Below are 57,671 nucleotides of genomic sequence, written 5' to 3' on the forward strand. Positions count from 1 at the left end.
CGCGATCTTCAAGCGCTTTACCTTCCACGACTTCAACGCCGCCTTCGGCTTCATGACGCGCGTGGCGATCCAGGCCGACAAGGCCGACCACCATCCCGAGTGGTTCAATGTCTACAACCGCGTCGACATCACGCTGTCCACCCACGATGCCAACGGCCTCACGCAGCGCGACATCGACCTGGCCCACTTTATCGAGCGCGCCGCGGCGGCGCTGGTGGTGCCCGGCTAAGACCTGGCGCGGCAGCAGATAATCCGGGCGGATGTAGGCAAACCGAAAGGAAGCCGCGGCCCGCGCCTAGTACAATCTGCGGCAGGCCCGCACCTGCGTGTGCTGCATGGGCCCTCCTCCAGCCATGCCCAACCTCCTGCCCGAGCCGCCATGCGTATCCTGCTGATCGAGGACGACCGCCAGATTGCCAGCGGCGTCGAAGCCGGCCTGTCCCGCGCCGGCCACCAGGTACGCGTCGTCCACGACGGCGTCTATGCCACCGAACACCTGCTGCGCGAGCAGCACGACCTGGTCATCCTCGACCTGGGCCTGCCCGGGATCGACGGCATGACCCTGCTGGCGCGCTACCGCGCCCGCAACCGCACCACCCCGGTGATCATCCTGACCGCGCGCGACGAGCTGGAAGACAAGCTCTCGGGCCTGAACGCCGGCGCCGACGACTACCTGATCAAACCCTTCGCCCTGCCCGAGCTGGAGGCGCGCGTGCGCGTGCTGCTGCGCCGCAGCCAGCACGGCGAGGCCGCGCCCGAGCGCGACGTGCGCCTGGGGCGCCTGCGCCTGTCCGGCAACGACCGCCGCATGTTTATCGACGCGCGGCCGCTGGACCTGTCGCCGCGCGAGTTCGCGGTGCTCGAGCTGCTGCTGCAGCGCCAGGGCCGCGTGGTCAGCAAGGCGCAGCTGCAGGACCACCTGGCCACCTTCGCCCACCCCGCCGGCGAAGGCGGCGATACCGTGGGCGACACCGCGATCGAGGTCTACGTGCACCGCGTGCGCAAGAAGCTCGAGGATTGCGATGTCGAGATCGTGACCGTGCGTGGCTTCGGCTACCTGCTGCAGATCCGCGCCGGTCAATGAAAGCGTTCCTGCCGCTTGCGCCGCCGGGCGCACGGTCCTGATCCCAGGCCCTGTTTCTGCCCCCGCTGGCAATGTGGCCCCGCTCCCGCACCTCCTCCCGAGTTTCCTGGCGCACCGCCTCGCGCATCGCAACGCGGAACGTGCCTCCCGCTTCCGCCGCGGCTGACACCGCCGGCGCCGCGGCCGCATCGACGCGCCAGGCCACTCGCCCCGGCTCCAACATCAGCCTGCGCGTACACCTGCTGCGCGCGCTGGCGACGCCGCTGTTCGCGCTGGTGCTGACCAGCGGCTCGCTGTCCTACTGGCTGGCGGCGCACTACACCACGCAGGTGTTCGACCGCGCGCTGTACGGCGTGGCCAACAACATTGCCCAGCAGATCCGCATCGCCGGCCCGCGGCTGGAGCAGGACATCCCGATGATCGCGCAGACGCTGGTCGAGGCCGAGGGCACCGACCGCATCTACTGGCGCATCCACGGGCCCGATGGCCTGATCGGCGGCATGGACACGTGGCTGGGCTACGGCACCGGCCAGACCACGCTGCACGATGCCCGGCTGTTCTATGCCTGGTTCAGCGGGCGCCAGGTGCGCGCGGTGCGGCTGCCGGTGATGCTGCCCAGCGCCGCGGTGGACGAGCTCGGCACCAGCGAGGCCGGCAAGCCCGCGCGCGGGCCCATCGTGGTCGAGGTGGCCGAGCTGCTGGACCGGCGCGAGACCGCGGCCAACGAGATCCTGCTGTCGGTATCGGTGCCGCTGATCCTGCTGCTGCTGGTCGGCAGCCTGATCCTGTCGCACGTGCTCAAGGAAGAGCTGGTGCCGCTGCAAATCCTGGCCGACAAGCTCAACCGGCAGACCGCGCGCTCGCTGGCGGCACTGGACGAGACCCAGGTGCCGGCCGAGGTGGCGCCGCTGATCCGCGGCCTGAACGCGCTGCTGGCGCGGCTGCGCGACGCTCTCGATGCGCAGCGCAAGTTCATCGCCGATGCCGCGCACCAGCTGCGCACGCCGCTGACGGCGGTCAAGCTGCATGCCGACCGCGCCATGGAAGCCGATTCGCCGGAGGTCGCCCGGCATGCCCTGCGCGAAGTCCAGACCGCCGCCGACCGTGCCGTGCGGCTGTCGAACCAGCTGCTGTCGCTGGCGCGCGCAGAGCCCGGGCTGTCGCTGGAGCGGCTGGGTCCGGTGGAGCACTTCGATTTGGCCGAGCTGGCCTTCGAGATCGGCGCCGAATGGGTGCCGCAGGCACTCGCGCGCCGCATCGACCTGGGTTTCGAGATATTGCCCGGGCCTACCTTTACCGGCAGCACGCCCGCGGTCGTGCGCGGCAACCGCCTGCTGATGCGCGAGGCGCTGTCCAACCTGATCGACAATGCGGTGAAGTACGTGCCGGCCGGCGGCCGCATCACGGTGCGCGCCGGCGGCGAGGCCATGGGTCACCGCGGCATGGCGGTGGTGATGATCGAGGACAACGGTCCCGGCATCCCGCCGCAGCGGCGCGAAGAGGTGTTCAAGCGCTTCTTCCGCGGCGACCGCGCGGCCCAGAGCGGCGGTGCCGGCCTGGGGCTGGCCATCGTGCACGAGATCGTGACCCTGCACCAGGGCACCATCCATATCGAGGACGTGCCGCAGCAGCGGGCCAGTTCCCAAGGCGCGGAAGGCACGCCGGAGCGCCGGCCAACCATGCGCTTCGTGATCCGGATCCCGTGCGAGCCGGCCGGGTCGGCCGCCTGAGCCGCCTTCGGCCTTACTTCTTCTTTTTCTTGTCCTTCGGCGCCAGCATGGTGCCGCGGCATTGCGGGCTGCCACAGCGGCACTCGAATTCCTTCTTCAGCTTGGCCGTATAGCGCGCCTCGATCACCAGACCGTAGTCATAGAACAGCTCTTCGCCCTGGGCAATATCGCGCAGCGCGTGGATAAAGACGCGGCCCTTCTTCTCGCGCGCCTCGCAGTTGGGCTCGCAGGCGTGGTTGATCCAGCGCGCGCGGTTGCCGCCGAACTTGGCGTCGATGACGCTGCCGTCGTCCAGGCTGAAGTAGAAGGTGTGGTTGGGATCGCTGGGATCGTGCGGGTGGCGCTCGAGCGCCTTCTTCCACGAGATGTGCTCGCCCTTGTACTCGATCACGCGCTCGCCTTCGGCAATGGGGGCGATGGCGTAGACGCCCTTGCCGTGCACGCCGGACTGGCGCACCTCGATCCGGTCGCTTGCTGTCTTCTTGCCCGCTGCCTTGTGCTTTGCCTTGTCCGCCATTTGCCTTTCCGTGCGTGTCGCTTGCCTGTGCCGGCCGTTCCGGCGCGATCGGCATGATACCGGCGTGGCTGCGGCACGTATACGTAACCATGGGTAACCATGGGTTAACCGATCGCACAAGCGCCCTGGCGGGTATACGACCCGGTTACGCAAACCTCCCTATGTGGATAACCCCGCCTCCTTCTGTGGAAAAGCACGCGGATTCGATGTGGGCTGCCTGGGGCTCGCATGGGGATGCCGCGGGCATAAGTCGGAGGCGTTTACCGCAAGCCCTCCTGCGGAAGGCTGACTCATCCACTGCGACCAACACTGGATACGACCACTTCTCGTTTACGTAAACCGTTGACGGCAAAGACGTTTACGTGGTTTTCCACAGGCGGGGGCGCTGTTTACCTACTACCACTATTTGTATACATGAAAGAAAGATGTAAACCGAAAGGCAGGCCAGGCACAGCGGCAAAAATCCCGGCGTATACCGGTGCCCCGGGAACGTTGCGTATACGCTCGGTTGGACTGCCCAGGTCCGGGCATGCACGAGCCGAATACCCTGTCCCTCGAACGCAACCCTGCGCCTGTCCGGCATGCAACATAGTGCAGTTGACCTGTGGGGCTCCTGAGCGCGAGCAGGGCGCGTTTACGTGCGGGAGGCTTCCCTTGCCCTCTGTCGCGATCGCCAAAGGCCTGTAAACGCCTCTAAAGCGCTTCGTGGCCTTGTCCCGACCCCCAGGGGCTGCTCTGACGTGGCGGCATCGCTGCATGCCCGTGCAGCCCCATGTGGCTGTCTCTGCGCTCGATGCCAGGCGCTTGCGCCACAACGGCAGTGTTCGGAACCTGCCGCGCCGCCGCGTCGATTTGCCGCCAGCCACGGCCTGATGCGGCCTCGCGCAACACTGCGGGTAACAATCTGTTCCCGGTGCGCCTTGTCCGACACGGTATCATGTGGCCCGCGGCGTCTTTGCCGGAGCGGCGCCAGCCTGGCTGCCGCCGACCGGGACGCCTGTGTTTTATCAACTCGATACGGAGTGAAGCATGACGAAAACCGAACTGATCGACGCTATCGCAGCCGGTGTGGACGGTCTCACCAAGGCCAAGGCAGAACAGGCACTGAACGTGACCCTGTCGGCCATCATGGACGCCGTGGCCAAGGGCGATACGCTGAGCCTCATCGGCTTTGGCACGTTCAGCAAGGGCGAGCGTGGCGAGCGCATGGCGCGCAACCCGCGTACCGGCGAAGAAATCAAGGTGGAAGCCGCCAAGACCGTGAAGTTCAAGGCTGGCCAGAAGTTCAAGGACGCTGTCAACCAGTAAGCCTGACGGGCTGCACTGCACGGCCCGTATTTGTTTGACCCCGCCATGCCGCCGCCGGCCGCAAGGTTCGACCAGGGCGCAGGTGAGCGCCAGGCGGGGGACGTTATCCACAGCAGGGATCGACGTTTTCTGCAGTATCCGCCGCATCGCTGAAGCCATGCCGAAGCGGTTGCGCGCCAGGTCTTCCAACAGGCGTCCAGCCTAGGCCGATGCAAGGCCGGACGGGGCGCCGAGCCATGTGGGGCTTCCATGTTCGCCCGTCCATTGCGCCGTCCATTGCGCCGCAGATCTCCACAGCGTTATGCACAGCGCTTTCCACAGCGGCTTCCACAGGTTTCTCCACAGGCAATTTGCGCCGCCGCGGCGCTGGCGCTGCTGAGCGCCTGCACCACCGTCAGCGAACCCGCGCGTCCGCAGGCACGCCCGCTGCCCGACAACGAGCGGCCGGTCACCACGCCCGGCGCCACCCCGCGTGAGCGCATCGTCGAGATCGCCACGCAGGAATGGGCACGCTGGGGCGGGCAGGTGGTGCGCCTCGGCCGCGACGACAGCGCCTGCGTCACCTACAGCCCGGTGCCGGCGCCCGACCTGCCCCCGGCCCTGCCCGAACCGCCGGAGATGCAACCCGACGACCCGGCCAATACCGGAGCGCCCGCCAGCGGCACCAGCGCCGACACCGACAACAACAGCGTCAAGTGGCCGCGCGCCGATTGCATGACCTTTCCGGACGGCACCGGCATGGAGGCCACGCCGGTGGGCTGCACGCTCGCCCGGCGCTACTGGGGCATCGTCGGCGAGACCCCTACTTGCCAGCAGGTCACGCAAGGCGCGTGGGCGTGGTCGGCGGTGTTTATCTCCTGGGTCTTGCGCAAGGCCGGGCTGGATGCGCAGCAGTTCCTGACCGGCCAGTCACATTCGATGTATGTGGTCGATGCGCGCGACGGCATCCTTGCCCATCCCGCCTTCCGCATCGAACCCGTTCCGGCCATGCCCCGCCCGGGCGACATCGTCTGTTCCGGACGCGGACGCGACCGCTACCTCGAGGATGTGGCCGAGATCGGCTTCGGCACCACGCCGATGCATTGCGACATCGTGGTGGCCGTCGATCCGGCGGCGCGGGTGGTGCGTGCCATCGGCGGCAATGTCCAGCAATCGGTATCGATGGAGGAAATCGAACTGGGCGATTCGGGGCAGATCGATGGCGTGACCAATTCGCATATGCCCTGGGTGCTGGTGATGCGGAACAACCTGCAATAGCCCGTGCATTTATTAGCGTGACTAATCGCTTGATGGTAGAAATCTACCTGGTGATTATTCGTGCGAATGATCCTGGTGCCACTCGAACAGCTCGAGCTGGGACTGATCCCGGTGGCTGGTAGCCACCCCCACCCCCAGCAACCGCACCGGCAGCCCGCGCCGGGCGTGGCCCTCTGCCAGCAGGCGCGCATAGACAGCACGGTCGGGCGCCTGGCCGCGGCATTCCACCGTGGTCTGGCGGAAGTCCGAAAAGCGCAGCTTGACCGTCAGCTTGTCGATGGTGCCGTGCGCCTGCGCGCGGGCAATGCGCGCCTCGAGCATGGCGATCAGCGGCTCCAGTTCGGCCAGGCATGCCTGCAGGTCGGGCAGGTCGTCGGCGTAGGTCTCTTCCACGCTGATCGACTTGCGCTCGCGCTCGGGCGTCACCTCGCGCTCGTCCACGCCGCGGCACAGCTTATAGAGGCGCGCCCCGAACGCGCCGAACTCGCGGTGCAGCCGGTCCGGCGACCACGGCCGCAGGTCGCCGCAGGTCTGTGCGCCCAGCCGCAGCAGCTTGGCCGCGGTGACCTTGCCGACCCCGTGGATGCGATCGACCGGCAGCGCGGCGACGAAGGCATCGACCGCCGCCGGGCGGACCACGAACAGCCCGTCGGGCTTGTTCCAGTCGCTGGCGATCTTGGCGACGAACTTGCTCGGCCCCACCCCGGCGGAAACGGTCACGCCGACCTGGTCGCGCACGCGCTGGCGGATTTCTTCGGCAATGCGGGTGGCGCTGCCGGCGTGCTGCGTGCAGAGGCTGACGTCGAGGTAGGCCTCGTCCAGCGACAGCGGTTCGACCAGCTCGGTGTATTCCCGGTAGATCGCAAAGATCTGGCGCGACACCTCGCGATACTTGTCCATGGCCGGGCGCAGGATCAGCAGCTCCGGGCAGCGCTTGACCGCCTGCGCCGACGCCATGGCCGAGCGCACGCCGAACGCGCGCGCTTCGTAGTTGCAGGTGGCGATCACCCCGCGCCGGTCGGGCGAGCCGCCCACCGCCATCGGCCGGCCGCGCAGCGACGGGTCGTCGCGCATCTCGACCGAGGCGTAGAAGCAATCGCAGTCGCAATGGATGATCTTGCGCTGGAGCGGGGGCGTGGCATCAGGCGGCGCTAACATTGCCGGGCACCAAATTTATCTACGTGAAGAATGAATGATTTGTTGATTTAGATCGATTCATTAGTCCTCTGGATGGAATTCGCCTTTTGCCCCTTCTGTCGGCTGTTCATCCACAACCCTTCCGCCGCGTACAGCGCCAGCGAAATCCAGATCAGCGCATAGCCGGCCTGCTTCTGCACGGGGAATGGTTCATGCCACAGCCACACGCCCAGCAGCAGTTGCAGCGTCGGCCCCGTGTATTGCAGCAACCCCAGCAGCGACAGCGGGATGCGCCGCGCGCCGGCGGCGAAGAACAGCAGCGGCACCGCCGTTACCGGCCCGGCCATCAGCAGCAGCAGTTGCGTACCTGGCGCTGCGTGGGTGAAGCCATCCTGCCCCGTGGTGAACAGGTAGGCCAGCATCGCCGCGGCAAACGGAAACAGCAGCAGCGTCTCCAGCGACAGCCCTTCGAGCGCGCCCAGCGCCCCCGTCTTGCGCAACAGCCCATAGCCGCCGAAGCTGGCCGCCAGCCCCAGTGCAATCCAGGGCAACTGGCCAGCGGCTACCGTCAGCCACGCCACCCCGGCTGCGGCCACCGCGATCGACAGCCATTGCACCGGGCGCAGCCGCTCGTGCAAGAACACGACGCCCAGCAGCACGCTGAACAGCGGATTGATGAAATAGCCCAGGCTGGCATCGACCACGCGGTTGGCCGACACCGCCCAGATATAGAGGAACCAGTTGGCGCACAACAGCGCTGCGCTGGCGGCGAACGACAGCAGCAGGCGCCGGTCCTTCAGCTGACCAAGCCAGGCCCACTGGCGCCGCCAGGCCAGGATCAGCCCCAGGAAGGCCAGCGACCACACCATCCGGTGCAGCAGGATCTCCGTCGGCGCAATGCCGGGCAGCGACTTGATATAGAGCGGGAGCAGCCCCCAGATGGCATAAGCCAGGAGCGCGTAAAGGATGCCGATTTGCATAGGGAATTCCGGTCGATGCCGGCGATTCTACCGGCGCCGGGGAAAGCTCGCCGGGCAATAAAAAACCCCATGCCCGCAGACAGGCATGGGGTTTGTGCCCGGCACCGGCCGGAACGTGCTTAGAGCTTGCGCGCGAAGCTGAACTGCGAGAACGCCTGCTCGGCCACGTTGAACCAGGCGGCCTCGTTGTTGCGGAACACGCGCCAGTCGTCGTAGATCTTCTTGAACGACGGGTTCTTGGCGGTCTCGTCGGCGTAGGCTTCCTGGGTCGCCTTGAAGCAGGCTTCCATGATTTCCTTGGAGAACGGGCGCAGCTTGACGCCGTTCTCCAGCAGGCGGGCCAGCGCCTGCGGGTTGACCGTGTCGTACTTGGCCATCATGGTGGTGTGGGCCTCGATGGTCGCCGTTTCCAGTGCGCGCTTGTACAACGCGGGCAGCTTCTCGAACTCGCTGGCCGAGGCGTAGAACGACAGCTGCGCGCTGCCTTCCCACCAGCCCGGGTAGTAGTAGTAGGGCGCCACCTTGTAGAAGCCCAGCTTCTCGTCATCGTACGGGCCCACCCACTCGGCCGCGTCGATGGTGCCCTTTTCCAGCGCCGGGTAGATGTCGCCGCCGGCGATTTGCTGCGGCACCACGCCCAGGCGCGACAGCACCACGCCGGCGAAACCGGCGATGCGGTACTTCAGGCCCTGCAGGTCGGCCACGGTCTTGATTTCCTTGCGGAACCAGCCGCCCATCTGCGCGTTGGTGTTGCCGCCCAGGAAGTTGACGACGTTGTATTCCTTGAAGAACTCGCGCATCAGCTTCATGCCGTTGCCCTGCAGCATCCAGGCGTTCTGCTGGCGCGCGGTCAGGCCGAACGGCACGGTGGTGTCGAAGCACAGCGTCGGGTTCTTGCCGAAGTAGTAGTAGCCGGCGGTGTGGCCGATCTGCACGGTGTTGTTCTGCACCGAGTCCAGCACCTGCAGGCCCGGCACGATCTCGCCTGCCGCGAAGACCTTGATGTTGAACTTGCCGTCGGTCAGTTCCTTCACGCGCGCCGACAGCAGCTCGGCGGCGCCGTAAATGGTGTCGAGCGACTTGGGAAAGCTCGAGGCCAGGCGCCATTCCACAGCCGGGTTGCTGCCGACCACGGCCGGTGCTGCCGGACCGCTGGCGGCGGCCGGCGCCGCTTTCTCTTCACCCTTGCCGCACGCGGCCAGTGCCCCGGTGGCGGCAACGGCCGACGCTTTCAACAGAAAGGAACGACGTTCCATCTCTACTTCTCCTCTTATAGATTTTGGTTCGGATGCTAGCGCGCGGCTCGCTTGAAGCCTGGCGCCGGACCGTGACGCACATGCCGCCGGCGATCGTGTCGATAGGCGGCCTGCGCACGCTGTGCCTGTTGCGAACGGGCACGGCGGCGTGCCCTGCATGGCCGGGACTTGCGTCGCACGGCGAGGGCTGTCTTACCCGAAAGACAAGCCAGCCGATTATAGCGGTGGCCCTTTCGGCACGGAGCATCGCGCCAATGCGGGTTTTCGCTAGTCGATTGCGACAATGCGCGTGTGATTTTCGCATTGTGGGACGAGCAACACTGCGATGGATTTTGTAACCCGGCTTGCGGTCAAATGGACCGACTGATAAAAAACAGTCCCCGCCATTGGCGGGTTCCTGTTCGCTCCGGCCGAGGGATTGGCCCGCTGGCATCGTTGTTTGTTGTCCGTCTTGCCGTTCGTCTTGCTGCCCGTCTTGCTACCCGTCTTGCCGTCCCCTTCCCGCCGGCATACCGCCGTCCTGCCCTGCCCGAGCGCTGCCGCCGGGCCGCGCGGCTGGCCCGTGCGCCGCTTCGGCTTTGCCGTGCTGGCCGCCTGGGGGCTGGCGGCATGCGCGCAGGCGGGCGGGCCGCTGGCGGTGGCCGCAAGCGATGGCACGCAGCCGCCGCGCATTGCGCCGCGTCCGGCGGTGCCGCCGCTGGTGCTGGCCGCGAATACGACGGCAGTTCCCGGGCAGTCGACCGTCCAGCCTGGCGCTGCGGCCCCTGCGGGCCAGGACGACCCGCTGGCGGCGCTGATTGCCGGCCATGGGACCCCGCCGGCAGCCAGCGTGCCCGATCCCGGTTTCGTGGGCCCGCCCGAGCCGCCCGAGCCGCCCGCGCCCCCGCAACCGCCGCTGGTGCTGTTCCCGCCCCGGCTGGGCGAATTCCAGCCCGATCCGCCGGCACAGCTGGCAGAAGCCAGGACGGATGCACCGGCGGACGCACCCGGGGACGCCGCGGCCGTCAACACGGCCCAGGCACCTTCCGAAGCCCCGCCTGTGCTGCGTTCGCAACTTCCCGCCGACGATCCCGCGGGCGACTCGGTGTGGCGCCTGGGCTACAGCGGCCGCGCTGCGGTCGAAGACCGCCCCGCCACCATGCGGGCCTGCCCGGGCGGCGCGCTGTCGACCGGCATCGGCAGCGGACTGGCCTGCCGCAGCGCCGGCGAAGTGAAGATCCGCGAGTCGGTACTCGACCTCGATGGCGGTGCGCAGGTAATGCTGATCGCCCAGGCGCGCGGCACCGACGCCACCACTGTCAACGGCCGCCCTGCCGCGATCGATCCCTACGCCCTGGTGCCGCAGTTCTATACGGCCGTCAGCGGTCTGGCGGTGCTGGACGGCGCCACCATGTGGGCCGGCCGGCGCGACAACGCGCCGTTCCTGATGTCGTCCGGGCTATTGCCGCCCAATTCCACGGCGATGCGCTTCGGCGTCGACAATGCCAAGGTGATCGGCGACATCGGGCTGAGCTACCAGTACACCGCGCGCGCCGACCAGAACGGGCAGAACCTGCCGAGCTACCACTCGCTGCGCACCGCGCCGATCCCGACCAACGACAAGGGCTCGGTGCAACTGGGCTTCACTCGTGTCGAAGCCCAGCCGATGGTGGATGACACCGGCGGCGCATGGTGGGCGTCGGCGCTGCACGAGCAGAAAGGCGTGCTGTACGGGACCAATCGCCTGGGCATGCAGTTCGGCTCGGGCTCGCGCAATGCCATGACCGGCTATACCGGCATGGGGCCGTCGCTGTCGCGCATGCGCGTGGCGGAATCGATCGAATGGAGGGGCCGCTCGGGGCTGGGCGGCGCGGTGGAGCAGAGCCTGCAGTTCGATCGTTCGCCGGTCGGCACGCTGCAGTGGACCACCACGCGCGTACGGCCTACCTATGTGGCGAGCGACCAGTTCCGCCTGAACTTCGAGGTATCGCACGACCAGATTTCGTCGGGCTTCGGCGTCGGCGGCCAGCGCACCGCCCTGACGGTGGCGCCCACGCTGACGCTGGGCAAGTCGGCCGGCAACGCCAACCTGCGCGCGTTCTATACCTACAGCCGCGCCAGCGACGTGGACGGCATCGGCTATACCGCGCCGGCCGACGCGTGGGCGTCGCAGGCCAGCGGCTCGATCTTCGGCTTGCAGCTCAATCGGCGCTGGTAGCGCCAGTCTGCCAGCTGCGCCGAGTGGAGGCGGCGGTCGCTGCGCTGTCGGCAGCCGCCGGCTTGCGGCACAGCCAGTGGAACACCAGCGTCGCCGCCAGGCCGCCGCCGAGCTGCGCCAGCACGAAGCCCGGCACATCGACCGGCCGGATCCCGGTGAAGGTATTGGTCAGCGCGCAGGCAATGGTCAGCGCCGGATTGGCAAACGATGTCGACGACGTGAACCAGTAGCCCGCCGTGATATAGCCCCCCACCACGAACGGCACCAGCTGCGGCCGGCTGCGCAGCGTGCCGATGCCCACGCCGACCAGCCCGAAGGTTGCCACGCATTCGCTCCACCACATCGATGCACCGGTACGCGCCTGGCCCGACCACGCCAGCGCCGGCTCGCCGAACATCGCATGCGCGGCCAGCACGCCGCACACGCCGCCCGCCAGCTGCACCGCCACGTAGCGCAGCGCATCGCGCGGCGACAGCGTGCCCTGCACCAGCGCGGACAGGCTCACCACCGGGTTGAAGTGCCCGCCGGACACCGGCCCCAGCGAGACCAGCAGCGCCACCAGCCCGGCGCCGGTCGCCAGCGAATTGGCCAGCAGCGCCAGCGCGGTATCGCCGGCGGCAAGGCGCTCGGCGCGGATGCCCGAGCCGACCACGATCGCCACCAGCAGCGCCGTGCCCAGTCCTTCGGCCACCAGGCGGCGGGCGCGCGTACTCATCGCTGCGCTCCGATACCGGCGCGGTGGCCGGCGGGCAAGCGCAAGGTAGCGCCAACGGGGGCGAGACCGGTGGGGAAAGTTTGCAGCGGCAAGATCGACAACGTCGCCTGAGACGACGCCTCATACGGTGGCATTCAGCGGGAGAGGTCCGCGCGAAACTGGAGCGCGATGCCCGGCGCGGACGCGACAGTGTTCCGCCGGCGCCCCGGAGCGTCAATGCGCGGCCGCTCTGTTGTGTGCTGACGCCGGGTATCGAATCGACACCGCGGGGTGGCTCTCGTCGCCGCAGGCTCTTGCCAAAGCTGTCCGGCTCATGCGGCGACTCGACAGCGCCCGACCTGAGTTCGCGTCAGCGCAACAGGAACGCGATATCGTCCACGCCGATCTGCGACACCGGGATGCCCTTGCGGCGCTGGAACAGGATGTGCTGCTGCACGCGGCTGCGCTGCCCGGCGAAGACCGCCGGGTCGATCGGCGTCCCGAGGCGCATGTAGTGCTGCACCAGCAGCTTGTAGGCGCGATGGCGCACCTGCATGGCCTCGGCGCTGGCACGCAGCCGCCGGATCTCGGCCGGACTGCGGTCCACCGCCTGGTGCAGTTCGTCGACGGTGCGGGCGTGGAGCTCGCGATAGACATCGCGTTCCGCCTCGGCGTGGTGCAGCGCATCGCGCAGCTCGCGGATCTTGCGCTGCAGCTTCAGCGCCTGCGTCACCGCCTGCTGTACCTTGCCTGCCGCGCCGAGCGCTTGGCTCGCCGCCGTCATGGTGCTCTTCCACAGGCCGAGCTCGCCGGCCGACCCGATCAACGTATTCATCTGACCCCCCGGTAGAAAGGACTTCCTGGGCCGGGTACCGCATTGTTCTGCTGCCGAGTGCGGTTTTGCCGGCGCGCGACGCCCTGCCGGGTGAGAAGTGGGATGGCAGGGCGTCAGGCAATCCTAGAGATACCTATAACGGGTGCCAAGTAGAAGATATTTACTTCTGGGTTGGGTGTTGCGTGGCAGACAAGGACATTGGCCATGTTGCTTGTGGGCCGGCGAATGATCGACGCGGTGTCCCAAGGCAAAAAGCCCGGCTGTCGCAGGTTCCGGATCATCGGGAATCCCACGAGGCTGTGGGCGCGCAGCAGACTCCCGAACCGCTTCGATAGGCGCCGCTGGTCCATCGGAACGATCACCTCAAAGGCGTCGTCCTTGCGGATCCATTCGGATGGCGGATTTTGCCGATGCTTGATCTTGAGCTTGAAAGAGGTGCGGTTGTAGACGTTGTTTCCGATGTACTTTTCGTTGGTCAGAATCTGGTGGATGGAGCCACGGGTCCATGGCCGGTCGACATCGTTGCGGATACCTTCCCGATTGAGCCCGAGGCGATGACCCGCTCGGGCATTCCGCCTTCGAGGAACAGGGAGTAGATGCGATGCACGACGGCAACTTCCTCAGGCGGAACGGGGATCAAGAGGACACGATCCGTCTGAATGCTCTTCTTTTCGCCACGCCGGAGGATTCCCTTGATCGGATGATCTTCGTCCAGCAGCTGGCGCCGCAGGCCGAACCCGCAGGTCCTCCTTGCCGATAGCCACCATGCAGAATCAGCGTCCGATGTCCGGCGAAAACTTTTACCGATAGTGTGGCTCAATAGATTGCCACCCTGACTTGCCGGCTTCCACAGGTTCCTGATGTGCTTCGCCGATGACAGTCGAACACCGGCGGCGCGACTAGAGTTCGAGCACATGCATCGTTCGCTCGCCCTGCGGCGCCAATTGATGTAGCACCTTGCCGTTGAGAACCGTGGCCTTCAGATCGTCCAGCACTTCCTTGGCGCCATCATAGGGCGCGATCAGGTCAATGAGGAACACCCTATTGCCAGATTTCCAGTCGCCCGGCGCCAGTTGGTATGGCGGCTTGGCAAAGCGCTCGGCCACGGCATCAGACAGACAGGCCCAGGTCACGAAGGCCGTAGGCATCTCCCCCCGCATGTACAGCTTGGCCTGTTCCAGGATCAGCGGCGGCATCACGCGCCACTCCAGATCGGCAAAGAAGCTGTGGCGGGTGGTCGGGTTGTTCATCATCAGCCAGGACACCGGTCCCAGCAGCGGAATCTTCTTGATGACGCGCTGTGCCTGTTCGGCTGCAAACTGCATCAGCTTTTCGTTGTCGGTCGGGATGGTCATTGGATGCTCGTCCTTGGTTGCTTGGTATTGGAGGCTGTGGGCATGGCAGGCACCGTAGGCGTTTCCTGTTCCAGATTGTTGGTCAGCAGTGCATTGACAGCTAGCACGTCCGACTCGGTCAGCGTGCCGGCGGCTGCCTTAAGGCGCATGCCCTGCAGGATCGTGTCGTAACGGGCCCTCGCAAGGTCGCGTTGCGCCGCGAAAAGCTGCTGTTCGGCATTGAGCACGTCGATGTTCACGCGCGTACCGATCCGGTAGCCGATCTTGTTGGCGTTCACGGAATCCAAGCTCGATGTGACCGCCGAGGTCAGCGCCTCCACCTGCGACAATCCGCTGGTCACGCCGCCATACGCTTGCCGAGCCTGCGTGGCTGCCTGACGTCGCGCCGCTTCGAGTTCAGCCCGCGACTTGTACCGGTTGGCAATTGCCTCATTGACCCGCGAATTGACCGCGCCGCCCTGGTAGAGCGGGATCGTCAGTTGTAGCCCGATGGTGCCAGAGCGTACCCGGTTCTCGATGTCCGCCGGTGAGGTCATAGAGCCCGAGGTGTAGTTGTTGCCATAGCCGGCCGTGAAGTCCAGCGTCGGCAGGTGCGCGGCCCGGTTCTTCGACACCTCCTTCTCGGCCACTTCGGTGGCCGCCACCTGGGTGCGGACCGCCGGATTGTTCGTGCGGGCGTTGTCCATCCACGCCGCCACGTCCATTGGTTCGGGGCTCGGCAGGCTGACGTCGGCTCTGAGGCCCGCCAGCGGCTCCGGAAGCGTGCCGACAATGCGCTCCAGTTCGGCCTGCCTGGCCTCCTGGTCGTTGAGCGCCTGCACCAACTGCGAGCGCCCTAGATCGTGCCGGGACTGCGCCTCGTACACATCGGTAATGGTGGCTTCGCCCACGTCATAGCGGCGCTTGGCCAGTACTCGCTGTTGCTCGACCGCTTTCAGCTGCGCCTTGGCGACCGTTACGCTGTCGCGCGCCGTCAGCAGGTCGAAGTAGGCCTGCGACGTGCGCACGATCAGGTCGCTCTCGGCCTGGGCGAACTGAGCCTGTGCCTGCTCGACCTGCGCGCCGGCCTGCGCTACGCCGAGCCAGTTGGCAACGCGGATCACGGGCTGGGAAAGCTGCAGGTTCCAGGCCCAGTTGTTGACATTCCGGTCCTGGTACGGGCTGCCGGCAAAGCTGGCCTGCCCGTTCTGGCGCCCGCCATTGCCGTTCAGGTTCACGGTCGGCAGCACGCCGGCGCGGGCCTGTGGAAGCTTCTCTCGGCCGGCCTCCAGCGCATAGCGCGCCGCCTCGAAGGTCGGATCGCCACCCTGGGCGAACCTGTAGACGGACAGCAGATCAATGGCGGTGGCAGGTGTAGCGGTCAGCGCCACCAGCACCGTCAGCGCGGTGCCAGTCAAAATATGCTGTCTTGCCATCACCGCTCCCGCAACGCTTCGTCCTTGTAGCGCAGCAGCGGCGACAGGAAGTAAGAGATCATGCGGCGCTCGTCCACGCGGATGTCCGCCGTCACGCTCATGCCGGGCGTGAGCGTGCCCTTGCGCCCGTTCACCGAGTTCGGCGTGGCCGCCGAGGCGAGCCGGATGCGCACGGGATAGATCGGCCCCAGCTTCTGGTCATTGATGGCGTCGGTGCCCACCCATTGGACTGTGCCTTCGATGTAGCCAAAGCGGGTGAAGTCGAAGGTCTCCACCTTGGTGATGACGCGCTGGCCGGGCTTGACGTAGCCGATGTCCTTGTTCTGCACCTGGGCATCTACTTCCAGCGCCGTGTGCTCCGGCACCACGGTTGCCACCGGCTGGGCCTGCGTGACCACACCGCCGACGGTGGTCACGGCCAGTTGCTGCACCACGCCGTCAATCGGGGCGCGCAGGATCTGCAGGTCGCGGCGCTGGGTGGCCTTGACCAGTTCCAGTTCGGCGGTCGCGGCTTTGCGGCTTTCCTCAGCCAGTTCCGCCGAGTGGCGCGCGGCGAACTCAGCCACGGCCTGCGCGCGCTGCTGCTGCGCGGCGTTCAGGCCGGCGTTGGCCTCGGCCAGCCGGTTGGTCTGCAGGGCCAGTTCCTTCCGCAGGTTGATCAATTCCAGCCGGGTCTCGATCAGGCCCGTCTCGGCGATGTGGCCGGTCTTGACCAGCTCCTCGCGCATGTCGTTCTTCTTGGTCACCAGCGGCAGGCTCGCGTGAATCTGCTCCAGGCTGGCGGCGGCACCATCGCGGTCGGCGCGCTTGCGGGCGATCTCGGCGTCCAGTGCGGCCATTTTGGCACGGTGCTCGGCCAGCGCGCTGGTCAGCAGCGCCTGCTGCGTCCTGGCGATGTCATCAGGTAGCCCCTCGATAGCCGGCATGGTGGCTTTACCGTCGAGGATCGATGTCAAGCGCCGTATTTCGGCTTGGGCTTCCCAGTGGTCCCGTTGCAGACGGTCGCGGTCGGCGGCGGTCGTGGTCGGGTCCAGTTCGATCAGGACATCGCCGGCCTTCACACGCTGCCCGTCGCGCACGTAGATCTGGCGCACGATGCCGGCTTCGAGCGGCTGTATCACCTTGGACTTGCCCGAAGGGATGACCTTGCCCTGCGCGGACACCACCACGTCCATCCTGGCGAACACGGCATGGGTCAGCGCGATGGCAGCCATGCCACAAACCATCAGGGTAATCCTGCCGGCCTTTCCCGCCGGGCGGCGGCTGCGCACGCCGCTCGCGGCGCGCTCGAAATCGTCCAGCACCGGGTTCGGTGCGGGCTGTTTGTCAGACATGGAACTCTCCGGCGTTGGGGAACGTCTGCACGGCTTTGTGGTTGAGGGAAGAGAGTGGCTTGCTGAGCGCTTCAAGCGCGCGCGACGCCTCAAACAGCGAGCGGTAACGCCCTGGCTTGTCGATCAGGCTGGTGTGATGGCCCGCCTCGACCAGCTTGCCGTCTTCAAGCACCAGGATGCGGTCAGCCATGCGCAGCGTCGTCAGACGGTGCGCCGCGATGAACACGGTGCGGCCCGCGCAAATCTGGCGCAGGTTGTTGTGAATCACCTGTTCGGATTCGTAGTCGAGGCTGGCAGTGGCTTCGTCCAGCAGCAGGATGCGCGGATCGGTGGCCAGCGCCCTGGCGATGGCGATGCGGGCGCGCTGGCCGCCCGACAGCAGGCAGCCGCGCTCGCCGATCACCGTGTCATAGCCTTGGGGCATCACGTTGATGAAGTCGTGCGCGCCTGCCAGCCGCGCAACGTCCATCACGGCCTCGAAAGAGAGGCTGGGCTGGCCGAGCGCAATATTCTCCATTGCTGTCAGGTTGAAGAGCGCAGCGTCCTGTGCGACGACACCCACCTGCGAGCGCAGCCAGTGCGGGTCAGCCGACGCCAGATCGATGCCATCCACCAGCACTCGCCCGGACTGCGGCACATAGAGGCGTTGCAGCAGGCGCATCAGGGTGGTCTTGCCCGCCCCGGAAATGCCCACCACGCCGATGATCTCGCCGGTCCTCACCTTGAAGTTCACGTCGGACAGGACGGTCGGGCCGTTCTCGTGGTACTTGAAGCTGACGTTGTCAAACGCGACTTCGCCAATGATGGTTGCACGCCTGTTACCGGTCGTGGCGGCTTCGGGCTGCGCATCCATGATTTCCGCCAGGCGCTTGACCGAGACACGCATCTGCGTGAATTCCTGCCACAGCGATGACAGCTTGAGGATGGGCGCATTGACCCGGCCAGAGAGCATGTTGAATGCGATGAGCCCGCCCACGGTCAGGTTGCCATCGATGACCTGCATGGCGCCAACGCCCAGCAGGATCACTGTTAGCAGCTTGCTGGCGGTCTGGATTACCAGGTTGGTCCAGTTGGCGGTATGCCCCGACTCGAAAGCCGAGGTGACATAGCGGGCCAGGCGCTTTTCCCAGATGCGCCGCCAGCTCGACTCGATGGCTTGGCCCTTGAGGGTTTCCATGGCGCCCAGGGTTTCGGCAAGGAAGCTCTGGTTCTCCGCGCCCAGGGCGAACTTGTCTTCCAGCTTCTTGCGCAGCAGCGGGCTGACCAGATACGAGGCGCCGAAGAAGATCGGCAGGAAAGCCAGCACGATGAAGGTCAGCAGCGGGCTGTAGTAGAACATCACCGCCAGGTAGACCACGGCGAACAGCAGATCCAGCCAGGCGGTCAGCGCCTGTCCGGTCAGGAAGTTGCGCGCAGACTCCAGTTCGCGCACACGGGCGATAATCTCGCCCGAATTGCGGCTGTTGAAGAACGACATCGGCAGGCGCATCAGGTGTGCGAAGAGTCGCGCCCCCAGTTCCACGTCTACGCGGTTGGTCGTATGCGAGAACAGGTAGTGGCGCGCGCCCGACAGCAGCATCTCGAAGAACGCTACACCGGCCAGGGCGATCAGCATCACTACGAGCGTAGCCTGGCTGCGGTGGGTGAGCACCTTGTCGATCACCACCTGGAACGCCAGCGGGGTCATCAGCGCGAAAATCTGCACGAAGAAGGTTGCCAGCAGCACCTGCGCCATCTCGGTCTTGTACTTCGACAGGGCATGCCAGAACCAGGCGAAGCCGAACTTGCGGCGCTCCGGGTCGAGCTTTGCCACCACCGCATCGGTGCTGAGGGTACCGCTGACCCAGGTACCGGAGAACTCGCGGGCGAAGTCTGCTGCCTTGACCGTCTCGGCCTTCTCCGACCCGACACGCTGGATCAGCAGGTCATCCCCCTCCGCACGGCCCACTATCACCGCATCGCCTGACTGGTCGAGGGCGATGACCGGCAGTGCTGCCTTTGCCAGTTGCTGGACTGTGCCGTGATGCATACGAGACTCGAACCGCAGTTCGCGCAGCGCGTACTCAATGGATTGGGCAGCGGCCTCGACGCCCTTGCCAAAGTTGCGCCAGTGCTGCTCAATCTCGCCACCTGCAGCCACCTCCTGCAGTCGTGCGAAGAAGGTGACCACCTGCGCGTTGCGCTCCGGCGTTGAGGCGGCTTGAGGAGCCGCAGAAGAGGAAACGATATTACTGGACAAAAAAGCGCTCCCTACGGAATGGGCGCGACGCGCCCATTCCGGCCTTGGTTGATGCATTAAGAATGAAGCGGGATCAGTTCTGGTAGCCGGCCCCCATGGCGAGGTCGTTCAAGCCCGCCTGCGCGGCGCTGGCAATGATTTCTGCCGGCGTAGGCTCGTGCGGCGGCACATAGCCGAACTGCCCCATATCCTCACGCGGCAAAGCGGTATTGCATGCCTGGATGAACACCGCCACCCACCGGTTCATCTCATCGTCTGACGGCCATCTCGACGCCCATCCACTTTCGTTAGATGCTTGCGCTGAGTGGGCCTCTTCAACCTGTGCTATTGCAACCTGGTCTGCGGCCAGCGCAGAGTGGTCATCTGGCTCTGCCGGCACGATGCCGGCATGGACTTCCTCCAGGTACAGGGCGAAGCTCGGCAGCGGCACGTCCTTGCCCGCGAACATCACGTCGGCGGCTTCGCTCTTGCTGCCGTCGGTGTGCGTGATCTCAATGGTGCCGAACACCACATTGCCGTGATCGAGGTGAGCGTCGCCCTTGCGGTCCAGGCCAATCGAGGCAATCCCGGCTTCGTCGAGAGACGTGTGCTCGGCCTGAGTGAATTCGCCGTTGCCGTCAACGTCCTGCACCACCTTGAACCGGCTCCAGCCGGCATCCGCCTGGTTGATCTTGCCATCGTGGTTGGTGTCGAAGGCCGCCAGCGCTTCCACGTCGGTCTTGGCTCCTGGCGCGAAGTTGGTCAGGCGCGTTTCCTCGATGGAAATGCGACCGTCGCCGTCGGCGTCGTAGCCCAGCACGCCATCGGTCGCTGCCGCCCAGCCGATCTGCTCGGTCTTTCCGTCGTGATTCACATCCGCCTTGACCTGCGACTGGTCGGCGGCCAGCAGTTCCGTCCCGTTGCCGTTCAGGTCCAGCACCACCGGCGTGAAACCGCCGCTGGCATTGGTGCCCTTGTGGGTGGCATCGATCACAACATCGGTGTAGCCCCCCTGGGGGTCCTGGACGCGGATGGTGAAATTGTCCGCGCCGTTGTACGGGTCGCCACGGTGGCTGAGATACTGCCAATAGTCGGTCGCCGGCAGGAGGTGCCCGGCCAGCCAGGTGTGGCCCTCATAGCTGGGCGTGAAGGTATCGACGTAGGCATTGGCATAAGCGTGCCCGTGCTGCGGCCCCTGGGCAATCGAGATGACGATGGCAGCCGAATCGCCGTCCGGGTCGTAGGCGACGATGCGGCCCATCTGCCGTTGCGGATCATCTGTCGGCAGAACGTAGACGGCAAGGTCTACACCGCCCGAATTCGCCTGCGTGAAGCTGTCGATCTGATCCAATGCGAGCGGCTTCAGCATGCCGTTCAGGTACTGGGCCGGCGTGTACGGGCTGCCATTCGCGCCGAGCAACTGGCCCTGCGCGGCCAGCGACTTTGCCAGCGCCTCATCATAGAGCGGCTGGAAGTAGTGCAGGTCCCGGTTGTGATCGGCATCGTAGGAAGCCCAGATCGGCCCGCCACCGTCGACCGGTGCTTCGGAGCCGACCTGCGGCGCAGGCCCGTAGTAATAGCCGAAGATCGGACGGCCATACTCGATGGCCTCGATCACCGGCGCATCGTTGACCGCTGCCACGTTCAGGTATGCGGTGGCCCAGGTCTGGCCGCCATAAGGATCGGACACCAGGTACTGGAACGACGCCTGCCCGTAGAAGTCGGGGTCCGGCGTGAAGCGCACCTGCCCGTCGGCCTGGATTTCGACCGTGCCGTGCTGGGCGTTGGCGACCTGGGTGACCGACAGGGCATCGCCGTCCGGGTCCGCGTCGTTGCCGAGGAACTGCGCGGTGTTGATGATGAACGGCGTGTCCTCGTAGCCCGAGAAGCCATCATCGACCGCGACCGGCGTGGTGTTGATCTTCTCCAGGTTGACCGCCGTGGTGGCGGTGGCGAAGCCGCCCGCGCCGTCCGAGATGGTGTAGGTGAAGTGGCCCTGCGCGCCGGGGTAGCCGCCATAGCCGGGCTCGGGCAGGAAGGTGACCGAGCCGTCGGCGTTCAAGCGCACCGTGCCGTGCTCGGCATCCGACACCCCGACAATGCGCAGATCACTATGCGCGTTGTCGATATCGAAGTCATCGGCCAGCAGGGCCGCCGCCGTCATGGTGATGGCGATGCCCTTGCGGCCATCGACCACGTTGTCGTTGGCAATCGGGGCGTCATTGACCGGCGCCACGTGGATCGTCGCGGTAGCGGTCGAGGTGGCCCCGGCCGCGTCGCTGACCTCGTAGGTGAAGCTGGCATCGCCAAAGAAGTCCTGGTCCGGGACGAAGCGGATCGTGCCGTCCGGGTTCAGCGAGACCGCGCCGTGGGTGGCGCCGTTGACACGGGTGATCGTCAGCGCTTCGTGCGGGTCATCCACGTCTGCATCGTTGGCCAGCAGCGCCGCCGCCTCGATGGTGAGCGCCGTGTCCTCGGTGCCATCGATCACGTCGTCACGCAGACGCGGGGCGTCATTGACCGGAGCCAGGTCGATATCGACTCGCGCGGTGGTGGTGGCGCCGTGCGGGTCCGAGACGGTGTACTCGAAGCTGGCCGGCCCGAAGTAGTCGGCTTCCGGGATGAAGCTGACCGAGCCGTCCGCGTTCAGCCGGACCTCGCCGTGCTGGGCGTTGCCGATCGCCACCAGCGTGAGGGAGGATTGCAGGTCGTCCACGTCGCGGTCGTTGCCCAGCAGGCTGGCCGCCGTGAAGGTGGGCGCTTCATCTTCGTTGCCGCTGAAGGTCTCGCCGGTCACAATCGGCGCGTCGTTGACCGGCGCCAGGTCCACGGTCGCCATGGCCTCGGTGTAGCCGCCCGCGCCGTCGTAGACGGTGTAGAAGAAGGTGGCCGTGCCAAAAAAGTCCTGCTCGGGCACGAAGCGGATCTGCCCGTCCGGGGTCAGTCCGACCGTGCCATGCTGGCCGTTGCGCACGGAGAACACCGTCAGGTCCGAATGCGGGTTGTCCACATCGGTCTCGTTCGCCAGCAGCGTCGCCTGGTCGATCAGCAGGACGGTGTCCTCGTCGGTGGCGATGGTCTCGCCCGCGACCACGGGCGCGTCATTGACCGGGCGAATCTCCAGGTTGACGGTGGCAGGCGTGAGGCCGCCATTGCCGTCCGAGACCCAGTAGACGAAGCTGGCCGGACCGAAGTAGTCACGATCCGGCAGGAAGCGGATATTGCCGTCGGCATCGAGCCTGACCAACCCGTGCTGGGCATCCGACACGCCCAGAATGCTGAGCACGTCGCCGACCGTGGGCGTATCCACGTCGAAATCATTGGCAAGCAGCTGGGCGGACGACAGCAGAATCCCGACGTCCTCGTCCATTGCCACGTTCTCGCCCGCCGTGACCGGCGCATCATTGACCGGGGCAATGTCGAGGTAGACGCGCCCGAGCGACTGCAGGCCATACTCGTCCTCGACCACGTAGCGAAAGAGCGTCGGCCCCCAGTAGTCGCGGTCGGGCGTGTACACCACGCGCTGGCTGCCGTCGGGCTGGACCACGATGGCTACCGTGCCATGCTCGGCGCCGAACACCTCGACCAGCCGCAGCGGCTTGGTGATGAAGTTCTTGGTGGTGTCGTTCGCCAGCAGTACCGCCGCGTCGAAGGCATAACGGGTGTCCTCTACACCGGCCACATGCTCGTCCATCACGTCGGGCGGGGCCAGGCGTACGTCCTCACCGTTGGGACCGGTAACGGTCCGCTCGGGCAGTGGAGTAGTGGTTGCCGTGCCGGAACCTGTGCCATCCGGATTCTGTTGGGGTGCCACCGTCTCGATCTGGCTCGGGGCCACGTCCACCGTCAGGACTTGGTCCAGGCCAGAGCTGGCAGGGCGGCGGCTGGGCGGCAGCGACTCGACCGGGGGCGCTACGAACAGGGGCGGCGCGGCGGAGGCGATCGATGCGTCGGTTGCATCCGTGATGCCTGATACGCGGCTGACGGTGTTGTTGCCGCTGGTATCGACGGCCAGCGACGCATCCGGCTCAAGGCTGCCCGCAGCCTCGGCGCCGGTCACGCCGGCCACCATGCCGATGCCCACGCCAACCAGCGCGCCGGCGCCGCTAAGCGGGCTTTCGCTGCTCTTGATCCACTCATCCCGGATCGCGGCGTAGGCGTCTGCGGGATTCGTCGGCGCCGCGCTGGTGACGCGGCCATCGTCCGGGCGGACAGTCTCGGTGCGCTGCGGCGGCCTGCTATTGCTGGCGTTGCCCTTGGAGGTCAGGCGGCCATCGCCGGCATCGACATCCGTGGCCGTGGTCTCGCCTGACGTGAGTCCTTCGCCGTCGGACACGCGAATGTCGCCGACGGCAATGACGTCCTCGGCCAGGACCTGCTCATGCTGCTTGTCGCTGGCGGTGCGGATCGTGGTATCACCTTCCTCGACCCGCATTTCGCCGCTGGCGTCCTGGGCGGCCTCACCCCCATGGGTATGGCCGGCTTCGCCGGTGTAGTCGTGGGTGACAACCGCGTTCAGGACCGTCTCGCCGCCTTCCTTCGTGTGCAGCACTCCGGCAAAGGCGTCGAGCTGTCCGTCGCCGTCCGTGTCCACGAACGCCGCCTGATAGGCGTCGCCGCGTACATCCGCGGTCAGGTGCTGCTCGGTGACGCTCATGACGCTGCCGTCGGCGGCCCGCAGCACCGGCGGCGTGCTGGTGAAGTCCAGACTAGCGATACCCCGGTCGAGGAACGAGGCGAACTCGCCCTTGTCCGTCTGGCCGTTGCGGTTCACGTCCAGCCAGATGCCCAGCGCGGCAAAGGCAGGGTCGGACGCGTCCAGCCTTCCATCGTGGTTGATGTCCAGCCACTGCAGGCTGTTTCGTGCGTGACTAGCAGCCGCATCCGGGTCATTGGTCAGGATTTCGTTCTGGCTGATCCTGCCATCCCCGTTCACATCGATGGAAAGGATGCCCTGGTTGGCATTAACCCAGTCGGTTTGCTCGATATAGCCGTCCAGATCGACGTTCTTGCCGATCCGCCCGGGGTTCGCTGCAGCGGGCAGTTCGGGCTTGAGATCAACGGTCAGCGCGGTGAAGTGCTGGTGGACGCCGTCGGCGTCCTGCTCGGGCATGCCGGCTGCATCGTCGGGACTTTGCCAATCCTGGTTGTGCAACTGCTGCGCGACGCGCGCCCGGTTCTCGTCAATGCTGCCCGTGCCCGGAGGCGTCAGTGCCCCGTGTTCGTTCATGGCGGCCAGCACCGTCTCGGCCTCCCAGGCCGGCACAACTGCCTTGAACGCATGCGCTATGAATTCCTGCATCAGCGATGCCTGGCCTTCCTGGCCACGACTGCCGGCGCCATCGTAATAGCGCGTCTGCTCCTGACCGTTCTCGTCAATCCATTTCAGGTACAGGTGACCGGGCGCGCCGCCCCCGTCGCCGGCGATGTTGCCCAGGTAGCTATCCGGATCGTAGGCGTAGCCGATCGTCGGCAGGCGCTGCGGAATGATGGCGTAGAGCGGATCGCCGTTGGCATCGACCTGGGCGGCAAGCGACTGCTGCAGGCTATCGATGAGGCCCTGCAGCATCTTGGTCGGCGTGTCGCCGCCTTGCTCGGTATCGACGGTGGTCAGCACATGGATGCTGCCATCCGGATTCCAGACGGCGGTCGCTTCGCCTTCGAGCGTCGGGATATCGTCGTCGGTAAATGCCGCGCCAATCATCGCAACGGCCATGGCGGCGAATGCCAGCGGTGGGCAGTAGGACGCGTAGACCGTGTAGCCCATGTAAGACGCCGTGGCGCATGCTGCCGCAGCGGTGCCGAGCGTGGTGCTGGCGATCTGGTAGCCGTTGCCGTCCTCGATGGCCATCACCAGAGATACGATGCTCGCCACCAGGGCCAGGCCGCTTGCCGCCTGGCCCATTGTTCCCGCAAGGTCCAAGAGGCTGCCCGCTTCGGCAGCCCCAGCCTGGAACAAGGCCAGCCCTTCATCCTTGAGGAGGTTGGCGTAGATCAACGCTGCCTGGCTACCCAGGTTTAGGCCGGACGCCGCGATGCCCAAGCCGTCGCCATCCTGGATGGCGTTGTACAGGTTCAGACCCGCTGCCAGCGCGTTAAGGCCCGTCCCAACGCCGTTGGGCAGCAAATGTACGTCGGTGCGCAGCGCGTCCAGATTGGCCAGCATCGCCGCACTGGCGGCCGCGATGGCCACCGTGTTGCCCGCGTCGATGGCCTGGATGAGCGACAGCATGCTTTGCACGCTGCCGAGTACCGCAGTTGGGGTGACTGGTGATTCCGGTTCAGGTGTCACCGAGGGTGTCGTTTCAGGCGTCGTGGGGATTTCGCCGGATGACAAGCCATCTGTCGCCGGGCCGGCTACGGCAAGTTGGCCGTCCGCCTGGACCGAGACTATCTCGCCATGGAGACCTGTTAGGCGAACATCGCCGCCTTCGATGGATACAGTGGCAAGCACCTTTTGCTGTCCGTCGACCAGAACCCGCGTGCCGTCATCCAGCGTGTAAAGGGAAACGTCCCTACCGTAGAGGCGCTCGATGGTGCTTTGCCAGTTGGCGGTTCGTTCAGCGAAAGCCTGTCGCTGAGCAAGAATCGCCTCCTCTGTCGGCGTCGCCGCGTCGGAATAAGTGCCGCCATTGTCGACCAGTGGAATACTGTCGCCGCCGAGTGCCGCAAGCGCATTGCCGACACCATTTGCGCCGGTGGCATCCGAAAACAGTTTGTCGAAGATATGCTTGAACTGGTCCTCGACTTCATTGCGGATTTGCTGAAGTGTATTGACTGCATCCACCCCAATCGAATCAAGGAAGCCTACCTTATCCAACTGGGTGACAGCGTCGAGAAGATTCTGAAGCTCTTTTCCCGATGTCACCCCGGGGGCCTTTTCCAGCCAGTCCTTGGCCATGGCGCGGATGGAGGGATCAGGTGAGGATGCGGCCCCATACATGACCCCGAGCGTGTAGATGTTGGCTGATAATGCATCGCCGTAGGCACCACCCGTGTCGCGCAGCATATTCCAGTACTGCTCGACTTGGGCCGGGCCACCCATTTTTTCTATCACGCGAAACGGCGTGTCCAGGGTCCAAGCCCCGGGCCGAAGACCATTGTCCTCAAAGACCTTGCTGTGAAAATTCCACACCTCACGACTATTAATATCGCGCGTGACGGGCAGGCTGCCTTCATTTGTTTGTTGATATAGCGCGTCGAGATAGCCTTTCGCCATATCAAGCTTAATTCGCTCAATCTGCACGCCGGTTAGCGGCTTGCCTAACTCCTTGGCGAAGTTTTGCATGTAGGTCAGTGCCGACGCCCCTGCGATAGTATTAGCATCGGCCACGCCACCGGCCCATCCCGCGTATTTGTAGCCATACTGTTCAAACTGGCTGTAGACCTGAGATGGCGTTAACTTGCCAGAATTGAGTTGAAATCTAATTTCATTTAACGATTGTGCTGAGATGGACTTTGGCATGGGTGTACGCTTTTATTTTTGTTGACGAGCAGGTATGCCTGCACCCTTGCTGGGCTGCACGCGAAAGCTCAAGATCAGTTCGCGCGCCTTGCGTTGGTACTCCATCCACTGACTCAATGTGCGAGCGTCATACTGGAGAGATACTTCTGCCTTTATGGCCGGATACAAGGAAAACCGATGTGTGCAAACATTGCGACGGCTTTCTTCAAATGGCTCTCCATTAGCATTGCACTCAATAAATGCAACATCCTTGCCGCTGTCTGTGAAAAAAAACAGGCGCTCCTTTTTGGTGGCGGGGCCGCTCGGATAATGCACAATCTCTTCTGATCTGTATTCAGTTAATCCATAAATCGTCTCGGCCTTCAGATCGTATCGCTTGTTGCGGAATTTCGACAGCCCTTCGATTTTCTTATTTTGATCATATAAATTTCCGCTTTCTAATTTTTCATCACTCAAATTCAATGACGTGCTAGCGCTGATCCCGATAGGCAGCCACTCAATCGGCGCTGCGATTGACTTCTGCGTCCGGTAATAGCTAGCTTCGTTCTCAGGGGTCCTCGGCGCAAAATCTGGCAAATGCACCATCAGCGGTAACGAGTTGATCTTTGAGGCGAAGGTGCGGACTGGCGGCGTCCACTTGCGGCGTTCCGGGTCGAATACGCTTGGATCGCCGTCGTATTCGGTCACGAGGTGGATGTAGTTGACAGGGACAGAAACCGGCACACCCCCGAGGTCGCCAATAATGGGATCATCCCCCTTGGGGAGATCAAAGGGGCCGGCCCACGAGGCCGTTCGGGGGCCAACTACTACCGTCGCAGCCACTACGAACAGTACAGCAAGGGCGGCAAACAGCGGGCGCCTGAACCTCGCTCGCTTCGTTGATGAATGACTCCACATGCTGCATCGCCTCCTTGCTTCTTTTCATGCCGACGGCAACTGCTATGCCGCACAGGGACACCGGGACACCACACGGCAAAAATGCCCGGCCCCCCTTTGATGGGGCTCGGTTGCAATGGGGGGGAAGAGTCCGCCGTGAGCGCGCCCGGGAACCCGGCTAATAAGCCGGGCATTGAATCATATCGGCATCGCGCTGACCGAGATTTAGGAACCTTCCTAGAATGCCATCTCAGGATTCAGATTATAAAATTTAATATCAGATTTAATTTATTTTAAGGTCAGCCGCAGATCGTCTGCAACCGCAGCTCCGCGCTAGACTACCGCAAGCGGTTCGGTGCGGTAGGTGTAGCGCGGCGCAAGAACGGGGTGAGGCATTGACCCATGCATTCGGCCATTCGGCTCGACGTTGCTTTTGTTGACGGGGTTTCCGCCTTGATGGGAATACTCCCACCTCGCACTGAGTTTCCATGTGGATATAACAAAAATCCACATTTCGTTGTCACCGCGCAAAAAAGCCAGGCTGCCGCGAGTAGCAGCAGCCTGGGCGCGAGGACTGATAGGCGGGGTCAACCAGCTACCAGCGAAGGGGTCGACTCGCGTGAGCAAGTGACAGGGCAGAACGCATCCGTGGCCACTTCGGTAGGTTTTCTCAGGCCGACGCCTTGAACCGCCGCTTGGGCCGTTAGTTCGCACCGGTACGCTAACCTCAGTACGCAAGGGGTAACCGCGGCCAGTCCAGACGAGGGAAACGGTGAAGTCCCTTTCCGTAGCGCCGGGCCGGCCAACATCTAGGCATTCTCGAACCTAAGGCACCCCGAACATTTTCTCGATCACTGTGCCGGCCCACTAGTCTTGGTAGCAACGCCCAAGAAACCATCGCTTCGGTCAGGCAATAGCCCAACCGCATACAGCGTGGTGGCTCCCCCGCCAGTCGTGTCGGCGATTCCATAGCCCGAGACCGTACTCGTGCCCATACTGCAAGCGCCGCCTTGATATTTCACAGTGAGGTTATAGATCGCCTTACCGGTAGCCCGAGGGGCAATCGTGCCCGAAAAATCACAGACATTCGGACTAGTACCGGCGGACCCAGAAATCGAGCCATCGGCATGGACCGTAAGTGTCATCGGCGACGAGCCATTGATGACTGCGGAAGCGCCGGAGTAGTTGCCTGCAAGCGCACTGACGGGTGTCTGAATGTCGTATGCAGAGTCGTAAGTGCCGGTGAAGGTCACGCCTTTAGCACCCGCGTTCGCGGTACCTTGGGGCATCGAAAAGCTATCATCAATCGTCTTCAAGCGAGTGTTTGCGCAGGAAAGCAGGAACCTCGACATCCGTCCGAGGGGGACGCTCCGAGAGAGGGCGACGCACGATCCAGCGGATGCCATTCGGCCCGTTCGGGCCATACTCGCAGACGGTGATGCAGCCGGACTTCTCTCTCGCTGCCCACTCACGCCGGCGCCGCCGGTCGCCAATGGCGCAGCCTATCCGTACGACCAACCATAGACCGGCTGCTCCCAGCACGATGAAGCCAAGGGCAAGCGCTGCAGTAGTGTGCATGGGCATCTCCGTATCGATCCAGGAATGGTAGGTCGACGGGGAGGCGGTATCCAGCCATCGGTATCCACGTTTTGGCCCCCTTCCCCGTGGATGTGTAGTTTGTCTGGCCCGGATGGCAGTCGCGCTTGCGCGAAGGCAGAGGCATCCCCCGCCAGCTCTGAGAGGCCATTCGACGGGGCTACGTGGACCGCGGAGCCCGCGGTAGTCGCAGTGGTGGACTTGTGATCGGTGTGCGACTGGGATTCGACGCTCGGCGATTTCCCCTAAATCGGGTAGGGACTTTTTCTTGTCGCGGGGCGAGTTGGTGTTGGCGGGGGCTGGGCCGTTGCCGCAATCCGCTACAAGGTGGTTACACGGCGCCCAAAACGGACAAGGGGTTGCAACGCGATGCGCTGCAACCCCTTGATTTGTCTGGTGGCCTGGGACGGAATCGAACCGCCGACACAAGGATTTTCAATCCTCTGCTCTACCGACTGAGCTACCGGGCCAAAGAAGGAAAACTATAACGGTTATTTCTGACACCGTCAAGCGACATCTGCATCACCGGCCCACTCTCACTGCTCGGCCGGTTCGGGCTTGTTGCGGCCCAGTTCGACGCCGAGCTGCTTGAGCTTGCGGTACAGGTGGGTACGCTCCAGCCCGGTCTTCTCGGCCACGCGGGTCATGCTGCCGTGCTCGCGCAGCAGGTGGTACTCGAAGTAGGCGCGCTCGAACAGGTCGCGCGCTTCGCGCAGCGGCATGTCGAACGAGAACTGCATCTCGGCCTCGGGCACGCGTGCGGGGCTGCCGTTGGTGGTGGTCTCGGCCACGGCTTCCGGTGCGGTGGTGGTCCCGGCGGATTCGGCCGAAGGCGCGCTTGCCGGCGCGACGGCGGTGGCGGGGGCGCTGCGCGGACGTTCGATGCCGCGTGCCAGGCCCTGCTCCACCGCGGACAGCAGCTTCTGCAGCGCGATCGGTTTTTCCAGGAAATTCAGCGCGCCGATCTTGGTGGCCTCGACCGCGGTGTCGATGGTGGCATGGCCCGACATCATGATGACGGGCATGGTCAGCTGGCCCTGCGCGGACCATTCCTTGAGCAGGCTGACGCCATCGGTATCGGGCATCCAGATATCGAGCAGCACGAGATCGGGCGTGCCGGCCGCGCGGTATTCGCGCGCCTGCTGCGCGTTTTCCGCGAGTTCGACCACGTGGCCTTCGTCGCTGAGGATCTCCGAGAGCAGCTCCCGGATTCCCATTTCGTCATCGACTACGAGGATGGTTGCCATACTTCCCCTCTTAAACCCACCGCAGCGTTCCGGAGCGGACCGCCAAATGTTGACTATGTCAGCTTAACGAACAGGATCGAGATCTGTGCGCCGACGACCTCCGTACCTTCCATGCGATTGCGCAGCTCGATGCGCGCGCCGTGTTCGTCAATGATCTTCTTTACCATCGCAAGCCCGAGACCAGTGCCCTTGGCTTTGGTAGTCACGTAGGGCTCGAACGCACGGCTCAGGATCCGTGGTGCAAAGCCGGGACCATTGTCCGCAATGGTGAGCTTGACGGCCTGCCGGTTTTCGCCGGCAGAATCTTTGTATTCTACAGTCTCGGTGTTCAGAGTGATATGGGGCGCCGCCCTACCCGCCGCGACGTTCTCGGCCGCCGCATCCTGCGCGTTCTGGAGCAGGTTGTGGATGACCTGGCGCAGTTGCGTCGGATCGCCCTTGATCTCGGGCAGCGCAGTGCCCAGCGCCGGATGGATCACCGGATGCTCGTGCACCGCGGGATCGTCGATGCCATACAGATGCAGCACCTCTGACACCAGGCTGTTGAGCTGCAGCGATTGCAGCACCGCGGGCGGCGTGCGCGCGTAGTCGCGGAAATCGTCGACCATGCGCTTCATCGCCGCCACCTGGCTGACGATGGTCGCAGCGCCGCGCTTGAGCACGTCGGCGTCGGTGCCTTCGAGCTTGGGCGAGAGCTTCATCTGCAGCCGCTCGGCCGACAGCTGGATCGGCGTCAGCGGGTTCTTGATCTCGTGCGCGAGGCGCCGGGCCACTTCGCCCCAGGCCACCGAGCGTTGAGCGGAAATCACATCGGAAATATCGTCGAAGACGATGACGTAGCCGGGCTCGTCGCGCTCGCCGCCGGGCAGCCGCGCGCCGCGCACCAGCAGCGTCAGCGGCTGTTCGTCCATGCCGCCGTGGCCCTGCGGCAGCTCGATCTGCTTCTGCCAATGCTCGGCGCCGCCCAGCATCTTGCTGGTGCTCTGGTCCGAGAACGCCTGGCGCACGATCTCGCCGAACGGGCCCATGCCCGGGATCTGTTCCACCGGCAGTCCCAGCACGGCGCCGAACGGCTGGCGGAAGATACGCTCGGCGCCGGGGTTGGCGGTGATCAGCACGAAGCGCCGGTCGAATACCAGCACGCCCGCGGTCAGGTTCTGCAGCACGCTTTCAAGATAGGCCTTGGACTGCTCCAGCGCCGCGCGGTTTTCTTCGACCGCCAGGCGCGCCTCGGCCAGCTGCCGCGTCATCTGGTTGAACTGCTGGGTCAGCATGCCAAGCTCATCGCGGCTCTTCAGTTCGCGCTTGGGCGACAGGTCGCCCTCGGCCACTTCCTTGGTCCCCTGCAGCAGCATCAGCAGCGGCCGCGCCAGCTGGCCGCCGAGCAGCAGCGCCAGCATCACCGCGATAAAGACCGCGAGGAACAGCGTCAGCGTCAGCGTCCCGATATACATCTTGCGCAGGCCGGTGCGGCCCAGCGCTTTCTCCTGGTACTCCTGGTAGGCGCGCTGGACTTCGTCGGCATTGCGCGCGAGCACGGCCGGCACCGGGTGCAGCACCTGCAGGTAGCGCTCCTCGCGCACGGTCTCGCCGACCAGGCCGAAGCCGCTCGATGGCGATTCCTCGGCACGGCGTTCCACCGACAGGCCCGACCCGGCCCAGCGCGAACGCGGTGCCGCGCTCGGCACGCTCGCAGCCATCTGCTCCTGCGCGGTGGTCGGCGCCGCGCCCAGCGGGATGATCACGCGCAGCCGGTACAGGTGGCTGCTGTCGACGCGCTCGGCGCCCTGGCTGTCCTGCGTCGTATCGGTGCCGCCTTCGACCGCGGCGTAGCCGCCCGCCAGCCGCGCCTGCTCGGCCAGCACGCCCGAGGGCAGGTCTGGCACCAGCGCCGCGTAATTGCTCGATGCGCTCGCCAGCACGCGGCCGCTGCCGGTGAAGATCGCCGCCTCCTGTACCCCGTACTGCTCGCGCAGCCGGCTCAGCTGCAGCGACGTTGACACGCCCGACGAACCGGCCAGCTGCTCGGCCATCAGCCGCGCCTTGCCCTGCAGGTCGGCCAGCGCGCTGTCGATGGTGGCGCGGCCCAGGTTGAGGCCGGCTTCGAGCGCGGTTTCCACGCGCACGTCGAACCACGACTCGATGCTGCGCGAAACGAACTGCAGCGACACCAGGTAGATCAGCACGCCCGGCAGCACGCCCACCACGCCGAAGAACACAGCCAGCTTGGTCATCAGCCGCGTGCCGAACTTGCCGCGGCGGTAGCGCAGCCACAGCGTCACCGCGAGTGCGCCGATGGTCAGCACCAGCAGCGCGCCGATCACCAGGTTCACCTTGAACAGCAGCGTGAAATAGCGGTCGAAGAATTCGGTATTGGCCGATGCTCCGGCCAGCAGCCCGACCAGCACCAGCGCCAGGAAAGCGATGATGCCCGCCACGACGCGATACAGCACGCGGCGGAAACGGCTGTCCCACAGCGAAGTGTTCATGGCTGGCTTGAGGCGGACAGGGCGGACAGGGCGGACAGGGCCGGCTGCGCCAGCAGCGCGGTCGACAGCGCGGCCGACGCCGCCTGCACGAACACGGTGTTGCGCGGGTCCACTGCGGCGGCGGGTGCGCCCGGCGCGGATGCGGGCGCAGGCACTGCCGGCACGACAGGTGAAGCGGGCAGCGGCGGCGAGGCCGGCGGCGGCGCCGGCACCGCGGGCACCGGCACCGGCGTTGGTACCGCGTTCAGGTCCGTCGGCACCGTGTAGATAAAGCGCCGCCAGTCCGAAGCCAGGTTCCAGTCGCGCGTATTGACCGCATTGATCTGGAATGGCTTGGGCAGTTGCGACAGGTCCAGCCGCATGCGCACCTGCGCGTGATAGCTCTCGCCGGGCTTGATCGCGTTGCGCTCGAACACGCGCCAGCCGCGTACCCGCTGGATAAACTGCAGCGCGCTCGTCATCCGCGAGAACGGCAGCTGCAGGCCGCCGGTGGAAATGCGGTATTGCCGCGTCAGCGGCTGGTAGGACAAACGCACGCTGCGGCTGGTGTTGACGGGCTTGTCATCGAACCAGTACCAGCGCGGCCGCGTCAGCTCGAAATCGACCACGAAATAGAGCGAGATGCCCTTGTGCAGGGCGTCTTCCAGCGCGGGCGGCAGGTCGAACTCGAAGCTCGCGGCCAGTTCGAAGCCGCCGTCCTGGTATTCGATGCGGGCCTCGGTGGCCTCGATCACCTGCGCATGGGCGGCAGGCGGCAGCCACAGCAGCAGCGCCAGCGCGAGCATCAGCACCACCCGCATGCGCGCCAGCAGGTGCGTCCGCAGTTGCGTCATTCCCGTGGCGAAATCCACGGTAACGCGGCAGTCTGACGGGCGCGGCGTGCTCAGCATCGGATCAGATCAGGCGCGTTTCTGGAAGCGGGCGTAGAAGAAGCCATCGTGATCCGATGGCAGGCTGGCGTGGCCGGGGTCCTTTTCACCTTGTTCGCCGGCCGGGGGCGTTGTCGTACGGGTGCCGGGCAGCAGCTGCCCCGGCGCCTGCAATCGTATCGCATCTGCCAGTTGCGCACCAAACCAGCGCGCCTGCTCCTCACCCTCCGTTGGGAAAATAGAACACGTGACGTAGACCAGGATGCCGCCCGGCTTGAGCAGCGGCCACAGCTGCGACACGATGCGGCGCTGCTCGGTGACCAGCTTGGCGATATCGGTTTCACGGCGCAGCCAGCGGATATCGGGATGGCGCCGCACGATGCCCGAGGCCGAGCACGGCACGTCGGCCAGGATGCGGTCGAAGGGCTGGCCGTCCCACCAGTCGGCGGGCCGGCTGGCATCGCCCACCACGACGCGGGCCTGCTTGCCGAGGCGCGCCAGGTTTTCGTTGATGCGGGTGGCGCGCTGCGGGTCGCTTTCCACCGCGGTCACGTCGATGTCGCCAAGCTCCAGCAGGTGGCCGGTCTTGCCGCCGGGGGCGGCGCAGGCATCGAGCACGCGCATGCCGTCGGCCACCTCGAGCAGCGGCGCGGCCAGTTGCGCGCCGGCGTCCTGCACCGACACCACGCCTTCGGCGAAGCCCGGCAATTGCGTCACCGGCACCGCGCGCACCAGGCGCACGGCCTGCGGGCCGACCACGGTGCCGGCCAGGCCGGCATTGGCCAGGTCGGTCTGGTATTGCTTCACGCTGACCCGCGCGGTGTTGACGCGCAGCGTCATCGGCGGGCGCACGTTGACGCTCGCGGCGAGATCGGTCCACTGCTCGGGGTACGCCTCGCGCAGCATGCGCAGCCACCACGGCGGCAGGTTCCAGCGCGCCTGTTCGTCGCGGTTGACCTCGGCCAGCAGCGCCTTGCGCTCGCGCAGGAAACGGCGCAGCACCGCGTTGACGAGGCCGCGCGCATGCGCGGTCTTGGGTTCCGAGGCGGCTGCGCTGACCGCCTGGTCGACCACCGTGAAGGTGCTGTAGCCGGCGCGGCCCGGGGTGCCCTGTGTTGCGCCCTGTGCCGCGTCCTGGCTGTCCTTGTCCTGCCGCTGGCCCGGCGCCTGCTCGAGCAGCAGCGCCAGTGCCACTGCCAGCAGCGAGTCCACTTGCGCGCCGGGCGGGCGCGTGACCAGCTTGGTCACCAGCGCACGCGCGGTGCCGAACTGGCGCATGGTGCGGTAAGCGATGTCCTGCAGCGCGCCGCGCGTGGCGGCATCGCGTACGCGGTCCAGGCGCAGCTGCGCGGCGGCGTCCTCGATCGCCTGCGGCAAGGCGGTGCCTTCGCTGACGGCGCGTACCGCGGCGGCGGCGCCAAGCATCTGGAAGGCAAGCGAATCGGGAGGCAGGCGCATATCGGTCAGGCAGCGGCGAGGCGGCAGGTAAGTCGTGAATCGGTGGACAGCCGGGCGAGGGCAACAAAAATGCCCGCTGGTCCATGTTGAAACCAGCGGGCAGTTTACCTTGTGTGGGAGCCGCGTTCCGGAATTGCCGCCACATCGGGTCCCCGGCGGGGTCCCCAAGGGCTTCGCAAACTACCGCTCGGTCAGGCGGGATAGGTCCCGGTCTGCGCCATCTGCATCAGGCGCGCGATGCGTTCCTCGGTCGCCGGGTGGGTCGAGAACAGGTTGGCGATGCCGCCGCCCGAAAGCGGGTTCATGATCATCATCTGCGCCGTGGCCGGGTGCTCCTCGGCCGCCTGGAACGGGATGCCCCGCGCATAGCGATGGATCTTGTCCAGCGCGCTGGCCAGCGCCTGCGGGTCGCCGCTGATCTCGGCGCCGCCGCGGTCGGCTTCGAATTCGCGCGCGCGCGAGATCGCCATCTGGATCAGCGAGGCCGCCAGCGGCGCCAGGATCGCCACCGCGATGCTGGCGATGGGATTGGTACGGTTGCCGTTCTCGTCGCGGCCGCCGAAGAACATCGCCATGTTGGCCAGCGCCGAGATCGCGCCGGCCATGGTCGCGGCGATGGTCGAGGTCAGGATGTCGCGATGGCGCACGTGCGCCAGCTCATGCGCCATCACGCCGCGCAGCTCGCGCTCGGACAGCACGCGCAGGATGCCGGTGGTCGCCGCCACCGCGGCGTGTTCCGGGTTGCGGCCGGTGGCGAAGGCGTTCGGCGCGTCTTCATTGATCAGGTAGACGCGCGGCATCGGCAGGCTGGCGCGCTGCGCCAGCTCCTGCACCATGCCGTAGAACTGCGGCGCGGTACTGGCGTCGACTTCCTGCGCGTTGTACATGCGCAGGACCATCTTGTCCGAGAACCAGTAGGAAAAGAAGTTCATGCCGAGCGCGAGCAGCAGCGCCATCATCATGCCGCTGCGTCCGCCGATCATGCCGCCGATGACGATGAACAGCGCCGTGATGGCCGCCATCAGCATGAAGGTCTTGACCCAGTTGAACATTGCGGTGATCTCCATGTAGTGGACCGCGCCGGCCGTTGCAAGACTTGCAGAACATGCCGGTGCGATGACCGTTAGATAGTGGCCAACACCAGAAAATTCAACTGCTTGCGGAGGATGCTACCCACCCGCCGCACCATGGCGCATGGCGCACACGAAGTGCTTGCCGCGCTGCCTTGACCCGCTGCCTTGACCGATTATGCCTGTGTCGTCCCATTGCCGGGCACCGCGCAGCGCGTGCCTGGCGGCAGCGGCATGGCCTGCAGGAACTGCTGCGCCGGCTGGCGGCGCCCGCCCGGCTTCTGCAGTTCGGTGACCTGCAGCGCGCTGCCGCCGCCGCAGGCGATGATGATGCCGCCGGCATCGGCCGCCAGCACTGTGCCGGGCGGGTGCGGCAGGCTGCTGGCCGCGGCCAGCGGCAGTGCCTGCCAGCACTTGATGACGGTATCGCCGACCTGCACGGTGGCGCCGGGGAACGGGTTGAAGGCGCGCACCTGGCTGGCCAGCGCCGTGGCCGGGCGGCGCAGGTCCAGCGGTGCCTCGTCCTTGGCGATCTTCTCCGCGTAGGTGACGCCGGCTTCGGGCTGCTTCGTCGCGGCCAGCGCGCGGCCCGCGGCCAGTTCCTGCAGCGCGCCGACGGTCATGCGCGCGCCCAGCGCGGCCAGCTTGTCGTGCAGCGTGCCGGTGGTGTCGTCGGCGCCGATCGGCATGGCCTCGCGCGTGAGCATGTCGCCTGTGTCCAGGCCTTCGTCCATCTGCATCAGCGTGATGCCGGTCTCGGCATCGCCGGCCTCGATGGCGCGGTGGATCGGCGCGGCGCCGCGCCAGCGCGGCAGCAGCGAGCCGTGGATGTTGAGACAGCCCAGGCGCGGCAACGCCAGCACCTCCGCGGGCAGGATCAGGCCGTAGGCGGCGACCACCATCACGTCAGGGGCGAGCTCCGCCAGCGTGTCCACGGCCGCCGCGGCCTCTTCCGGATACTTGCCGTGCCGGCGCAGCGAACGGGGCTGCAGCACCGGGCCGAGCCCGTTGGCCATTGCGTACTGCTTGACCGGACTCGCCTGCAGTTGCATGCCGCGGCCCGCGGGCCGGTCCGGCTGCGTCAGCACGGCCACCACGGGAAAGCCGGCGGCGTGGATGGCTTCAAGCGCGACGCGCGCGAACTCGGGCGTGCCGGCAAAGGCGACACGCAGGGGCTTGGCTTGAGACATGGCAGGTTCCGAGGTGAATACTGGCTGAAAGCGCGGGCTGAAAGCGCAACCGGCCGCTATCGCGGCCGGTACGTTTGTTCTTCGGAAGTCATAAAGATAGCAGACCCCGCGCGCGTGTCGAGCGCAGGCGGCGGATTCCGCCGTGCTGTTACATCTTCGCGGGCTTCTCGCCGATGCCGTGCGCGACTTACATGCGCGTGCGTTCGCGCTTCTGCAGCTTGCTCTTGATGCGGTTCAGCTTGAGCGGCGACAGGTACTCGACAAAGACCTTGCCGCGCAGGTGGTCGATCTCGTGCTGGATGCATACGGCCAGCAGGTCGTCGGCGTCCAGTTCGAAGGTCTCGCCCTTCTCGTTGAGCGCGCGCACGCGCACGCGGTCGGGGCGCTCGACGCGGTCATAGACCTCGGGCACCGACAGGCAGCCCTCTTCCCATACCTTGCGGTTGTCGCTGGCCCAGACGATTTCCGGGTTGATAAAGACCTGGAGCTGGTCGCGCGTTTCGGAAATGTCGATCACCACGACCTGCTCATGGACGTTCACCTGCGTCGCGGCCAGGCCGATGCCCGGGGCTTCGTACATGGTCTCGGCCATGTCCTTCACCAACTGGCGGATGCGGTCGTCCACGGCCGCGACGGGTTTCGCGACGGTGTGCAGGCGGGGATCGGGGTAGGTCAGGATGTCGAGTTTTGCCATGATGCTAGGGCGCAACGCCCGCGTCAGCGAGCGGCCCTGCCGCGTTGCGGCGTCGGGACTTTACATGCAGAATCGGGGCGCCAGTACAAAAAATCAAGGCGCGCCGAAGCAGGCACGCTCTCCAGGGTCAATCCGGCCGAACCACCGGCCGGTTCAGGAAAATGCGCGATCTTACCAAAGAACACCAGGCGGCGTCGGGCCGCAGGCTGCACGCGTTCACCCTTACATTGCTGAGTGCCGCCAGCATCACTGCCGCGGCGAGCCTGCCCGTCCGGGCCGCGGACCTGACGGTCACGGCGGCGCAGCAGGCCGAGGCCCAGCGCACTGCCCGCCAGGGTATCCCGATCGCCGATCTCGCCCCCAATGCGCCCTCGCAGTACACCGTGCGCAATGGCGATACGCTGTGGGGCATTTCGGGCCGATACCTGCGCCAGCCATGGCGCTGGCCCGAGCTGTGGGGCATGAACCAGCAGCAGATCCGCAACCCGCACCTGATTTACCCCGGCCAGATCCTTTACCTGATCCAGAGCGAGGGCCGCGCCTGGCTGTCGACCACGCCCGCCGGCAACGGGACCGTGCAGCTGTCGCCTCGCATACGTGGTGGCGACGCGGACGGCGCCGCCATCCTCAGCATTTCTGCCAGCGATATCGAGCCGTTCCTGATTCGCCCGCTGGTGGTCGATGAAGGCACGCTCGCAACGTCGGCGCGGATCGTCGCGGTGCCTGAATCGCGGGTGTACCTGGGCCGCGACGACAGCGCCTACGCGCGCGGCATTGCCGCCGATGCGCCAGCCGGCAGCGACTGGCAGGCCTACCGGCCAGTCACGCCGGTGCGCGATCCGGTCACCAACGCCGTGCTGGGCTATGAGGCCGAATACGAAGGCAACGTTCGCCTGGCGCGCGGCGCGCAGGGTCCCGATGCGGTTTCCACGCTGCAGGTCACGCAGGCCCAGCAAGAGATGGGCGTGGGCACGCTGCTGATGCCGCAGCCGGCGCGCGAAGCGGTGCGCTACATGCCGCATGCGCCCGATACCGAGGTCGACGGCCGCGTTGCCAAGGTCTATGGCGGCGTCGAATTCGGCGGTGCCAGGCAGGTGGTGGTGCTCAACGTCGGCAGCAAGGCCGGGCTCGAGCCCGGGCAAGTGCTGGCGCTGTCGCGCGCTGGCGAGACCGTGCATGACCGGACCGATCACAACCGCAGCATCCGCCTGCCCGACGAGCGCTACGGCCTCGCCTTTGTCTTCCGCGTGTTTCCCGGCGTGTCGTACGCGCTGGTGACCGACGCCTCCAATGTGATCTCGGTCGGCGATCGCGCCACCTCGCCGCGCTGAACCGGCCTTGGCGGATGGCATGAAGGCATTGCCCCTGGCTGGCGTGATTCGGCCAGACTCCACGCGGGAGCCCGCGGACGTGCTCGCATGGCTGCGGCTGGCCAACGCACCCGGCGTCGGCCCTGTGGCGATGCGGCGCATGATGGCGGCATTCGGGCTGCCGCAGCAGGTGCTGGCGCAAAGCGTGGCGGCGCTGTCGTCGGTGGTGCCGGCCAGGCTGGCGCGCGCCGTGCTGGCTGCCCCTGGCGCCGCGGTGTCGGCGCTGGCCGGCCGGACGCTACGCTGGCTCGACACGCCCGGCAACCACCTCGTCACGCTCGCCGACGACGCCTATCCCCGGCGGCTGTTCGATCTGGCCGATCCGCCGCCGCTGCTATATATCCAGGGCGATCCCGCCATGCTGGCCCGCCCCGCCGTGGCCATCGTCGGCGCGCGCTCGGCCACCGCGCAGGGCACGCGCGACGCGCTGACGTTCGGGCGCGGCTTGTCCGAGTCGGGGCTGACGGTGGTGTCGGGCCTGGCGCTGGGTATCGACGCGGCGGCCCATGCGGGCGGCCTGCGCGGCTGCGGCGGCACCGTGGCGGTGACCGGCACCGGGGCCGACCGTGTCTATCCCGCGGAGAACCTTTCATTGGCACGCGAGGTGGCGCAGCGCGGCGCCATCGTTACCGAGTTTCCCCTTGGCATGCGGGGGCTGGCGGCCAATTTCCCGCGGCGCAACCGGATCATCGCGGCGCTTGCGCGCGGCGTGCTGGTGGTCGAGGCGGCCGCGCGCTCGGGTTCGCTGATCACCGCGCGGCTGGCGGCGGAGCTCGGGCGCGAGGTGTTCGCGATCCCGGGCTCGATCCATGCGCCGCTGTCGCGGGGCTGCCACCTGCTGATCGGCCAGGGGGCGAAGCTGGTGGAGTCGGTGGGGGACGTGCTCGACGAACTTGGCGTCCCCGCCCCACCGCGGGCCGCCGTGGCCCAGGACCACGATGTCACCGGCAAGGCCCGACTTTCAGAACCGGCTGATATCCTGTTGCCGGCACTCGGCTACGATCCGGTTACGCTGGACGCGCTGTGCGAGCGCAGCGGCCAGCCCCCGGAGACGGTCGCGGCGCGCCTGCTCGAGCTGGAACTGGCCGGGGTGGCCGAACGTCTACCGGGAAACCTGTTCCGGCGCCTGGGCTGAACTAGGCGTGTGCCACAGCAACGGGGGGCACGGCCCCGTTACCGATACAATCGCCGGCGTCCGCATGCCGCGGGCGCCTCATGATTCCGATGCCATGACCGTTTACTTTCCCGAGCGTGACGCCGCCGCCATTGCCAAATGCCTGGCCGCGCGGCCACAGGGCCGCCTGGTGGCTTGCCTGTGCGCGCAGTGGTGCGGTACCTGCCGGGATTACCTGAAGGCGCTGGCGGCACTGGCCGGGCGCCATCCCCAGGACTGTTTCGTCTGGATCGATATCGAGACCCATGCCGATGCGCTCGGCGATATCGATATCGAGAACTTCCCGACGCTGCTGGTACAGCCGGCGTCGGGCGGCGCGCCGCAGTTTTATGGCACGCTGCTGCCGCATGTCGAGGTGCTGGAACGCATGCTGACGCGCGGTGGCGCGATGCCGGCAAGCGCGGAAGATGTGCCGCAGGTGCTGGACTGGTTACTTGCCGGAGGCCATGGCGCTGCCTAGGCGGTGCTGGCAACGACGACGGAGCTTGCTTGCACCGTCGTTGAAACCGCGCTTATTATTGGCGCCTCAAAGCCTCCCGGCGTTCTGATTACTACGTTTGCAGTGCAATAGCGGGTTGCCGGAAGCGGCTCGCAAGGACCCTTTCCCATGTCAAAAGCCCTCATCATCGCGGAAAAACCGTCGGTCGCGGCGGATATCGCCCGTGCCCTCGGGGGGTTTACCAAGCACGACGAGTATTTCGAGAGCGACGACTACGTGCTGTCCTCGGCAGTCGGCCACCTGGTCGAGATCGCCGCTCCGGACGAATACGAAGTCAAGCGCGGCAAATGGAGCTTTGCCAACCTGCCGGTGATCCCGCCGCATTTTGACCTGCGCCCGATCGCCAAGACCGAATCGCGCCTGAAGGTGCTGAACCGCCTGATCAAGCGCAAGGACGTGACCGGCCTGATCAACGCCTGCGACGCGGGGCGCGAGGGGGAACTGATCTTCCGCCTGATTGCGCAGCAGGCCAAGGCCAAGCAGCCGATCCGCCGCCTGTGGCTGCAGTCGATGACGCCGCAGGCCATCCGCGACGGCTTTGCCAGCCTGCGCGAGGACGAGGACATGCTGCCGCTGGCCGACGCCGCGCGCTGCCGCTCCGAGGCCGACTGGCTGGTCGGTATCAACGGCACGCGCGCCATGACCGCCTTCAACAGCAAGGGTGGCGGCTTCTTCCTGACCACCGTGGGCCGGGTGCAGACGCCGACGCTGTCGATCGTGGTCGAGCGCGAAGAGAAGATCAAGCACTTCGTCCCGCGCGACTACTGGGAAGTGCGCGCCGAGTTCATCGCCGCCGCGGGCCTGTACGAAGGCCGCTGGTTCGACCCCAAGTTCAAGAAGAGCGAGTTCGATCCCGAGGCGCGCGAGTCGCGCCTGTGGAGCGAGGCCGAGGCCAAGAGCATCGTTGCCGCCTGCCGCGACAAGCCGGGCACCGTCACCGAGGAATCCAAGCCGTCGACGCAGCAGTCGCCGGCACTGTTCGACCTGACCACGCTGCAGCGCGAGGCCAACTCGCGCTTCGGCTTTTCGGCCAAGAACACGCTGGGCCTGGCGCAGGCGCTGTATGAGAAGCACAAGGTCCTGACCTACCCGCGTACCGACGCGCGCGCGCTGCCGGAGGACTACCTGGACACGGTCAAGCAGACCATGGACATGCTGGCCGACAGCTCGCCCAACTACCTGCCGCACGCGAAGAAGATCCTGTCGCAGGGCTGGGTCAAGCCAAACAAGAAGATCTTCGACAACAGCAAGATCAGCGACCACTTCGCTATCATCCCGACGCTGCAGGCGCCCAAGAACCTGTCGGAGCCGGAGCAGAAGCTGTATGACCTGGTGGTGCGCCGCTTCCTGGCGGTGTTCTTCCCGGCGGCGGAGTTCCAGGTTACGACCCGCATCACCGAGGTTGCCGGCCACCACTTCAAGACCGAAGGCAAGGTGCTGGTCAATCCCGGCTGGCTGGTGATCTATGGCCGCGAGGCGCAAGGCGACAAGGACGCCGCCAACCTGGTGCCGGTGGCCAGGGACGAGAAGGTCAAGACGGACAAGGTCGAGAGCGTCGGCCTGACCACCAAGCCGCCCGCGCGCTACAACGAAGCCACGCTGCTGTCCGCCATGGAAGGCGCCGGCAAGCTGGTGGACGACGACGCGCTGCGCGAAGCCATGGCCGGCAAGGGCCTGGGCACGCCGGCCACGCGCGCCGCCATCATCGAAGGCCTGCTGACCGAGAAGTACCTGGTGCGAGAAGGCCGCGAGCTGATCCCGACCGCCAAGGCGTTCCAGCTGATGACGCTGCTGCGCGGCCTGGGCGTGCAGGAACTGACGCAGGCCGAGCTGACCGGCGAGTGGGAGCACAAGCTTTCGCAGATCGAGCGCGGGCGCCTGAAGCGCGACGAGTTCATGCTCGAGATCGCGCAGATGACGCAGCAGATCGTCAAGCGCGCCAAGGAATACGACAGCGACACCATCCCGGGCGACTACGCCACGCTGGACACGCCCTGCCCGCAGTGCGGCGGGCAGGTCAAGGAGAACTACCGCCGCTTTGCCTGCACGGCGTGCGAGTTCTCGATCAGCAAGATCCCGGGCGGGCGCCAGTTCGAGATCGAAGAGGTCGAGGAACTGCTGCTGAAGAAGGAAATCGGCCCGCTGCAGGGCTTCCGCAGCAAGATGGGCCGCCCGTTCGCCGCCATTCTCAAGCTGGGCAAGGACGACGAAGGCCATTTCAAGATGGAGTTCGACTTCGGCCAGAACGACGACGAGGGCGACGGCGAGCCGGTCGACTTCAGCGGCCAGGAGCCGGTCGGCACCTGCCCGAAGTGCGGCGGCGCGGTGTTCGAGCACGGCATGAAGTACGTCTGCGAGAACAGCGTGGCCAGCCCCAAGAGCTGCGACTTCACCACCGGCAAGATCATCCTGCAGCAGGAGATCAGCCGCGAGCAGATCGGCAAGCTGCTCCATGACGGCAAGACCGACCTGCTGACCGGCTTCAAGTCCTCGCGCACCGGCCGCAACTTCAAGGCCTTCCTGGTCAAGCAGCCGGACGGCAAGATCGGCTTCGAGTTCGAGGCGCGCGAGCCCAAGCCGGGCGCAAAGACCGCGGCCAAGACGGCTGCGCGGGGCGCCGCCAAGGCCGACGACGAGGCGGAAGCGGCGCCGGCGCCGGCCAAGAAGGCGGCGGCCAAAGCCCCGGCCACCAAGACGGCAGCAAAGAAGACTGCGACCGCCAAGACCACCGCCACCAAGACCGCGGCCAAAAAGGCGCCTGCCAAGAGCGCCGCGCGGAAGACCGCCGTAGAGGCCGGCGAGTAAGCCGGTCGAAAAGCTGGCGGGCACCGGCCGCCACGACAAAGGGGGCCCGCAATGGGTAATGCCGTTCAGTTAAGGCATCAAACACTACCGTCATTCCCGCGAAGGCGGGAATCCAGCGTCTTTTGAAGTCACTGGGTTCCCGCCTTCGCGGGAACGACGGTGGTTAACTGAACGGCATTAGCCCGCAATGGGTCCCTTTTCTTCCTGGTGCCTGGCGCTTGGCGCCCGGCCCTGCGAGCCCGGGAGGCCGCTACTGGCTTACGCTATGCGCGGCATGCCGCGGCTCGACGCCCTCCGCCTTGCCCTTGACCTGCCCTTCCTCGAGCAGGAAATCGATAAAGGCGCGTACCTTGGTCGGCAGGAACTTCCGGCTCGGGTAGACCACGCTGACGTCGCGCCGCGGCAACTGGTATTGCGGCAGCACGTGGACCAGCTTGCCGGATTCGATATTTGGCCGTGCGAGGTAGGAAGACAGCATGGCAACGCCCATATTGGCCAGCGCCGCCTGGTGCGCCAGCTCGGCGTTGCTGCACAGCAAGCCCGGGCGGATCGGCACCGTCACCTCGCCCTCCGGACCCAGCAGCGTCCACTCGTGCTCGGCGTTGGGCAGCCGCATGGCGATGCAGCGGTGGTGGCTGAGCTCATGCGCGTGACGCAGCGGTGCGTGCGCGGCCACATAACCGGGCGACGCGCACAGGATCACCTCCGCCGATATCAGCGGACGCGCCACCAGATGCGAGCCCAGGCCCAGGTCCGACAGCATCACGGCGACGTCGCGGCCTTCTTCGACGATGTCGACATTGCGGTCAGACAGCAGTACGTCGAACACCACATCCGGATAAAGCTGCTGGAAGCGCGACAGCAGTTCGGGCAGCAGGTGCAGGCCGAACATGACCGGCGTCACCAGCCGCAGCGTGCCAGACAGTGACTGGCTGCGCGCGGCGACCACGCTTTCGGCCTCTTCCACGTCTTCGAGGATCTGCTGGCAGCGCAGCAGGTAGGTTTCGCCGGCGTCGGTCAGCGACAGGCTGCGGGTGGTGCGGTTCAGCAGCCGGGTGCCCAGGTGGCTTTCCAGGTCGGCGACGTAGCGGGTGACCACGGCGTTGGACATTTCCAGCTGTTGCGCTGCACGCGCGAAGCTTCCCAGTTCCACCACCTTGGAAAACACACGCATCGATTGCAGGCGGTCCATGACATAGTCTCCCGTTTCTGCGCTGAATCCTTACGCGATCAGGCTATTTTATTGTTGAAATCAGAATTAATCATTGTGGATCCTGATATTTATTGATATCAGGGAAATGCCTAATATCTAGCCATCGGATACCGCAATGCAACAATTCCTTTTCGCCGAAGTGCCGGCTGCGGCATCCAAGCTATACAGAAGGCCTGAATCATGAAAAACCGCTCCGCCCTGATCGCTGTCGCCACTATCGCCGCCGCCCTGTCCGCCGCGCCGGCCTTTGCCAAGAACGGCAAGTTCGACGTGTTCACCGATGGCGCCAAGGTGGCCAAGTTCGACGTCTATGCGGACGGCGCCAAGGCTGGCAAATTCGACGTGCTCACCGATGGCGCCCGCGCCGGCAAGTTCGACGCCTTTGCCGACGGCGCCAGGTACGAGACCGGTACCGATCGCGCGCCGCTGTAAGCGGCCCTTTCTGCTTCTGCCTGGTCTCCAACCGGCTTTGGGAGAGCGTCAAATGGCCTCTCCCACTTTATTGGAGAAGAAGCCCGCAGCCCGGCATGTCCGGCTGCGGGCTTTTTTGTTGCGACGTGCGGCAGGTCGACTGCCGTACTGACATCGATGGTGCCAGACGGCGCAAATAAAAAAACGGGCCCTTGCGGCCCGTTCTTGCTTCGCTACGGAAGATCAGTCGTGGTGGTGATGGCGATGATGCTTGTGCTTCTTGCGCTTGTAGTGGCTCTTGTAATAACGACGGTCGTCGTCATACGAGTTGCTGCGCGAGACATTGCCGCCCAGCGCGGCACCGGCACCGCCGCCCAGGCCCGCGCCGATCAGGCCGCCGGTACGGCCGCCCATGGCGTTGCCCGCGGCGGTGCCCGCGCCACCGCCGAGCGCGCCGCCGATGATGGCGCCCGTGCGCTCGCGGCGGTTGGACGTCACGGCACCACCTGCGCCGCCACCGACCGCACCACCGATCACTGCGCCGGTGCTGCCGCCCAGTGCGCCGCCCACTGCGGCACCGGCGACGCCGCCTAGCGCGCCGCCGAGGGCGTTGTTCATGTCGCCCGCGAAGGCCGGCAGCGCGCTGGCCGCCAGGGCGAGGGCAATGGTCAGATTGCGAACGGGATGGCGAGTCATCTGTTTTGTCCTTTGAATTGCCATGATGTGTCGCAAGTGTAGGGAAGGAGCCCTGCCCTTGCTGTAACTACCTGTAAAGGCCTGTAACCCGCTACAGAAACGGCGTAACCGGGCAATAAAAGCGCGGTGAAAATACAACACTTAATAAAAAGACAGGCGACCATGTGATCGCCTGTCTGCTTTGTCTGCATCCGAGACGGTGCCCGGATGCCTTTTAATGCGCGCTTAGCAGCACTTGCCCTGCCCGCCGCCGTATCGCGCTTCCTGGCGCTCGCGGAAGAACTCCTCGTAGCTCATCGGCGCGCGGTCCGGGTGCACGCTTTCCATATGGGCCACATAGTTCTGGTAGTCGGGCAATCCGACCATCAGCCGCAGCGATTGCCCGAGATAACGTCCCATCGTACCCAGTTGTTCCAGCATGGCGGGCTCCTTGTCGAGGTCAGGGTCAGGACTGGGCCGAAGCCGCGCCCGGCAGCGGCTCGAACGGCGTTTCCTTGTCGGTCGGGCGGTTCACCGCGCGGGCCTGCAGCGCGGTCTTGAAGCCGTAGAACACGATCGACAGCACCACCACCATGAACAGCGCGCACAGGCCGGCGTCCAGGTAGTCATTGAAGACGATGCGGTGCATCTGCTCCATCGACTTGGCCGGGGCCAGCACCTTGCCTTCGGCAATGGCGGCGCTGAACTTGGCGGCGTGGGTCAGGAAGCTGACCTTGGGGTCGGCATGGAACAGCTTCTGCCAGCCGGCGGTCAGCGTGCAGATCAGCAGCCAGACGGTCGGCACCAGCGTGACCCAGGCGTACTGGCCGCGCTTCATCTTGACCAGCACGCAGGTGCCCAGCACCAGCGCCACGGCGGCCAGCATCTGGTTGGAGATGCCGAACAGCGGCCACAGCGTGTTGATGCCGCCCAGCGGATCGACCACGCCCTGGTACAGGAAGTAGCCCCAGGCCGCCACGGTCAGCGCGGTGGCGATGAGGTTGGCCGGCAGCGAATCGGTGCGCTTCATCGATGGCACGAAGCTGCCCAGCAGGTCCTGCAGCATGAAGCGGCCGGCGCGGGTGCCCGCGTCGACGGCGGTCAGGATGAACAGTGCCTCGAACAGGATGGCGAAGTGGTACCAGAACGCCATCATGGCCTGGCCGCCCACCACCTGGTGCAGGATGTGCGCGATGCCCACGGCCAGCGTCGGCGCGCCGCCGGCGCGCGAGATGATGGTGTTCTCGCCGACGTCCTTGGCGGTCTGCACCAGCACGTCGGGGGTGATCACGAAGCCCCAGGTCGAGACCGCCTGCGCCACCGCTTCCGGCGTGGTGCCGATCACGGCGGCCGGGCTGTTCATGGCGAAGTACACGCCCGGCTCGATCACCGCTGCGGCCACCAGCGCCATGATGGCGACGAAGGACTCGGCCAGCATCGCGCCGTAGCCGATGAAGCGCGCGTGGGTCTCGTTCTCCAGCAGCTTGGGCGTGGTGCCCGACGAGATCAGCGCATGGAAGCCCGACACCGCGCCGCAGGCGATGGTGATGAAGAGGAACGGGAACAGGTTGCCCGACCACACCGGGCCGCCGCCCTCGGCGAACTGCGTGAAGGCCGGCATCTTCAGGTCCGGCGCGACGATCACGATGCCCACCGCCAGCGCGATGATGGTGCCGATCTTCAGGAAGGTCGACAGGTAGTCGCGCGGGGCCAGCAGCAGCCACACCGGCAGCACGGCGGCGATGAAGCCGTAGATGATCAGCATCCAGGTCAGCGCCTTGCCGTCGTAGGTGAACAGCGGCGCCAGCGTCGCGCTTTCATGCACGTACTGGCCGCCGATGATCGCCAGCATCAGCAGCACGAAGCCGATCACCGACACTTCGCCGATGCGGCCCGGGCGGATGTAGCGGGTGTAGATGCCCATGAAGATGGCGATGGGAATGGTCACCGCCACGGTGAAGGTGCCCCACGGCGAGTCGGCCAGCGCCTTCACCACGATCAGCGCCAGCACCGCCAGGATGATGATCATGATCATGAAGCAGCCGAACAGCGCGATCATGCCCGGCACCGTGCCCATTTCGGACTTGACCAGGTCGCCCAGCGAGCGGCCGTCGCGGCGCGTGGAGATGAACAGCACCATGAAGTCCTGCACCGCGCCGGCGAACACCACGCCGGCCAGCAGCCACAGCATGCCCGGCATGTAGCCCATCTGCGCGGCCAGCACCGGGCCGACCAGCGGGCCGGCGCCGGCGATCGCGGCGAAGTGGTGGCCGAACAGCACCGCCTTGTTGGTCGGCACGTAGTCCAGGCCGTCGTTATGGCGCCAGGCCGGCGTCATGCGTTTCGGGTCGAGCTGCATCACCTTGTCGGCGATAAAGCGGCTGTAGTAGCGGTAGGCGATCAGGTAGATGCAGAGCGCGGCAACCACGATCCACAGCGCGCTGACGGCCTCGCCGCGCGCCAGCGCGACGGTGCCGAAGGCAAACGCGCCGAGCACGGCGACGGCCAGCCACACCAGGTGTTCTCCGATGCGATTCATAGTGAAGGTCTCCTCAGACCGGGATTTGGAAAGCCTGCGGCGGCGAAGGACTGGCAACTGGCAACGGGCTGGGTCGGCGGCGGGCGCGCCGGGGCGGGCAGCTGGGGCAATCCGGCGGTGAGGGTGTCTCCTGGGATCTGCTGCTGCTCGCCCGGTTCGTGTCGTTTCCGGATCTCGTCTTGCAGGCAGGCGGTGCACCATCCGGGTAGGCCGGTGCACCAGCTGCGTGGACGCGCGCCGCATGTTGGGGCGGCTTGCGTGTCCGGCGTGTAGTATTGACACCCGCCAAACCCCGCACAAGCGCGTAACTACGCAGCACTTCTGCGTAGTACTACGCAAATCGACGGTGGCATGCCGCCTGCGCGGCATCGGTGTTTACCCCCGGTCCTGTATGAAACTCCGCCAGAAGATCCTGTTGCTCGCGGTGGCGCCCCTTGCGGTGGCCATGCTGGGCATCGCCTTTGCCGTGCGCTACCAGGCCACGCAGCTCGCGCAGCATGAGCGCGCGCTGGTCGAAGCCGCCTACCTGCAGAGCAAGGAAATGGAGCTGCGCCACTACGTAGAACTGGCGCAAAGCGCGATCGCGCCCATGGTGCGCTCCGGGCGCGCCGACCTGGCTACCCGGCAGGCGGCGATGGAAGCCCTGGCGCGGCTGGACTACGGTCCCGATGGCTACTTCTTCCTGTACGACATGCAGGGCCGCAACCTGATGCACCCGCGCCAGCCCGAACTGGTCGGCAAGGACCTGTGGACCATGCGCGACGCCGAGGGCACGCTACCTATCCAGAAACTGATCTCCGCTGCCAAGGCGGGAGGCGGCGCGGTGCGCTACCAGTGGAAGAAACCCTCGTCGCAGCAACTCGCGCCCAAGCTTGGCTATGTCGTGGCGGTGCCGGAGTGGGGCTGGATGCTCGGTACCGGGATCTACCTGGATGACGTCGAGCGCACGCTGCGCCAGCTCGACGCGCGCGCCGAGACCGATATCCGCGAGACCATGGCCTGGATCGGCGTGATCGCCGCCATCAGCATCCTGCTGGTGGCCGCCAGCGGCCTGGCGCTGAACGTCAGCGAGCACCGCGAGGCCGACGCCAAGCTGCGCCAGCTGGCGCAGCGCGTGGTGCAGTCGCAGGAAGAGGAACGCGCGCGGCTGTCGCGCGAGCTGCACGACGGCATCAGCCAGCTGCTGGTGTCGGTCAAGCTGGTGCTGGAGACCGCCACCAACCGGCTGCGGCTGGCCCCGACCGAAGGCGCCGCGGTGGCGCCGGTGCTGGGCATGGCGCTGAACCGGCTCGACACCGTCTTCAATGAAGTGCGGCGCGTGGCGCGCAACCTGCGCCCGGCGCTGCTGGATGACCTGGGTCTTTTTGCCGCGCTCCAGCACCTGGCGCGCGAGATGCAAGGCGGCAGCCGGCTGGACATCGACGTGACCCAGCGCGGCACCCCGCGCGAGCTGCCCGACGAGCAGGCCACCGCCCTGTTCCGCATCGCGCAGGAAGCGCTGACCAACGTGGAGCGCCACGCCGGGGCCCGGCACGTGCGCGTGTCGCTGGCGTTCGACGCCGACGCCACGCGGCTCACGGTGCGCGACGACGGCGCCGGCTTCGACGTGCCGAGCATGCAGCGCGATCCCCGGCGCGGCATCGGCCTGCGCAACCTGGGCGAGCGCATCGCCGCGTTGTGCGGGCAGTTCGACATTGTTTCCGGCAGCGGCGGCACCGAGCTGGTGGCGTCGCTGCCCCTGGCCAAGCCTGCGCCAAAGCCCGCAGCCGTTTCGCATGATCCTGTTTCCGCCGGACCTTCGCAGTCATGACCCGTTCCCCTGAATCGACCCACGCCGGCGCACCGGCGCGCGTATTGCTGATCGACGACCACGCGCTGGTGCGCGACGGCATGCGCATGCACCTGGCGCTGCAGCCGGGGCTGCGCGTGGTCGGCGAGGCCGATGGCGGCGAGGCGGCGCTCGCGTGGCTGGACCGTGCCGGCGAGGCCGACCTGCCGGACCTGGTGATCACCGATATCGGCATGCGCGGCATGGGCGGCATTGCGCTGGCGGCCGCGCTCCATGACCGGTATCCGGAGCTGGCGGTATTGATCGTGTCGATGCACGACAACCTGGAGTATGTGCGCCAGGCCGTGCGGGCGGGGGCGCGGGGCTATGTGCTGAAGGATGCGCCGGCCGATGAGCTGATGGCGGCGATCCAGTCGGTGCTGGCGGGGCGGGTGTTCTACAGTGCCCGCATCGCACGCGGCATGGCCGAGCAGAGTCCGGGGCCGCTGGATGCGCTGACCCGGCGCGAGCGCGACATCCTGGGCTGCATCGGGCGCGGGATGGCCAACAAGGAGATTGCGGCGCAGCTGGGCGTATCGGTGCGCACGGTCGAGACGCACCGGCTCAACCTGAAACGCAAGCTGGGGATCGAGGGGCGCTCGGGGTTGGTGAAGTATGCGGTGGAGACGCTGGGGGATAGCGACGCCGGCTGACAGGCCCCCAGGACACCGAAAAGGAGAGCGGTTCCGGGTGCTCCCAGGCCGCCCGACCTCGCCCAGGCAAGGTGTTCTTCCTCTCCCCTCACGGGGAGAGGGCCGGGGTGAGGGGCGGTGTAGCTAGGCACCACATCAAGCAAGGCCTTCGGTTTTAACCCACGGGCGCCAGCCTTTGACCCGCCCGCCCTCACCCCCGGCCCCTCTCCCACTGCGTGGGAGAGGCGAGCAAACCGGCAGCGGCTTAGCCTTCCAGCCGCTTGCCCAGCGCCGCGCGCGTTTCCGCCAGCGCCTGCGGCAGGCGATGATTCAGCTGCGTGAACAGCGCATCATGCAGCGCCAGTTCCTCCCGCCAGGCATCGCGGTCGATCGAGGTCACCTGTTCGAACTGCGCCGGCGAGAATGCCACGCCGTCCCAGTTCAGGTCCTCATACCGCGGCGTGGTGCCGAACACGTGCTCGGCGCCCTGGCCCTTGCCTTCCACGCGGTCGATCATCCACGACAGCACGCGCATGTTGTCGCCGAAGCCCGGCCACACGAAGTTGCCGTCGGCGTCCTTGCGGAACCAGTTGACGCAGTAGATCTTCGGCAGCTTCGCGCCCGCGGCTTCGAGCTTCTGGCCCAGTGCCAGCCAGTGCCCGAAGTAGTCGCTCATGTTGTAGCCGCAGAACGGCAGCATGGCGAACGGGTCGCGGCGCACCACGCCTTGCTGGCCGGCGGCCGCGGCGGTGGTTTCCGAGCCCATGGTGGCGGCCATGTACACGCCTTCGGTCCAGTTGCGGGCCTCGGTCACCAGCGGCACGGTGGTCGAGCGGCGGCCGCCGAAGATGAACGCATCAATGGGTACGCCGGCCGGGTTGTCCCAGCTCTCGTCGATCGACGGGCACTGCGACGCCGGCGCGGTGAAGCGCGAGTTCGGGTGGGCGGCCTTGGCGCCGGTCTCCTTGGCGATTTCCGGGGTCCAGTCCTTGCCCTGCCAGTCGATCAGGTGCGCCGGCGCTTCTTTGGTCATGCCTTCCCACCACACGTCGCCGTCGTCGGTCAGCGCCACGTTGGTGAAGATGACGTTCTCCCTCAGCGTCGCCATCGCGTTGTAGTTGGTCTTCTCGCTGGTGCCCGGGGCCACGCCGAAGAAGCCGGCTTCCGGGTTGATCGCGTACAGGCGGCCATCCTGGCCCGGCTTGATCCAGGCGATGTCGTCGCCGATGGTGGTGACCTGCCAGCCCTCGAAGCCCTTGGGCGGGATCAGCATGGCGAAGTTGGTCTTGCCGCAGGCCGACGGGAACGCGGCGGCGACGTGGTACTTCTTGCCCTCGGGCGAGGTCACGCCCAGGATCAGCATGTGCTCGGCGAGCCAGCCTTCGTCGCGGCCCATGGTCGATGCAATGCGCAGTGCGAAGCACTTCTTGCCCAGCAGCGCGTTGCCGCCGTAGCCCGAGCCGAACGACCAGATCTCGCGCGTTTCCGGGAAATGGACGATGTACTTGGTCGGGTTGCACGGCCACGGCACGTCCTTCTCGCCGGCGGCCAGCGGCTTGCCCACGGTGTGCACGCACGGCACGAACTCGCCGTCGTGGCCCAGCACGTCGTACACGGCACGGCCCATGCGCGTCATGATGCGCATGTTGACCGCCACGTACGGCGAATCCGACAGTTCCACGCCGATATGGGCGATGGGCGAGCCCAGCGGGCCCATCGAGAACGGCACCACGTACAGCGTGCGGCCGCGCATGCAGCCGTCGAACAGGCCGTTCAGCGTCTGGCGCATCTCGGCCGGGGCGGTCCAGTTGTTGGTGGGGCCGGCGTCTTCCTGCCGTTCCGCGCAGATAAAGGTGCGGTCTTCAACGCGAGCCACGTCCGACGGGTCCGACAGGGCCAGGAAGGAGTTCTTGCGCCTGGCCGGGTTCAGCCGCTTCATCGTGCCGGCGGCGACCATCTGCTCGCACAGGCGGTCATATTCTTCCTGCGAACCGTCGCACCAGTAGATATTGTCGGGCTTGGTCAGCGCGGCGATTTCGGCGACCCAGGCGACCAGCTTGGGGTGCTTGACCCAGGCCGGGGCATTCACTGGCGCCATGCCTTGCATCGTGGGGTGGTTCATATTGCAACTCCAGGTTTGTAAAGGGAAGGAAGGGAAGGAAACCTTGCAAAGCCTGGCCGGCGGGGCGGTGTTTCCGCTGCTCGCGCGGTGGACGGAAGGGCGGCATCGCGGCATGGGGTCGTCATGTCCCGATCGTCACATCCCGTTACAACTCCGCGGCGGCCCGTGTTGTGCAAAAGGTCGCGGCGGTCCCTGCGGCTGCGCTACAGTTGCGCTTCGCCCGCGCAGGGGTAGCTGCGCGCGCCGGGCGGGCTTTGTCCGGCGGCGACCGCGTGTCGGGAGCAAGGCTCGACCGACAATCCGCGGCGGCACCGGAGCGGGCAAGGATACCACTGGCGCACCCCCCTGTTTTTTGCTGCGCAACAATTGACGCCGTTGTTGCGCAAGAGATGTTTCACCTCGCGGCGCGCCGGCATGCTGGCGCCGACGCCGGGTTATCCACAATACTGTTGGGCGGCGCGCGGCTCGGTTGCCGCGCGCACCAACCGGCACAAGCGCCGGAAGACAAACCAGAGTTGCCGATGAAGATTGCCGTACTCGACGATTACCAGGACGCCGTGCGCAAGCTGCCGTGCTTCAGCCTGCTGGAGGGACACGACGTCAAGGTGTTCAACAACACCGTCAAGGGCGTGGGCCAGCTGGCCGCGCGCCTGTCGGACGTGGAAGCCGTGGTGCTGATCCGCGAACGCACCCGTATCACCCGGCAACTGCTGGAAAAACTGCCCAAACTGAAGCTGATCAGCCAGACCGGCAAGGTCGGCGCCGGTCCCGGCAGCCATATCGACCTGGATGCCGCCACCGACCGCGGTGTGGCCGTGCTGGAAGGCGTCGGCTCGCCGGTGGCCCCGGCCGAGCTGGCCTGGGCGCTGATCATGGCGGCGCAGCGGCGCATTCCGCAGTACGTGGCCAGCCTCAAGCACGGCGCGTGGCAGCAATCGGGTCTGAAATCGACCACGATGCCGCCCAATTTCGGGCTGGGCCAGGTGTTGCGCGGCCAGACGCTGGGAATCTGGGGCTATGGCAAGATTGGCCGTCTGCTGGCCGGCTATGGCAAGGCCTTCGGCATGCGGGTGATGGTGTGGGGCCGCGAGGCCTCGCTGGAGGCGGCGCGCGCCGACGGGCTCGACGTGGCCACCTCCAAGGAGCAGTTCTTTGCCGACAGCGACGTCTTGTCGCTGCACCTGCGGCTGAACGACGACACCCGCGGCATCGTCAAGCTGACCGACCTGACGCGGATGAAGCCCACCGCGCTGTTCGTCAATACCAGCCGTGCCGAACTGCTGGAAGAGAACGCGCTGGTCACTGCGCTCAACCGTGGCCGCCCGGGCATGGCGGCGGTCGACGTGTTCGAATCCGAGCCGATCCTGCAGGGGCACGCGCTGCTGCGCATGGAAAACTGCATCTGCACGCCGCACCTGGGCTATGTCGAGCGCGACAGCTATGAGCTGTACTTCCGCACGGCGTTCCAGAACATCCTGGATGTGCTGGGCGGCAATCACGACTGCATCGTCAATCCCAAGGCGTTGACGCCGGCGCTGTCGCGCTGAGCGTTTCTGTTCTGCCGGTTGGCTTGCCAGTAACCGGCGGTTGTCGTCCCCGCGTAGGCGGGGACCCAGTGGCTTTTTGTCCCCCTTCGGGGGACTTCAAGGACGCTGGATTCCCGCCTGCGCGGGAATGACTGGGTAAGCGTGCCAGCAGGAAAGGGTATTGGCTGCGGCTAGCGCGATTGCCTCGTCAACGCGAATCCCCCAATCCCGCTACACTCGGGACTTCCCTAACCGCCGGCCGCAATGGTCCCTGGCGGCAGCCCCGACAACAACAAGCGCCCGCGCGCACCCCCTCTTCCCAAGGCCGGCATGGATCCCAGGCTCGTGACGCTCTGCGTCGGCAATTTCGTCATCGGCACCGGCGCGATGATCGTGACCGGCATGTTGAACGACATTGCCGGGGATTTCGGGCTGGGCGCGGCCAGTGCCGGGCAGCTGATTTCGGTATTCGCACTGGCCACGTGCGTCGGCGCGCCGCTGTTCGCCACGCTGGGATCGCGCATCGACCGCCGGCTGCTGCTGGCGGGATCGCTGCTGGTCTATGCGGTGATGCACCTGGCGGCCGCCTTTGCGCCCAGCTTCGCGGCGCTGATGGCCATCCGCTTCCTGACCGCGATCGGCGCCGCCATCTACACACCGCAGACCGCGGCGACGCTGCCGCTGCTGGTCAATGCGCAGACGCGCGGCCGTGCCATCAGCTTTGTCTTCCTGGGCTGGAGCGTCGCCAGCGTGGTGGGCGTGCCGCTGGGCACCTGGATCTCGACCACGCTGGGCTGGCGCGTCAGCATGGGCTTGGTGGGCGCTCTGGCGCTGCTGGTGTCGGCCGCGGTCTGGCGGTCGCTGCCGCGCGGGCTGTACGTGGAGCCGGTGGGGCGCGAGGCCTGGGCCGCGGTGCTGCGTCACAAGCCGGTCATGCTGGTGGTGCTGACCACCATGGTGTCGTCGGCCGGCATGTTCACCATGTTTACCTATGTCGCGCCGCTGATGCGCGATGTCTACGGCATCAGCGGCGGCGCGCTCAGCCTGATGTTCCTCGCCTATGGCGCCTGCGGCGTGTTCGGCAATGCGCTGGCCGCGTCGCGCATGGACCGCGTCACGCCCAGCCGGATCGTGCAGGTGGCCCTGCTGACCTCGGTCGCCGCCATGGTGCTGTGGCCGCTGGCTGGCCTGGGCGGCGTGGCGCTGGTGCTGCTGTTCATGCTGTGGGGGCTGGGCGGGTTTGCCACCAACAGCGCACAGCAGGCGCGGCTGGTGCTGCTGGCGCCGGAGCGGGCCTCGGCCTCGATCTCGCTGAACTCTTCGTCGATCTACCTCGGACAGGCGGCCGGCGCGATGGCCGGCGCCGCCATCTATACCCTGGCCGGGGTCGATTCGCTGCACTGGGGCGCCGCGGCGCTGATGCTGGCGGCGCTGGCGGTGTCGCAGCGCGCCCGCTCGCTGGGCTGCCAGTGGCAGCGCCCGCCGGCCCCGCAGCAGGCACCCAACGCCGGCTGAAGCCCCGCCCCGGGGCGCCATGTCCCCGGGCGCGCGCCTGCCGCGCGTCCCCCGCGGCGTCTTGTGAGGCACCGCACCAAGCACTTGTCCACAGCGTTATCCGCCCCGTTATCCTCAGGGATATCCGCAGCTTATCCACATCCCTTTCCACAACCATCGAGCGGGGGCGCATGTGAGCGATTCCGGACGCTGGCAAGGCAATGCACGCGTGCTGGCCGTGAGCCTTGGCAAGGCGATCCCGCTGGTCGTGGCCGGCGCCGGCACCGAGGCGGTAGTGCTGTCCGGCATCCGCAAGCATCCGGTCAGCACCCTGCTGCACCCGCTTTCGGTGCAGGTGCGTCCGCTGGGCCTGGCCGGCGACGAGCAGGCCGACCTGACCGTCCACGGCGGCCGCGACAAGGCGGTCTACGCCTATCCGTCCGAGCATTACCCCTGGTGGAATGCGCGCCGGCGCGCCTGCGGGCAGCCCGAATCGGGCCAGCCGCTGCCGTTCGGCGCGCTGGGCGAGAACCTGAGCATGGAAGGCCTGCTGGAATCCGACCTGTGGATCGGCGACCTGGTGCGTGCCGGGACGGCACTGCTGCGGGTGGAGGCGCCGCGCCGGCCCTGCTACAAGTTCAATGCCGCGCTCGGCTACCGCCACGCGGTGCGCGACATGGTGCAGAGCGGGTATTCGGGCGTCTACCTGAGCGTGCTGGTGACCGGCCAGGTCCGCGCCGGCGACGCCATCATTGTGCAGCCGGGGCCACGCGAGCTGTCGGTCGACAGCGTCAACCAGTGGCGTCGTGACAGCCGGCGGCAGCTTTTCTGATAATGTTTGTCTAACGATACAAGCGCCCCGCCAAATTCACATCCGGCTTCTTCCGTGGCCCGGAGCGCGTGTGCCAGCGCCTGCCGTCACGAAACCCTTACACCCCTGTAATGGACTGTAATACGCGACGCTGGCTCCGGCGGGCGAAGCGCGGTACTAGTAGAGTCTTTGCGCAACACGCGCCGGCGACATTCGATCACAACAGGCCGGCGCGGATCACGGGGAGTGGCGCAAGACGCGGTGCAGAGGGTCCACAGAGAACATGAAAACTGACAGGATC

Annotated in this window: 43 protein-coding genes and 1 tRNA gene (2 of these 44 running past the window's edge); 17 read left to right on the forward strand and 27 right to left on the reverse strand. The window is 66.3% G+C overall.

The features are described 5' to 3' along the window. The 3 genes from JTE92_RS29880 to JTE92_RS29890 form a co-directional block, all read left to right on the forward strand. Positions 1–229, forward strand: partial view of a 4a-hydroxytetrahydrobiopterin dehydratase gene (locus tag JTE92_RS29880; RefSeq protein ID WP_063240039.1) — the 3' portion only. The gene continues 77 nt to the left of window position 1, outside the view; the window shows 229 of its 306 coding nt (coding positions 78–306); its start codon lies beyond the left edge, outside the window; the stop codon is at positions 227–229. Positions 230–379: 150 nt separating this feature from the next. After that, on the forward strand, positions 380–1,084 hold the full coding sequence (locus JTE92_RS29885) for a response regulator transcription factor (RefSeq protein WP_063240038.1): 705 nt from the start codon (positions 380–382) through the stop codon (positions 1,082–1,084). A gap of 71 nt (positions 1,085–1,155) precedes the next feature. Further along, positions 1,156–2,814 carry a sensor histidine kinase gene (locus JTE92_RS29890; protein WP_063240037.1) on the forward strand — a complete coding sequence of 553 codons (1,659 nt, stop codon included), beginning with the start codon at positions 1,156–1,158 and terminating at the stop codon, positions 2,812–2,814. 13 nt (positions 2,815–2,827) lie between these two features. Here JTE92_RS29890 and JTE92_RS29895 read toward each other — a convergent pair whose 3' ends face one another. Next, positions 2,828–3,331 carry an SET domain-containing protein gene (locus JTE92_RS29895; protein ID WP_063240036.1) on the reverse strand — a complete coding sequence of 168 codons (504 nt, stop codon included), beginning with the start codon at positions 3,329–3,331 and terminating at the stop codon, positions 2,828–2,830. Between the two features lie 1,029 nt (positions 3,332–4,360). Here JTE92_RS29895 and JTE92_RS29900 point away from each other — a divergent pair. Together JTE92_RS29900 and JTE92_RS29905 are read left to right on the forward strand one after the other, a co-directional pair. Next, complete coding sequence (locus JTE92_RS29900) at positions 4,361–4,639, forward strand: HU family DNA-binding protein (protein ID WP_012354324.1); 279 nt, start codon at positions 4,361–4,363, stop codon at positions 4,637–4,639. 249 nt (positions 4,640–4,888) lie between these two features. Continuing rightward, entirely contained in the window at positions 4,889–5,896 is a 1,008-nt protein-coding gene (locus tag JTE92_RS29905) for a DUF2272 domain-containing protein (protein ID WP_063240035.1), read from the forward strand. Between the two features lie 54 nt (positions 5,897–5,950). Here the strand turns inward: JTE92_RS29905 and dinB are convergent, their stop codons facing one another. The 3 genes from dinB to JTE92_RS29920 form a co-directional block, all read right to left on the reverse strand. Further along, positions 5,951–7,054 (reverse strand): DNA polymerase IV, encoded by a 1,104-nt coding sequence (dinB, locus tag JTE92_RS29910; RefSeq protein ID WP_063240034.1) that lies wholly within the window; start codon positions 7,052–7,054, stop codon positions 5,951–5,953. Between the two features lie 47 nt (positions 7,055–7,101). Then, positions 7,102–8,013 (reverse strand): EamA family transporter RarD, encoded by a 912-nt coding sequence (rarD, locus tag JTE92_RS29915; protein WP_063240033.1) that lies wholly within the window; start codon positions 8,011–8,013, stop codon positions 7,102–7,104. Between the two features lie 119 nt (positions 8,014–8,132). Beyond that, positions 8,133–9,269 (reverse strand): TRAP transporter substrate-binding protein, encoded by a 1,137-nt coding sequence (locus JTE92_RS29920; RefSeq protein ID WP_063240032.1) that lies wholly within the window; start codon positions 9,267–9,269, stop codon positions 8,133–8,135. A 583-nt stretch (positions 9,270–9,852) separates the two neighbouring features. On the opposite strand from JTE92_RS29920, the gene JTE92_RS29925 reads away from it, so the two are divergent. After that, positions 9,853–11,466: a carbohydrate porin gene (locus tag JTE92_RS29925; RefSeq protein ID WP_371136937.1), complete on the forward strand. Its 1,614-nt coding sequence runs from the start codon at positions 9,853–9,855 to the stop codon at positions 11,464–11,466. Here JTE92_RS29925 and JTE92_RS29930 read toward each other — a convergent pair. The 18 genes from JTE92_RS29930 to def all read right to left on the reverse strand — a co-directional run bounded on the left by JTE92_RS29930 (position 11,450) and on the right by def (position 38,271). Next, a complete protein-coding gene (locus tag JTE92_RS29930; protein WP_063240030.1) occupies positions 11,450–12,181 on the reverse strand; it encodes an aquaporin in 732 nt (243 codons plus the stop codon). The two genes, JTE92_RS29925 and JTE92_RS29930, sit on opposite strands and share 17 nt — an antisense overlap. 349 nt (positions 12,182–12,530) lie before the next feature. Then, the gene (locus JTE92_RS29935; protein ID WP_063240029.1) at positions 12,531–12,995 is read right to left on the reverse strand and encodes a hypothetical protein; all 465 of its coding nucleotides are present in this window, start codon (positions 12,993–12,995) and stop codon (positions 12,531–12,533) included. 113 nt (positions 12,996–13,108) lie between these two features. Further along, the gene (locus tag JTE92_RS30595) at positions 13,109–13,525 is read right to left on the reverse strand and encodes a recombinase family protein (protein ID WP_306431165.1); all 417 of its coding nucleotides are present in this window, start codon (positions 13,523–13,525) and stop codon (positions 13,109–13,111) included. Between the two features lie 369 nt (positions 13,526–13,894). Then, the gene (locus JTE92_RS29945; protein WP_063240027.1) at positions 13,895–14,350 is read right to left on the reverse strand and encodes a toxin-activating lysine-acyltransferase; all 456 of its coding nucleotides are present in this window, start codon (positions 14,348–14,350) and stop codon (positions 13,895–13,897) included. Next, a complete protein-coding gene (locus tag JTE92_RS29950; RefSeq protein ID WP_084254676.1) occupies positions 14,347–15,765 on the reverse strand; it encodes a TolC family outer membrane protein in 1,419 nt (472 codons plus the stop codon). The genes JTE92_RS29945 and JTE92_RS29950 overlap by 4 nt, the downstream gene beginning before the upstream one ends. Continuing rightward, positions 15,765–17,099 (reverse strand): HlyD family type I secretion periplasmic adaptor subunit, encoded by a 1,335-nt coding sequence (locus JTE92_RS29955; protein WP_063240025.1) that lies wholly within the window; start codon positions 17,097–17,099, stop codon positions 15,765–15,767. Before JTE92_RS29955 ends, JTE92_RS29950 begins: the two co-directional genes overlap by 1 nt. Beyond that, a complete protein-coding gene (locus JTE92_RS29960) occupies positions 17,092–19,269 on the reverse strand; it encodes a peptidase domain-containing ABC transporter (RefSeq protein ID WP_063240024.1) in 2,178 nt (725 codons plus the stop codon). Before JTE92_RS29960 ends, JTE92_RS29955 begins: the two co-directional genes overlap by 8 nt. A gap of 142 nt (positions 19,270–19,411) precedes the next feature. Continuing rightward, entirely contained in the window at positions 19,412–26,782 is a 7,371-nt protein-coding gene (locus JTE92_RS29965) for a cadherin-like domain-containing protein (RefSeq protein WP_084254674.1), read from the reverse strand. Between the two features lie 12 nt (positions 26,783–26,794). After that, entirely contained in the window at positions 26,795–27,679 is an 885-nt protein-coding gene (locus tag JTE92_RS29970; RefSeq protein ID WP_147318539.1) for a hypothetical protein, read from the reverse strand. Between the two features lie 830 nt (positions 27,680–28,509). Further along, entirely contained in the window at positions 28,510–28,974 is a 465-nt protein-coding gene (locus JTE92_RS29975; RefSeq protein ID WP_147318540.1) for a hypothetical protein, read from the reverse strand. Between the two features lie 674 nt (positions 28,975–29,648). After that, positions 29,649–29,724 (reverse strand) — tRNA-Phe (locus tag JTE92_RS29980). A 66-nt stretch (positions 29,725–29,790) separates the two neighbouring features. After that, complete coding sequence (locus JTE92_RS29985; protein ID WP_063240021.1) at positions 29,791–30,501, reverse strand: response regulator; 711 nt, start codon at positions 30,499–30,501, stop codon at positions 29,791–29,793. 53 nt (positions 30,502–30,554) lie between these two features. Continuing rightward, positions 30,555–32,990: a sensor histidine kinase gene (locus JTE92_RS29990; RefSeq protein ID WP_063240020.1), complete on the reverse strand. Its 2,436-nt coding sequence runs from the start codon at positions 32,988–32,990 to the stop codon at positions 30,555–30,557. Continuing rightward, the gene (locus JTE92_RS29995) at positions 32,987–33,880 is read right to left on the reverse strand and encodes a DUF4390 domain-containing protein (RefSeq protein ID WP_063240019.1); all 894 of its coding nucleotides are present in this window, start codon (positions 33,878–33,880) and stop codon (positions 32,987–32,989) included. The genes JTE92_RS29990 and JTE92_RS29995 overlap by 4 nt, the downstream gene beginning before the upstream one ends. 9 nt (positions 33,881–33,889) lie before the next feature. Further along, entirely contained in the window at positions 33,890–35,317 is a 1,428-nt protein-coding gene (gene rsmB, locus JTE92_RS30000; RefSeq protein WP_063240018.1) for a 16S rRNA (cytosine(967)-C(5))-methyltransferase RsmB, read from the reverse strand. Positions 35,318–35,508: 191 nt separating this feature from the next. Continuing rightward, the gene (gene htpX / locus JTE92_RS30005) at positions 35,509–36,369 is read right to left on the reverse strand and encodes a zinc metalloprotease HtpX (RefSeq protein ID WP_063240017.1); all 861 of its coding nucleotides are present in this window, start codon (positions 36,367–36,369) and stop codon (positions 35,509–35,511) included. A 194-nt stretch (positions 36,370–36,563) separates the two neighbouring features. Continuing rightward, the gene (gene fmt, locus JTE92_RS30010) at positions 36,564–37,577 is read right to left on the reverse strand and encodes a methionyl-tRNA formyltransferase (RefSeq protein ID WP_063240016.1); all 1,014 of its coding nucleotides are present in this window, start codon (positions 37,575–37,577) and stop codon (positions 36,564–36,566) included. Between the two features lie 187 nt (positions 37,578–37,764). Next, the gene (def, locus tag JTE92_RS30015) at positions 37,765–38,271 is read right to left on the reverse strand and encodes a peptide deformylase (RefSeq protein WP_063240015.1); all 507 of its coding nucleotides are present in this window, start codon (positions 38,269–38,271) and stop codon (positions 37,765–37,767) included. 161 nt (positions 38,272–38,432) lie between these two features. On the opposite strand from def, the gene JTE92_RS30020 reads away from it, so the two are divergent. The 4 genes from JTE92_RS30020 (at position 38,433) to JTE92_RS30035 (ending at position 44,119) form a co-directional block, all read left to right on the forward strand. Further along, the gene (locus JTE92_RS30020) at positions 38,433–39,602 is read left to right on the forward strand and encodes a LysM peptidoglycan-binding domain-containing protein (RefSeq protein WP_063240014.1); all 1,170 of its coding nucleotides are present in this window, start codon (positions 38,433–38,435) and stop codon (positions 39,600–39,602) included. A gap of 19 nt (positions 39,603–39,621) precedes the next feature. Beyond that, positions 39,622–40,776, forward strand: a complete 1,155-nt coding sequence (dprA, locus tag JTE92_RS30025) for a DNA-processing protein DprA (protein ID WP_063240013.1) — start codon at positions 39,622–39,624, stop codon at positions 40,774–40,776. Positions 40,777–40,870: 94 nt separating this feature from the next. Continuing rightward, positions 40,871–41,275: a thioredoxin family protein gene (locus JTE92_RS30030; protein WP_063240012.1), complete on the forward strand. Its 405-nt coding sequence runs from the start codon at positions 40,871–40,873 to the stop codon at positions 41,273–41,275. Between the two features lie 147 nt (positions 41,276–41,422). Beyond that, positions 41,423–44,119, forward strand: coding sequence for a DNA topoisomerase III (locus JTE92_RS30035; protein ID WP_063240011.1), 2,697 nt, complete (start codon positions 41,423–41,425; stop codon positions 44,117–44,119). Between the two features lie 250 nt (positions 44,120–44,369). On the opposite strand, the gene JTE92_RS30040 is transcribed toward JTE92_RS30035, so the two are convergent. Then, a complete protein-coding gene (locus tag JTE92_RS30040) occupies positions 44,370–45,311 on the reverse strand; it encodes a LysR family transcriptional regulator (RefSeq protein WP_063240010.1) in 942 nt (313 codons plus the stop codon). Between the two features lie 201 nt (positions 45,312–45,512). Between JTE92_RS30040 and JTE92_RS30045 the strand changes: the two genes are divergently transcribed. Beyond that, positions 45,513–45,764 carry a hypothetical protein gene (locus tag JTE92_RS30045; RefSeq protein WP_063240009.1) on the forward strand — a complete coding sequence of 84 codons (252 nt, stop codon included), beginning with the start codon at positions 45,513–45,515 and terminating at the stop codon, positions 45,762–45,764. 222 nt (positions 45,765–45,986) lie between these two features. Here the strand turns inward: JTE92_RS30045 and JTE92_RS30050 are convergent, their stop codons facing one another. The 3 genes from JTE92_RS30050 to JTE92_RS30060 form a co-directional block, all read right to left on the reverse strand. Continuing rightward, on the reverse strand, positions 45,987–46,439 hold the full coding sequence (locus tag JTE92_RS30050) for a hypothetical protein (RefSeq protein ID WP_063240008.1): 453 nt from the start codon (positions 46,437–46,439) through the stop codon (positions 45,987–45,989). 225 nt (positions 46,440–46,664) lie between these two features. Then, positions 46,665–46,859, reverse strand: coding sequence for a YbdD/YjiX family protein (locus JTE92_RS30055; protein WP_063240007.1), 195 nt, complete (start codon positions 46,857–46,859; stop codon positions 46,665–46,667). Between the two features lie 25 nt (positions 46,860–46,884). Next, positions 46,885–48,957, reverse strand: a complete 2,073-nt coding sequence (locus JTE92_RS30060) for a carbon starvation CstA family protein (RefSeq protein WP_063240006.1) — start codon at positions 48,955–48,957, stop codon at positions 46,885–46,887. 391 nt (positions 48,958–49,348) lie between these two features. Here JTE92_RS30060 and JTE92_RS30065 point away from each other — a divergent pair, with 391 nt between their 5' ends. Further along, positions 49,349–50,767 (forward strand): cache domain-containing protein, encoded by a 1,419-nt coding sequence (locus tag JTE92_RS30065; protein WP_063240005.1) that lies wholly within the window; start codon positions 49,349–49,351, stop codon positions 50,765–50,767. Next, entirely contained in the window at positions 50,764–51,438 is a 675-nt protein-coding gene (locus tag JTE92_RS30070; protein ID WP_063240004.1) for a response regulator, read from the forward strand. Before JTE92_RS30065 ends, JTE92_RS30070 begins: the two co-directional genes overlap by 4 nt. A gap of 244 nt (positions 51,439–51,682) precedes the next feature. Here JTE92_RS30070 and JTE92_RS30075 read toward each other — a convergent pair whose 3' ends face one another. After that, the gene (locus tag JTE92_RS30075; protein WP_063240003.1) at positions 51,683–53,539 is read right to left on the reverse strand and encodes a phosphoenolpyruvate carboxykinase (GTP); all 1,857 of its coding nucleotides are present in this window, start codon (positions 53,537–53,539) and stop codon (positions 51,683–51,685) included. A gap of 521 nt (positions 53,540–54,060) precedes the next feature. Between JTE92_RS30075 and JTE92_RS30080 the strand changes: the two genes are divergently transcribed. The 4 genes from JTE92_RS30080 to JTE92_RS30095 form a co-directional block, all read left to right on the forward strand. Continuing rightward, positions 54,061–55,086 carry a D-2-hydroxyacid dehydrogenase family protein gene (locus JTE92_RS30080; protein WP_063240002.1) on the forward strand — a complete coding sequence of 342 codons (1,026 nt, stop codon included), beginning with the start codon at positions 54,061–54,063 and terminating at the stop codon, positions 55,084–55,086. 309 nt (positions 55,087–55,395) lie between these two features. Next, the gene (locus JTE92_RS30085) at positions 55,396–56,580 is read left to right on the forward strand and encodes an MFS transporter (RefSeq protein ID WP_063240066.1); all 1,185 of its coding nucleotides are present in this window, start codon (positions 55,396–55,398) and stop codon (positions 56,578–56,580) included. Positions 56,581–56,752: 172 nt separating this feature from the next. Beyond that, a complete protein-coding gene (locus JTE92_RS30090) occupies positions 56,753–57,391 on the forward strand; it encodes an MOSC domain-containing protein (protein ID WP_063240001.1) in 639 nt (212 codons plus the stop codon). 262 nt (positions 57,392–57,653) lie between these two features. Then, positions 57,654–57,671 carry the 5' portion of an efflux RND transporter periplasmic adaptor subunit gene (locus JTE92_RS30095; protein ID WP_063240000.1) on the forward strand. It continues 1,221 nt past the right edge of the window, so 18 of the gene's 1,239 nt are visible here — the first part of the coding sequence; its start codon is at positions 57,654–57,656; the stop codon falls past the right edge of the window.

The organism is Cupriavidus oxalaticus (genome assembly GCF_016894385.1).
GTDB lineage: Bacteria > Pseudomonadota > Gammaproteobacteria > Burkholderiales > Burkholderiaceae > Cupriavidus > Cupriavidus oxalaticus.

What these genes read in the sequence shown, in the direction of transcription:
- JTE92_RS29885 (WP_063240038.1), top strand. Translation starts at nt 380, where the DNA reads ATGCGTATCCTGCTGATCGAGGACGACCGCCAGATTGCCAGCGGCGTC.
- JTE92_RS29890 (WP_063240037.1), top strand. Translation starts at nt 1,156, where the DNA reads ATGTGGCCCCGCTCCCGCACCTCCTCCCGAGTTTCCTGGCGCACCGCC.
- JTE92_RS29895 (WP_063240036.1), bottom strand. Translation starts at nt 3,331, where the DNA reads ATGGCGGACAAGGCAAAGCACAAGGCAGCGGGCAAGAAGACAGCAAGC.
- JTE92_RS29900 (WP_012354324.1), top strand. Translation starts at nt 4,361, where the DNA reads ATGACGAAAACCGAACTGATCGACGCTATCGCAGCCGGTGTGGACGGT.
- JTE92_RS29905 (WP_063240035.1), top strand. Translation starts at nt 4,889, where the DNA reads ATGTTCGCCCGTCCATTGCGCCGTCCATTGCGCCGCAGATCTCCACAG.
- dinB (WP_063240034.1), bottom strand. Translation starts at nt 7,054, where the DNA reads ATGTTAGCGCCGCCTGATGCCACGCCCCCGCTCCAGCGCAAGATCATC.
- rarD (WP_063240033.1), bottom strand. Translation starts at nt 8,013, where the DNA reads ATGCAAATCGGCATCCTTTACGCGCTCCTGGCTTATGCCATCTGGGGG.
- JTE92_RS29920 (WP_063240032.1), bottom strand. Translation starts at nt 9,269, where the DNA reads ATGGAACGTCGTTCCTTTCTGTTGAAAGCGTCGGCCGTTGCCGCCACC.
- JTE92_RS29930 (WP_063240030.1), bottom strand. Translation starts at nt 12,181, where the DNA reads ATGAGTACGCGCGCCCGCCGCCTGGTGGCCGAAGGACTGGGCACGGCG.
- JTE92_RS29935 (WP_063240029.1), bottom strand. Translation starts at nt 12,995, where the DNA reads ATGAATACGTTGATCGGGTCGGCCGGCGAGCTCGGCCTGTGGAAGAGC.
- JTE92_RS29945 (WP_063240027.1), bottom strand. Translation starts at nt 14,350, where the DNA reads ATGACCATCCCGACCGACAACGAAAAGCTGATGCAGTTTGCAGCCGAA.
- JTE92_RS29950 (WP_084254676.1), bottom strand. Translation starts at nt 15,765, where the DNA reads ATGGCAAGACAGCATATTTTGACTGGCACCGCGCTGACGGTGCTGGTG.
- JTE92_RS29955 (WP_063240025.1), bottom strand. Translation starts at nt 17,099, where the DNA reads ATGTCTGACAAACAGCCCGCACCGAACCCGGTGCTGGACGATTTCGAG.
- JTE92_RS29965 (WP_084254674.1), bottom strand. Translation starts at nt 26,782, where the DNA reads ATGCCAAAGTCCATCTCAGCACAATCGTTAAATGAAATTAGATTTCAA.
- JTE92_RS29970 (WP_147318539.1), bottom strand. Translation starts at nt 27,679, where the DNA reads ATGTGGAGTCATTCATCAACGAAGCGAGCGAGGTTCAGGCGCCCGCTG.
- JTE92_RS29985 (WP_063240021.1), bottom strand. Translation starts at nt 30,501, where the DNA reads ATGGCAACCATCCTCGTAGTCGATGACGAAATGGGAATCCGGGAGCTG.
- JTE92_RS29990 (WP_063240020.1), bottom strand. Translation starts at nt 32,990, where the DNA reads ATGAACACTTCGCTGTGGGACAGCCGTTTCCGCCGCGTGCTGTATCGC.
- JTE92_RS29995 (WP_063240019.1), bottom strand. Translation starts at nt 33,880, where the DNA reads ATGCTGAGCACGCCGCGCCCGTCAGACTGCCGCGTTACCGTGGATTTC.
- rsmB (WP_063240018.1), bottom strand. Translation starts at nt 35,317, where the DNA reads ATGCGCCTGCCTCCCGATTCGCTTGCCTTCCAGATGCTTGGCGCCGCC.
- htpX (WP_063240017.1), bottom strand. Translation starts at nt 36,369, where the DNA reads ATGTTCAACTGGGTCAAGACCTTCATGCTGATGGCGGCCATCACGGCG.
- fmt (WP_063240016.1), bottom strand. Translation starts at nt 37,577, where the DNA reads ATGTCTCAAGCCAAGCCCCTGCGTGTCGCCTTTGCCGGCACGCCCGAG.
- def (WP_063240015.1), bottom strand. Translation starts at nt 38,271, where the DNA reads ATGGCAAAACTCGACATCCTGACCTACCCCGATCCCCGCCTGCACACC.
- JTE92_RS30020 (WP_063240014.1), top strand. Translation starts at nt 38,433, where the DNA reads ATGCGCGATCTTACCAAAGAACACCAGGCGGCGTCGGGCCGCAGGCTG.
- dprA (WP_063240013.1), top strand. Translation starts at nt 39,622, where the DNA reads ATGAAGGCATTGCCCCTGGCTGGCGTGATTCGGCCAGACTCCACGCGG.
- JTE92_RS30030 (WP_063240012.1), top strand. Translation starts at nt 40,871, where the DNA reads ATGACCGTTTACTTTCCCGAGCGTGACGCCGCCGCCATTGCCAAATGC.
- JTE92_RS30035 (WP_063240011.1), top strand. Translation starts at nt 41,423, where the DNA reads ATGTCAAAAGCCCTCATCATCGCGGAAAAACCGTCGGTCGCGGCGGAT.
- JTE92_RS30040 (WP_063240010.1), bottom strand. Translation starts at nt 45,311, where the DNA reads ATGGACCGCCTGCAATCGATGCGTGTGTTTTCCAAGGTGGTGGAACTG.
- JTE92_RS30045 (WP_063240009.1), top strand. Translation starts at nt 45,513, where the DNA reads ATGAAAAACCGCTCCGCCCTGATCGCTGTCGCCACTATCGCCGCCGCC.
- JTE92_RS30050 (WP_063240008.1), bottom strand. Translation starts at nt 46,439, where the DNA reads ATGACTCGCCATCCCGTTCGCAATCTGACCATTGCCCTCGCCCTGGCG.
- JTE92_RS30055 (WP_063240007.1), bottom strand. Translation starts at nt 46,859, where the DNA reads ATGCTGGAACAACTGGGTACGATGGGACGTTATCTCGGGCAATCGCTG.
- JTE92_RS30060 (WP_063240006.1), bottom strand. Translation starts at nt 48,957, where the DNA reads ATGAATCGCATCGGAGAACACCTGGTGTGGCTGGCCGTCGCCGTGCTC.
- JTE92_RS30065 (WP_063240005.1), top strand. Translation starts at nt 49,349, where the DNA reads ATGAAACTCCGCCAGAAGATCCTGTTGCTCGCGGTGGCGCCCCTTGCG.
- JTE92_RS30070 (WP_063240004.1), top strand. Translation starts at nt 50,764, where the DNA reads ATGACCCGTTCCCCTGAATCGACCCACGCCGGCGCACCGGCGCGCGTA.
- JTE92_RS30075 (WP_063240003.1), bottom strand. Translation starts at nt 53,539, where the DNA reads ATGAACCACCCCACGATGCAAGGCATGGCGCCAGTGAATGCCCCGGCC.
- JTE92_RS30080 (WP_063240002.1), top strand. Translation starts at nt 54,061, where the DNA reads ATGAAGATTGCCGTACTCGACGATTACCAGGACGCCGTGCGCAAGCTG.
- JTE92_RS30085 (WP_063240066.1), top strand. Translation starts at nt 55,396, where the DNA reads ATGGATCCCAGGCTCGTGACGCTCTGCGTCGGCAATTTCGTCATCGGC.